The following is a 55,632-nucleotide window of genomic DNA, read 5'->3' as shown; positions in this document are numbered from 1 at the left end:
AAGTTCTGTACTATAAGCGTAAGACGCAACCCTATTCGACCAATAACAAACACATCGGAGAACAACAATGAGTGCCAAGGGGCAAATGCTGCAAGATCCGTTCCTGAACATCTTGCGCAAAGAGCACGTTCCGGTTTACATCTATCTCGTCAACGGCATCAAGCTGCAAGGGCAGATCGAATCGTTCGACCAGTACGTCGTGTTGCTTCGCAACAACGTGACCCAGATGGTCTACAAGCACGCGATTTCGACGGTCGTACCGTCGCGCCCGGTGTCGATCCCGCACGAAAATCCGCAGGCGGCCACCGCCTCCGCTGCTGGCGAAGCCTGATCGCCGTTCCTGCTGTTCCAACCCCGATGGGCGCAGTCCGTCGGGGTTTTCACTTGTTTGGGCCGGCGTTGCCGGCCATGAAAAAAGATAGGCATGTTTGAACGTCACAAGGGCGGCGATTCGGCCGTCTTGGTTTGCCTCGACTTCGGCGAGCCGGACTATCGCGATGGTGCCGACGAATTCGTCCAGCTGGTCGAAAGCGCAGGGGTGCAGCCGCTGGCAATGGTCGAGGGCAAGCGTGCCCGGCCGGACCCGGCTTACTTTGCCGGTAGCGGCAAGGCGCAGGAAATCGCCGAGACCGTTCGCGCGCTCGAGGCACCGATGGTGATCTTCAATCACCAGCTGTCGCCGGCGCAGGAGCGCAACCTCGAGCGCATCATGCAGTGCCGCGTGATCGACCGGACCACGCTGATCCTGGACATCTTTGCCCAGCGGGCCCGGACCGCCGAGGGCAAGCTGCAGGTCGAACTGGCACAGCTGGCGCATATCCAGACGCGACTGATTCGCGGCTGGACGCACCTGGAGCGGCAGAAGGGCGGCATCGGTCTGCGCGGACCCGGTGAAACGCAGCTGGAAACCGACCGCCGCCTGATCGGTATCCGCGTCAAGCGTCTGAAGGCGCAGTTGGCGACGGTGCAGAAGCAGCGGGCAACCCAGCGTCGCGCACGGACACGGCGCGGCGAGTTCACGGTTTCCATCGTCGGCTACACCAACGCCGGCAAGTCGACGCTGTTCAATGCGCTGACCAAGGCCAAGCTCTATGCCGCCGACCAGCTGTTTGCCACGCTGGATACCACCTCACGCAAGCTGTTCCTCGATACCGAGCACTCGGTTGTGCTGTCCGATACGGTCGGCTTCATCCGCAGCCTGCCGCATACGCTGGTCGCAGCGTTTCGGGCTACGCTGGAGGAAACCATCGAGGCTGACCTGCTCTTGCACGTGGTTGACATCAATCATCCGCTTCGCGATGCGCAGGTCGAGGCTGTTAATAGTGTTTTGCAGGAAATCGGTGCGGAACAGATTCCGCAACTGATGGTCTGGAATAAGATTGATCTGAAGGGCGGCGAGCCGGCCGTCCTGCTGGACGAGTATGGTAAAATTCGCGCCGTGCGCCTGAGTGCCATGAGTGGGAATGGTCTGGACCTGCTTCGTTCGGCTTTGGTCGATCTCATGAGCCAACCCACCAAGGATAACTAACGATAATGAGCCAAAACGACCCGCAATGGGGTGGTCGTCGCAAGGACGGCCCGCCGGACCTCGACGAAATGATCCGCAATCTGACTGGCAAGCTCGGTCGTCTTTTCGGCGGCGGCCAGGGGCCGCGCCCGCAACTGGGTGGCCGGGGCGGCATGACCGGGATCGGGGCGATCATCGCCGTGCTGCTGGTGCTGTGGGGCGCGTCGGGCTTCTACGTCGTCGACGAGCGCGAGGATGCGGTCATCATGCGCTTCGGCCGCTATGTCGCCACGGTCGAGAACTCGGGCCTGCACTGGCATCTGCCGTGGCCGGTCGAGAGCCGCGAAGTCGTCAATGTCACCGAAATCCGCAGCCTGGATGTCGGCGCGCGTGCCGAAGGCAAGTCGACTGCCGACGAGGCCGTGATGCTGACCGGCGACCAGAACATCATCGACGTGCAGCTGGAAATCCAATACACGCTCAAGTCGGCCAAGGACTTCGTGTTCAACAACCGTCGCAGCGACAAGGACGGCAAGGACCTCGTCAAGCAGGCCGCAGAAACGGCGATCCGTGAAGTGGTCGGCAAGAATAAGGTCGACTACGTCCTGAACGAGGGCCGCGGCAAGATCGGCGAGGACACCAAGGAGCTGATGCAGGAGCTGCTCGACCGCTACGCGACCGGCATTGCGATCGCTCGGGTCAACATCTCCGACGTCCAGCCGCCCGAGCAGGTGCAGGCGGCGTTCGCCGACGCGGTCAAGGCGCGTCAGGACAAGGCGCGGCTGATCAACGAGGGTACCGCCTACGCCAACGACGTGATTCCGAAGGCCAGCGGTATGGCATCGCGGCTGGTGCAGGAAGCCGAAGGTTACAAGCAGCAGGTCGTCGCACGTGCCGAAGGTGATGCCTCGCGCTTCGGCCAGGTTGCTGCCGAGTATGCGAAGGCGCCGCAGGTGACCCGCGACCGGATGTATCTGGACACGATGCAGCAGATGTATCAGAACACCACCAAGGTGCTCGTCGACCAGAAATCGGGCAGCAATCTGCTGTACCTGCCGCTCGACAAGCTGATGCAGATGTCGTCTTCCCCTGCCGCGCCGGTTGCAGCCGCATCCGGCGAGGCCGCCAAGCCGGCCGCCGAGGCCGCGCCGGCACCCGCGCCGCGTTCGACCGACCGCGGCGAACGTTACGGTCGATAAGGGGAGATGAACATGAACCGTATTTTGCCGACTCTGGCACTGATTCTCGTTGCGCTCTTCGTGCTGAGCACGACGTTCTTTACCGTCGACCAGCGGCAGTTTGCCGTGGTGTTCCAGTTCTCCGAGGCCAAGCGGGTCATCAGCGAGCCGGGCATCCATTTCAAGATTCCGCTGCTGCAGGATGTCCGCTACTTCGACAAGCGCATCCAGACGATCGACGAAAACCAGCCGGCGCGGGTGCAGACGATCGAAAAGATGAACGTCAAGGTCGACAGCTACATCAAGTGGCAGATCGTCGACGTCGAGCGCTACTACAAGGCGGTCGGTCTGGACGAACGCAAAGCCGTCGACCGGCTGCGCAACACCGTCAACAACATGCTGCGCGACGAGTTCGGCAAACGCACCGTGCAGGACGTAATCTCGGGCAAGCGCGAAGAGGTGATGGCCTATGTGCGCAAGGTTGCCAATGCCGATGCCGCACGGATCGGCGTCAAGGTGGTCGATGTCCGGGTCAAACGCGTCGAGCTCGAGGACAGCACGCTGGCGTCGGTGTACGAGCGGATGCAGTCCGAGCGCAAGGCCGTCGCCAACCAGCTGCGTGCCGAGGGCTCGGCCGATGCCGAAAAGATCAAGGCCGATGCCGACAAGCAGCGCGAGGTGATCATGGCCGACGCATACAACCAGGCCCAGCAGCTTAAGGGTCAGGGCGACGGCAAGGCGGCGGCGATCTATGGCGCCGCCTACGGCAAGAACCCCGAGTTCTACGCGTTCTACAAGAGCCTCGACGCGTACAAGCAGAGCTTCAGCAAGAAGAGCGACGTGCTGGTCGTCGATCCGAGTTCGGAGTTCTTCAAGTACATGAAGAACCCGCGGAGCGGCGGCAAGTGACAGAGACGCTGGCGCTGGCATTCGCCCTGGTGATGGTGATCGAGGGGCTGCTGCCGTTTGCAATGCCGGCGTTCTGGAAGCGCAATATGTTGCGGATCGCCGGTCAGCCCGACCGGCACATCCGCCTGTTCGGTCTGGTATCGTTGCTCGGTGGCTTGCTGCTCGCACTGGCTGCGCGCTGACCTGTTGATGAATTGAAATGGCGCCCGACCGGCTTTGCCGGCGGGCCTTTGGTTTGACTGGAATATGAGAAACTGGATTCTTCCGGAGTACATTTCCGACGTGCTGCCGCGCGAAGCGCGCCAGATTGAAACCATGCGTCGCGGCATGCTCGACCTGTTCGGTCGTTACGGCTACGAGCTGGTGATGCCGCCGCTGGTCGAGTATGTCGAATCGCTGTTCCTGCTCGACGATCCGGCGCTGAACCTCAAGACCTTCAAGCTCGTTGACGAGCTGACCGGCCGGCAAATGGGGCTGCGCGCCGACATCACGCCGCAGGTGGCGCGGATCGATGCGCACATCCTCGACCGCAAGGGCGTAACGCGGCTGTGCTACGCGGGCTCGGTCGTCAATACCCGTCCGGACGGCATCCAGTCGACGCGCGAGCCGCGGCAGATCGGCGCTGAAATCTACGGCAGTGCCGACGTCGCCGCCGACGTCGAGATCATCGAGCTGCTGTTTGCCTGTCTCGGGCTGGCCGGGCTCGACGATATCCGTCTCGACATCGGCCATATCGGACTGTTCCATGCGCTGGCCGACGCGGCGGCGCTGCGCGGCACGCTGCGGGACGAGGCGTTCAACGCCCTGCAACAGAAAGACGTGCCGACCCTGAAAGCGCTGACGGCCGGGTTGCCGGAGTCGCTGGCGCAGGGGATCTGCGCGCTGCCGTCGCTGTACGGTGGTGCCGAGACGCTGGCGCGCGCACGGGCGGCTTTGCCGCAGCTACCCGGCGTGATGGACGCGCTCGACGCGCTGCAAGCGCTGGCGACGGCGCTGGCGGCGCGGCAGATCGCTGTCCGTTTCGACCTGGCCGAAGTCAAAAGCAGCGACTACCACACCGGGCTGGTGTTTGCCGCGTATACGACCGGTTTTGCCAATGCGCTGGCGCGCGGCGGCCGCTATGACCGTGTCGGCGAAAAGTTTGGCCGGGCCCGTGCGGCGACCGGCTTCAGTCTCGACGTCCGCGCGCTGACGCGGCTGCCGTTCCCGGACGCCGCGCCCGGCATCCTTGCGCCCGCAGGCGACGATCCGCGGCTGATCGCTGCGATACGTGCATTGCGGGTTCAGGGGGAAACAGTGGTCGTCGACCTCGGTGTCGTGGCTGATGAAGTGCGCGTCGACCGGCAGCTGGTCGACGGCAAGGATGGCTGGCAGGTCGTCGCGCTCGACGACAAGGCATAAGATTTCCCTACCGGTCTGTGCGGCCGCCCGCTGCATGCACCGTTCGCAATTCCCTTTGATTTGATTGAGGTTTGGCATGAGCAGAAACGTTGTCGTGATCGGCACCCAATGGGGCGACGAGGGCAAGGGCAAGATCGTGGACTGGCTGACGGACCAGGCGCAGGGCGTGGTCCGTTTCCAGGGCGGTCACAACGCCGGTCACACGCTGGTGGTCGGTGGCAAGAAGACCGTATTGCGGCTGATTCCGTCGGGCATCCTGCACGCGGGCAAGGCCTGCTTCATCGGCAACGGTGTGGTGATCTCGCCGGAAGCGCTGCTGAAGGAAATCGACGAGCTCGAAGCCGCCGGTGTCGACGTGCTCAAGCGCCTGAAGATTTCCGAGGCCTGCCCGCTGATCCTGCCGTATCACATCGCGATCGACCAGGCGCGTGAAGCGGCCAAGGGCGACAAGAAGATCGGCACCACCGGCCGCGGCATCGGCCCGGCCTACGAGGACAAGATCGCGCGTCGCTCGATCCGGCTGCAGGACCTGTACTACCCGGAGCGTTTCGCCGCCAAGCTGCTTGAAAACCTCGACTGGTACAACTTTGCGCTCAAGCACTACTACAAGGCCGAGCCGCTCGACTTCCAGCGCGTGCATGACGAAACGCTGGCGTACGCCGAACGCATCAAGCCGATGATGGCCGACGTTTCGCGCGATCTGTACGAACTGAACAAGTCCGGCGCATCGCTGCTGTTCGAAGGCGCGCAGGGCACGCTGCTCGACATCGACCACGGTACCTATCCGTTCGTGACCTCGAGCAACTGCGTGGCGGGTGCGGCGGCACCGGGCGCCGGCGTGGCGCCGCAGATGCTGCAATACGTGCTCGGCATCGTGAAGGCCTACACCACCCGCGTCGGTTCGGGCCCGTTCCCGACCGAACTGTTCGACGATGTCGGTGCCGGCCTGGCCCAGCGCGGCAACGAGTTCGGTTCGGTGACCGGCCGTCCGCGTCGCTGCGGCTGGTTCGACGCGGCCGCACTGAAGCGCTCGATCCAGATCAACGGCGTGTCGGGCCTGTGCGTGACCAAGCTCGACGTGATGGACGGCATCGAGACGATCAACCTCTGTACCGGTTACAAGCTCGACGGCAAGCTCGTCGACATCCTGCCGATCGGCGCCGAGAACATCGCGCGTTGCGAGCCGATCTATGAAGCGATGCCGGGCTGGAGCGATTCGACCGTCGGCATCAAGCGCTACGAAGATCTGCCGGCGAATGCGCAGGCGTACCTGAAGCGCATCGAAGCGATCTGCGAAGCGCCGGTCGACATGATTTCGACCGGTCCGGACCGTGAAGAAACCATCGTGCTGCGCCATCCGTTCAACGGGTAAGCGCAATCGATGACAGAAGCCCCGCCAGCGTGCGGGGTTTTTTTTGCGGCTATGGCGGCGATAGCAACAATTGACTGTCTGTTGTTTTGATAATGGTTATCATTAATAAAAAGGAGCCCGCCATGGTCAAGACTGCCACCTTTGCCGCTACCCATTTCACCGTCGCGTTCGCGGTCGCCTATGCCCTGACCGGCAGTTTCGGCGTGGCCAGCCTGCTGGCGCTGGTCGAGCCGATGGTCAACACCGTGGCGTACCACTTCCACGAGAAGGTCTGGGAGCGCATTCGCGGCCGGCGCGACAGCGTTGGCGCCGACGCCGGTCACGCCGGATTGTGCGGTCACGGCCACTGAGGCCGTTTATCGGTCAGTCTGCAGCGGACGGTGTGTCCGCTTGCGCTGTGGGGAGGCTTGCATTCATAATGAGAATGCTTATCAATATTTGACATTGCCTCCATGTACGTTTGCGTCTGCAACAGCGTTACCGACAAAGACATCCACCGCGCCGTGATGCGGGGCGTGCGCACGTTCAAGGAACTCAAGCACGAAACCGAGGTGGCGACGTGCTGCGGCAAGTGTGCCGGTTGTGCCAAGCAGGTGCTGAAAGAGGCGATCCACCAGCATGCCCGCGACGAGCATGCGGTGCCGTCCTTCGGCGGGCTGGCTGCAGCCTGAGACGCAATGCACGAATGCAAACGGGGCGCCCATCGGCGCCCCGTTGTCGTTTCTTCCTGCCGGGCAGGATCAGCCGGCTTGCAGTTGCAGGTAGTTCGGCAGTCCGAGCGCGTCGATCAGGCCAAGCTGCTGTTCAAGCCAGTGCGCGTGATCCTGCTCGGTGTCGTCGAGCAGGGTGACCAGCATGCCGCGGGTGACGTAATCCTGCACCGATTCGCATAGCGCGATGACCTGTTTCAGCGCATTGGCAACCTCGATCTCGGTGACCAGATCGTTCTTCAGCATGGCCGGCACATCGGCGCCGATGCGCAGCGCAGTGCGTGCGGCGACGTTGGGCGTGCCGCCGAGGAAGAGGATGCGTGCGATCAGCTTGGTTGCGTGGCCGATTTCGTCGCCGCGCTCGTGGTCGATACGGGCGAACAGCTTGGTGTAGCCCCAGTTGTCGTACATCTGGCTGTGGACGAAGTACTGGTCGATCGAGGTGAGTTCGGCGGCGAGCAATTCGTTCAGTGCCGCGATGACCTTGGTATTGCCTTGCATGTCGGTTCTCCGTTCTTATTCGCCAACCTGCGATTGCAGGTAGTTCTGCAGTCCGAGCGAGGTGCGCAGCTCGGCCTGGGTTTCGAGCCAGTCGAGGTATTCCTCTTCGTCTTCGAGCAGGTTCTCGAGCAGATCGCGCGAAACGTAATCCTGCGCCTCCTCGCACAGCGCGACGGTTTCGCGCAGGGTCTTCAGGTGACCGCCGACGAGCTTGAGGTCGCAGTCGAGCATTTCCGGTACGGCTTCGCCGATCAGCAGCTTGCCCAGCTGCTGCAGGTTCGGCAGCCCTTCGAGAAACAGGATGCGCTCGATCAGCTTGTCGGCGCGTTTCATCGCGTCGATCGACTCGTGGTAGACCCGGTCGTTCAGCTGCTTGTAGCCCCAGTTCCGGTACATGCGCGCATGCAGGAAATACTGGTTGATCGCGACCAGCTCATTGCCGAGCACGCCGTTCAACGCTTTGATGACTTTCTTGTCGCCTTGCATCGTGATTCTCCATTTCTTATTGCTGGGTTTATTTTATCCGGATTTGATTCGATTCCTAATTATTTGTTTGCACGAATATCCGAATATATTGCGAATCATTACCGTTTGAATTGCGGATGGATAATTGTTCTCATTATTGCAATTGCCGGTGGCGCGTTGTCATGGCCGCAAGGTGGAGGGCCGGCGGAGCGGCGTGGTAGTCTGCCGGACGTCCAGATGATGAGAGTACCTGCCATGCCGATTCCGTCCGCCGACCAGCTCGCGCTGGCCCAGCAGCTTGCCGATGCCAGTGCCGAGGTGATCCGCGGCTACTACCGCCAGGACTTCGCCATCATCGACAAGGACGATGACAGCCCGGTGACGCAGGCCGACCGCGAGGCCGAAAAGGCGATGCGGGCGCTGATCGAAGCACGGCGGCCGCAGGACGGCATCATCGGCGAGGAGTTCGGCGAGCAGAATGCCGATGCCGACTGGGTGTGGGTGCTCGACCCGGTCGACGGTACCAAGTCGTTCACGGTCGGGCGGCCCTTGTTCGTGACGCTGATCGGGCTTATGTATCGCGGCGAGCCGGTGCTCGGTGTGATCAATCAGCCGGTTACCGGCGATCGCTGGATCGGTGGCGAGGGCGTGCCGACGACGCTGAATGGCGCGGCCGTGCGGAGCAGCGCCGTCGGCGAGCTGGCCGGCGCGATCATCGGCACCACCGGGCCGGAATATCTGCCAAGGGCGCGGCCGGTGTTCGAATCGCTGGCCCGCCGCAGCCGCTACCAGATCTACGGCGGCGACGGCTATCTGTACGCACAGCTCGCCAGCGGCTGGCTGCAGCTTGTCGTCGAGGAGGGGCTGAAGCTGCACGACTTCGCCGCGCTGGCGCCGGTGATCAACGCCGCCGGCGGCAGGATGACCGACTGGCAGGGGAAGGCACTGCACCGGCACAGCGAAGGCTGCGTGCTGGCTGCCGCCAATGCGACGCTGCACGCGGCCGTGCTCCCCGAGCTGGCGGCATTGACGGTATAATCGCCGCAAAATCACGATACCGCCGCACGGATTAGCCGACCATGTTCAAGAACACCCGATACGTTTCCGAATACACCCAGTTCATGCAGGGCTACCTGAAGGACCATCCGGATGTGGCCAAGGGCCAGGTCGACGGGCGTGCGCTGCTGTGGGACAAGGCACCGATCAATCTCGACGAGCGCGAACGCGCCGGCGAGTCGAACGTGCCGCAGAAGCCGTACCCCTACCTGACCGAATAAGCGTCGTCATACTCCAGAACAGGCCGGCATTCCGGCCTGTTTGCATTTGGGCAGTCCGGGCCGCCGGGTGCCGCATGTTAAGATCGCGGCCATTCCTCTCCATCATTCAGGAAGCCGTTCCATGCGTCTGGGTACCCCTTTATCCGCGTCGGCCACCAAGGTCATGCTGCTGGGCTGCGGCGAGCTCGGCAAGGAAGTGATCATCGCGTTGCAGCGCCTCGGCGTCGAAGTGATCGGCGTCGACCGCTATGCCGATGCGCCGGGCATGCAGGTCGCGCACCGCAGCCACGTGATCAACATGGCCGACGCCGCAGCGCTGCGGGCGCTGGTCGAAGCCGAGCGTCCGCAGCTGATCGTGCCCGAGATCGAGGCGATCGCGACCGACGAGCTGCTGCGGATCGAGGCCGACGGCCTGGCCGAGGTGATCCCGACCGCGCGCGCGACCAACCTGACGATGAACCGCGAGGGCATCCGCCGCCTCGCCGGCGAAACGCTAGCCCTGCCGACGTCGCCGTACCGCTTTGCGTCGAGCTTCGACGAAATGGCCGCTGCGGCTGCCGACATCGGCTATCCGTGCCTGGTGAAGCCGGTGATGTCGTCATCGGGCAAGGGGCAGTCGACGCTCACGGGGCCGGATGACCTGCGTGCGGCGTGGGACTATGCGGCCAGCGGTGGTCGCGTCGACGCCGGCAAGGTCATCGTCGAAGGCTTCATCGACTTCGACTACGAGATCACCTTGCTGACGGTGCGCGCGATCGGGGCCGGCGGCGAGGTCGAAACGCAGTTCTGCGCGCCGATCGGCCATGTGCAGGTCAAGGGCGACTACGTCGAGAGCTGGCAGCCGCAGCCGATGAGCCCGGTCGCGCTCGAACGCGCGCGAGAGATCGCCAGGGCAGTGACCGACAACCTCGGCGGTCGCGGCCTGTTCGGGGTCGAGCTGTTCGTCAAGGGCGACATGGTGTGGTTCTCCGAAGTCAGCCCGCGGCCGCACGACACCGGTCTGGTGACGCTGGCGAGCCAGCGCTTCTCCGAGTTCGAGCTGCATGCGCGGGCGATCCTGAAACTGCCGGTCGACGCCAGCCTGCGCGAGCCGGCGGCGAGCGCGGTGATCTACGGCGGCATGGACGAGGCCGGCATCGCTTTCGACGGCGTCGCCGATGCGCTGGCGGTGCCGGGCGCCGACCTGCGCCTGTTCGGCAAGCCCGAAGCGTTCGAGCGCCGCCGCATGGGTGTTGCCGTCGCGACGGCCGCGGACACCGATCTCGCACGCGAGCGCGCCAGACTGGCCGCATCCTGCGTCAAGCCGGTCAAGGTGCAGCGATGAGCGAAGTGCAGGAAATGACGCCATACCAGCTGCTCGGCGGCGACGTGGTATTGCGGCAACTGGTCGACCGCTTCTACGACATCATGGCGAGCGATCCGCGCACGGCGGGCATCCACGCGATGCACGCGCCGGATACCGCGCTGATCCGCGACAAGTTCTTCGACTTCCTCTCGGGCTGGCTTGGCGGTCCGCAGCGCTTTATCGAGAAATACGGTCATCCGCGCCTGCGCGGCCGGCACATGCCGTTTTCGATCGGCGAATCCGAACGCGACCAGTGGCTGCTGTGCATGTTCCAGGCGATGGAACAGACGCCGATGGATCCGGCCCTGCGCGAGCACCTCGAAGAAGCGTTCTACAAGACCGCCGACTTCATGCGCAACCAGGGCTGATCGGTCCGCGCCGGGAGAGCTGGATGCTGATTCTGCCCCTGCCGGCGCAACCCGACTGGCGGCGCCCGCCGTGGGTGACGCTCCTGCTGATCGTTGCCTGCTGCGTGATCTATTTCGGTTGCCAGTACCACGACGATGCCCGCCGTACGCGTGCGTTCGAGCACTACCACGCTGCCGGGGTCGCCGAGATCGAACTGCCGCGCTATCTCGCCGAACTCGAACGCCGTGGCGAGCAGGCGCTGCTGACCGAGCTGCGCGCCGACGGCGACGGTTTGTCACCGCGTACGCTGATGGCGCTGCAGGGCGATCCGGATTTCCTGCAGCGGCTGGGCACCGATCAGGTCATCGGCCCGGCGATGCCCGAATACGCCGCCTGGCGCGCCGGCCGCGCCGGGTTTGACCGGCTGTACCGGCAGGTGTTTACCGACCGCTTCGCGCTGCGACCGGCCGCCCCGACGCCGCTGGCCGCGCTGATGCACATGTTCATGCACGGCAGCGTCGACCATCTGCTCGGCAATATGGCGATCCTGTTCATCGTCGGCTACACGGTCGAGGTGGCGCTCGGCGGTGGCGTGTTCCTGCTGTTCTATCTGATCGCCGGTTTCGGTGCGGCCATCCCGGACCTGATCGGCGGTGCGCCGCGCTATTCGGTGTCGCTCGGCGCCTCGGGCGCCATTGCCGGCGTCATGGCGATGTTCGTCGTGCTCTATGGGCTGCGCAGGATCCGTTTCTTCTACTGGTTTGTCGTCTACTTCAACACGATGAAGGCGCCGGCGCTGATCGTGCTGCCGGTCTGGCTGCTGACCGAACTCTGGATGAAGCTCAGCGCCCCCGAGAGCCATGTCAACTACATGGCGCATTTTGCCGGGCTGCTCAGCGGCACGGCGCTGGCGGCGGTTTACCGTTTCCGGCGCAAGGGGCGTTCGGCGGCAAGGATCGAATCGGACGATGCCGCTGTGCGGAGCCTGGCGCAGCAGCGGCAGGCGGAGCGCTGGGCTGCCGATCTGCAATTCGACAAGGCGGCGACGGCGTATGCGAAGCTGGTACAGCAGCATCCCGCTAACGCGGAGTTTGTTGCAGCGTATTACCGCACGGCTAGGCTGCAGGCCGATCCGGCATTGCGGCGGCAGGCCGGGCTCACGGTGATCGGACTGGCACCGGCCGAGCCCGCACTGCGGCCGGCAGCGGCCGAGGCCTGGCAGGCCGCGCTGGCGCAGCGCTCGGCCCTGCCCAAACTCGCCGTATCACAATGGCTGCGGCTGGCCGCGGGCTGGCTCGACGACGGAGATGCCGACAGCGCCGGGCGGCTGTTGCAAATGCTGGTGCAGCGCGCGCCGGCGCAGCCTGCCTTGCCGGTACTGCTCTACCGCGCCGGCAAGCTGTTCAGGCGGAAAGGGGATGTGGCCCGTGCCGACGCCTGCTGGCAATTGCTGACGCAGCATTATCCCGAGAGCGACGAGGCCAGACTGCCGCGTTACTGAGCGGCAAGCCGGTCGAGCATCTGCAGCAGCTTCTCTGCTTCCGGGCGGGCCGGGTGGCGGGGAAAGCGTGCGATCAGCGCCAGCAGCAGCTTTCGGGCCTGCACATCGTCGCCACGGTGTTCGCAGAGGAGGCGCGCGCCAAGCAGCATCGCCGCCGCGATGGCGGCGTGGCCCGGAAAGCGCTTCTCGAATCCGCGCAGCAGGCTGAATGCCAGCGCGGGCTTGCCTTGCTCGTGCGCCAGCTGGGCCAGCCGCACGGCCAGCTCGCCGCTGGCCGGCTGGAAATCGGCCAGCCGGGGCCGGACCGATTCGATCACGGCGAGTCCCTGTCCCGGCTTGCCGGCCTGCTGCAGCGCGGCGAGGTAATGGCCGGCCGCGGCGCGCAGGGCGTCGTCGGGCGCGCCGGCGGCGAGCAGCAGCTTCAGGTAGCGTTCGTGCAGGCTCAGCTCGGCCGGATGCTCGCGCAAGGCGGTACGCAGCGTGGCCAGCGCGGCACCCGTCTCGTCGGCAAGCAGCAGCGCGGCGGCTTCGCCGACGGCGCGCTGTTGCGGCGTTTGCGGCGCCGGGGCGGCGGCATGGACGGCCAGGCCGATCGCGTCGTGATACTGGTACAGCACGTAACCCATCAGCCGGTACATCACCAGCGTGAAGTACATATGGATGAAACCCACGCAGCTCCAGCCCAGCAGCGGGCTGCCGATCCGGCCCGGCAGCGCGTATGTTGCCGCCGTGGCACCGATTCCCAGCAGGGCAAGGCAGGCCCACAGGCCGAGGTAGGGCAGGCCGATGTCGCGGATCAGCTCCCAGAGCCGTTCGGGCGAGACCGATTCGACCAGGCTGTCGCTGAGCGTGAGCTGCATGATGCTGGCCGGCCACGCCAGCAGCAGCACCAGCGACAGCAGCTCGCCGGCCAGCGGCCCGAGCGCCGTTCCGGCCAGCGCGACGATGGCGCCGGCCAGTACCAGCGCCACAAAATGCTTGTACGGCCGCCATCGGTGCGATTCGTCATGCTGGAACGCGAGCGGCGTTTCGCCATGATGGCCGATCGCGGTGCGCTCCAGCACCGAAAACGCAAAGCGCAGAAAGCAGACCGCCACGAGCAGCAGCCCGAGCAGGCCGGCCAGTCCGCCGCCGGTCAGCCACATCAGCGCGGCGAACACGGCAACGAAGCCCGCGAGCGGCAGCAGTGCTTCCGGCCGGAACGGATAGGCGAAAAACCGCGGGAAGCACTCCCAGTAGGGCGTGATCGCGGGCGGACGGCGTGAAGTCATCGGATGGGGCGGCTGGACGGACATGCCGACACTCTAGCCGAGCAAAAATGCCCGAGTCATCCCCGGGCCGGATGTGTCGCCGAAATGCCCCGGAGGCGCGGACGGTGTCTTGCCGCCATTCAGTCGGCGTGCCGGCAGTCCTTGCGGTAGCCGGGCAGCGCGCTGGCGGCAGGCAGGCACGCCAGCCGGCGGGCTTCGTCGAGCGCCGCCGGCAGTGTGCCGCGGTCAAGCGGTCGCCAGCCCATTTGCTCGCCGAAGTACCGTGCCCAGGCGAACTCGACGAAATAGGCGCGCCTGGCCTTGTCGTAGAAGCCGGCATCCTGCGCATAGCCGGCCAGGCTGCGATAGGGGTCGTCACCGAGCGCCGAAAGCGTTGCCGGCAGTTGCGCCGGCGTAATCGCCTTGCCGCGCGCGTCGTACAGCCAGGCCCAGTGGCGGGCGACCATCTGCGGCCAGAAATCGCCGTCGAGCTTGCCGATCAGCTTGACGCTGGTCTGGCTCTGGCCCGCTTTCAGCAGTGCGCTGGCGAGATGGTGCCGGTCGGTCAGGTAGAAGCCGCCGTCGGGGCCGAGCACGACCGGAATCTGCTTCTTGCGCGCGATCGCGTCGAGCCGTGCGGCCGGCTTGCCGGCGAGCCTCGCCGCTTCGTCGTCGACCTGGATCCGGCCGACATTGGGCTGGGTCGGGCGCAGCGCGGCGAGCGGCAACTGGCAGATGTCGTCGATCGGCGTTTGCACCGTGCACGGCGCCGCGTGGACGACCGGGCTCGCCAGCGCGGCCAGCAGTGCCAGCGGATTCAGCCCGATGCGCACTCAGGCTCCGTCGGCATAGCCGTTCTGCCGCCATGCCTCGAACACCGTGACCGCGACCGCGTTCGAGAGGTTGAGGCTGCGCTGGCCCGCGCGCATCGGCAGGCGGATGCGCCGGTCGGCGGCAAAGCGCGCCAGCACGTCGTCGGGCAGGCCGCGCGTTTCGGGGCCGAAGACGAAAACGTCGCCGGGCTCAAACGCGAGCGCATCGAAACGGCTGCTTCCCTTGGTCGTCATCGCAAAGAAGCGCCGGCCGGGCAGCGCCGCGGCCAGCGCATCCCAGTCGTCGTGGACACGCAGTTCGGCGTACTCGTGGTAGTCGAGTCCGGCGCGCTTGAGCTTGCTGTCGTCGAGCTCGAAGCCGAGCGGCCGGACGAGATGCAGCGTGCAGCCGGTATTGGCGGCGAGCCGGATCACATTGCCGGTGTTGGGGGGGATTTCCGGTTGAAACAGAACGATGTCGAACATGGTGAGCCGATGAATGGTGAGCGTGTTGTCGTGGTTTGTAAGTTTAATTGCCTATGCTGCATTGCACACCGCCGACGAGGGTGATCGGTATGATACTGATTCCAGAGGAAATTCTGCGCTCCGCCGCAAAGATGGCCATGCTCGACGGGCTGGCGCCGGCGCAGACGATGGCCGTGGTCTTCCGTGCGATCGATCACGAGTTCGCCGGTGCCGGCGGCCGGCGCTTCAACCCGGCGCGTACCGCCGGCATCGGTGCGGCGATCTACGCGGCGATGTTCGGCTACGCCTTCCGGTTTGTCGCCGATCCGGGCGAGCGCGGCGGACACCGCTGGGAAAACGAGATTCCGCAGCACGGCTACAGCCCGCCGTTCCAGTCGCTGTTCATCGAGGCGATGCTGCTGGTCGACACGCACCGGCGCCGCCGCCACGCCATGGCCGAGCCATTGTAACCGCGCTGACACGTCGTTTCGTTAGGCTGACGCATTGTCGATACGGTGGCGGCGGGTGAAGCTGCTAGAATCGGCAACAGCTTTTTGCCCCGGATCATCCATGAATACCGCTACATTGCTGATCAGCTGCCCGGACCGCAAGGGTCTGTCCGCCGCGATCGCCAACTTTCTGTATACCTACAACGCCAATATCGTCCACGTCGACCAGCACCAGGACAACTCGGAAAACCTGTTCCTGATGCGAGTCGAGTGGGATCTGACTGATTTCACCCTCGACATGGACGCGTTCACCCCGGCGTTCCAGCCGATCGCCGACCGCTTCCAGATGCAGTGGACCGTCGCACTGTCGGCCGAGCGGCCGAAGATGGCGATCTTCGTCTCCAAGTACGACCACTGCCTCGTCGACCTGCTGTATCGCCACAAGAGCGGCGAGCTGCACTGCGATATTCCGCTGATCATCTCGAACCACGACGATTGCCGCGCGCTGGCCGAGTTCTACGGCATCGCCTATCACGTGATTCCGGTCGGCAAGGACAACAAGGCGGGGGCCGAGGCCGAACAGAAGGCATTGCTCGAAGCGCACGGCATCGATCTGATCGTGCTGGCGCGCTACATGCAGGTGCTGTCGCACGACTTCACCGCCGCCTATCCGCAGCGCGTGATCAACATCCACCACAGCTTCCTGCCGGCATTCGACGGCGCCAAGCCTTACCACCGCGCATTTGCCCGCGGCGTGAAGCTGATCGGCGCGACCAGCCACTACGTGACCGAGGTGCTCGACGACGGCCCGATCATCGAGCAGGACGTGATCCGCATCTCGCACCGCGACGATGTCGAGGAGCTGATCCGCAAGGGCCGCGACCTCGAGAAGATGGTGCTGGCGCGCGCGGTCAAGTGGCACCTCGAGCACCGCGTGCTGGTGTATTCGAACAAGACCGTGATCTTCGCCTGATCCGCATGCGGCCGCCGGCGGAGCGCAATCGTTCGAAGGGCGGCCATACGGCATGAGTACCTTCCACTACCGCGCCGTCGGCGGCGACGGCCGCGAGGTCCGCGGCGCGATCGAGGCAGACAATGCGCGCCAGGCGCGACTGCAGTTGCGCGAACGGGGCTTGTGGGTCAGCGAACTGGCCAACGGCACGGCGAGGGCACGCCGCCAGCGCGGCCTCGGCACGGCACGGCTGGCCTTGCTGACACGGCAGCTGTCGACGCTGCTCGACGCCGGCCTGACGCTCGATGAGGCGCTGGTCGTGCTCGGCGAGCAGAGCGACGGCGAGCGCGAAAAGGCGCTGGTGCTGGCGCTGCGCAGCGAGATCCTCGCCGGCGTGTCGTTGTCACAGGCGCTGGCGAGCCATCCGGCGGCGTTTCCCGAGCTGTACCGGACCATCGTCGCCGCCGGCGAGGAGTCGGGCAAGGCTGCGGCGGTGATGCAGCGGCTGGCCGACTACCTCGAAAGCCGCGCCGCGCTGGCATCGAAAGTGATGCTGGCGTTCATTTATCCGATGGTGGTGATGGTCGTCTCGGTGCTGGTCATCATCGGCCTCCTGACCTGGGTCGTCCCGCAGATGGTGACGGTGTTCCAGAGCGCCAAGCAGACACTGCCTTTGCTGACCCGGGCGCTGCTGTGGACCAGTGCCGTGGTCCGTGACTGGGGGGCGGTGCTGTTGCTGCTGGCCTCGGTCGCCGGTTTTGCCGGATGGCGCGCGTTGAAGCGGCCGGCGGTTCGGCGCGCTTTCGATTTGTGGACGCTGAAGCTGCCGCTGTTCGGCCGCTTCGAGCGTGCCGGCAATACCGCCAGACTGGCGTCGACCTTGGCGATCCTCGTCGGCAGCGGTGTGCCGCTGTTGCGGGCGATGGGCGCGGCGGCCGGCGTGATCGGCAACCTGCCGCTGCGCGACGCGGTGCAGACCGCGGCGACACAGGTACGCGAAGGGATGTCGCTGTCGCGCGCGCTGGCGGAATCGAAACTGTTCCCGCCGGTGCTGATCCACCTGATCGGCAGCGGCGAGGCCACCGGCCGGCTCGAGCAGATGCTCGACAAGGCGGCGCAGCAGCAAAGCCAGGAACTCGAAAACCGGGTGGCCACGTTCACCAGCCTGCTCGGCCCGATCATGGTGCTGCTGATGGGCGGCGTGGTGCTGCTGATCGTGCTGGCGATCCTGCTGCCGGTGTTCGAAATGAACCAGCTGATCAAATAACTCAAACGTGGAGCAGAGATGATGCAAGCCCGAAGCGCGGTCCAGCGCGGTTTTACCCTGATCGAGATCCTTGTCGTGATCACCATTCTGGCGATTCTCGGCGCGCTGATCGTGCCCAAGATCATGGACCGGCCGAACGAGGCGCGCGTCGTTGCGGCCAAGCAGGACATCCGCAGCGTGGTGCAGGCGCTCAAGCTCTACAAGCTCGACAACGGCCGCTACCCGACCACCGAGCAGGGGCTGAAGGCGCTGACCGAGAAGCCGGGCCTGCCGCCGGTGCCGACGAACTGGAAGACCGGCGGTTATCTCGAGAAGCTGCCGAAAGACCCGTGGGACGGTGATTACCTCTATCTGAATCCGGGGCTCAAGGGCGAGATCGACGTGATGAGCTACGGTGCCGACGGCGCGCAGGGCGGCGAAGGCTACGACGCCGACATCGGCTCGTGGCAGCTCTAGATTCATAGCATGTTCCGCCGACGCGGCTTCACGCTGGTCGAAATCCTGGTCGCACTGGCCATCGTCGGCCTGATCCTCGGGCTGGCGGTGGTGCGGCTGAACGACTCGGACGCGACGACGCTGTCGCGCGAGGCCGAGCGGCTGGCGCTGCTGCTCGACGGCGCCCGCGACGCGGCGATCAACTCGGGCCGGGCGACGGCCTGGTCGAGCGACGGCCGCGGCTACCAGTTCTGGCTGCTCGACGACCAGAACGGCTGGCAGGCGATCGGCGCCGACGAAGTGCTGCGCGCGCGCGAGTGGCCCGAGGGCATCGCGCTGAGCGCGCTGACGGTCGACCTGCGCGAGCGGCCGATCGGCGAGCGCATCGTGTTCGAGCCGTCCGGCGTCAACGCGCCGTTCCGGGTCGAGCTGCGGCTCGGCGAGGTGCGCTGGCGGCTCGACGGCGACGCGATGGGACGGGTCGTGGCCCGCGCGGTGAGCGATGCGGCCTAGTCACGGTTTAACGCTGGTCGAGGTGCTGGTTGCGCTGGCGGTGCTGGCGATCGCGATGGCCGCGGCCTTGCGCGCGGTGTCGGCGAGTACCGATACCGCCGGCGAGCTGGCGACGCGCACGCTGGCGGGCTGGGTTGCGCAGAACCGGCTGGCGGAAATCACCGCGCGCGGCGAGTTTCCCGAGCCGGGCCGGCGCGAAGGCCGCGCCAGCATGGCCGGGCGCGAGTTCGTCTGGCAGGAGGACGACGGCGTGTCGCCGAACCGCAGCTTCCGCCGCGTCGAAATCAAGGTCTATGCGGAAGGCAAGCCGGACCACGCCGTCGCCACGCTGACCGGATACCTGGCCCATGTCCCGCGCTGACGGCTTTACGCTGCTCGAATTGCTGGTTGCGCTGGCGATCTTCAGCGTGATCGCGCTCGTGGCGTGGCGCGGGCTTGATTCGGTGGCGACGACCAAATTGCGCCTCGATGCCGAGGCGCAGTCGTGGCGCGAGCTGTCGCTGGTGTTCGACCGGATCGGCGACGACCTCGGCCAGTCGCTGCGGCGGTCGTGGCGTGATGGCGAAGGCCGCTTGCAGCCGGCCTTCGGCGGCCGTGATGCCGCGTCCGCGCCGGCGCTCGAATTCGTCCGCTTCGCCCGCGACCGCGATCCGCAACGCGTTGCCTACCGCCTTGACGGCAACACGCTGGCACTGCAACTGTGGGATGTGCTCGATGCGGCACCGGACGCCAAACCGGCGACGCTGCCGCTGCTGGACGATATCGGTACGTTCTCGGCCGCCTTTCTCGATGCCGGAGGCACTTGGCAGACGCACTGGCCGGCCGGTGCCAGTGCCGCCGCCGAGGCGCCGTTGCCGCGCGCGGTGAAGGTCACGCTGGCGCGCGTCGGCAGTGCGCCGATCGAGCGGGTGTTCGCGCTGCCATGAGCGCGTCGATGCGGCGACAGTCCGGCATCGCGCTGATCACCGCGGTGATCACCGCTGCGCTGGTTGCCGCGCTGGCGGCGTGGATCGCCTGGCGCCAGCAACTGTGGTTCTTCCAGCTCGAAAACCAGCTCGACCAGGGGCAGGCGAGGGCGATCGCCTATTCGGGGATGCAACTGGCGCGTTTCACCTTGCGCGACGATGCGCGCAACAACCAGCTCGACCATCTGCTCGAGCCGTGGAACATCCCGATCCCGGCGATTCCGGTCGAGCAGGGCAAGGTCGGCGGGCGCTTGCTCGAACAGCAGGGCCGGTTCAATCTCAACAACGTCGTCATCGACGGCCGGGCCAGCGATGCGGGCATCGCCAGCTGCCGGCGCCTGTTCGAGCTGCTCGGCATTCCGGCGCAGCGCGTCGACGCGCTCGTCGACTGGGTCGATGCCGATGGCGAAGCGCGTTCGGGCGGCGCCGAGGACGGCGATTACCTGCCGCGCGGTTACCGCACCGCCAACCAGCCGCTGAACGATCTGGCGTCGCTGTCGCGGATCAGCGGTTTCGACGCCGACACCATTGCCCGGCTGACGCCGTTCGTCACCGTCCTGCCGCAGCCGACACCGGTCAACGTCAATTTCGCGTCGCCCGAAGTCCTGGCCGCGATGATAGAGGGCATGACCCTGCAGGACGCGCAGGCCGTGGTGGCCCGACGCGCCGGCCGTTACTTCCAGAATGTGGCCGAGTTCACCGACGCGGTGCCCGAGCGCGTGCGCGGCCGGGTTCCCGGCGAGTCGCTGACGGTGCAGAGCCGCTATTTCGTCAACGAAATCGATGCCCGCTTCGGCCGCGTGACGGTGCGCTACGCCTCGCTGCTCGAGCGCAACGGTGACACATTGCCGCGAATCGTGTGGATGCGCCGGCGCTAGCCTTGATACATTTGGCATCCATCCGGCATCGAACCTTCGTCGTTTGCCGTGCTCTATGGTCGCAGTGCTCGCCCGTTCAACCCGCGCCGGAACACCGGCGTCACCAAGGATGATTCATGAACGTTTCCACCCTTGCCTTGCTCGCGCTCGGGCTGTGTTCGACCGCCGCCACGGCAGCCTCGTTCCGCTGCAACAACGACCTTGTCTATGTCGGCGATTCGCGCGCCACGGTGCTGCAAAAGTGCGGCGAGCCGATGGTCAAGGACTCGTTCTGCAAGGCGCCGCCGCAAACCGTGTCGACCGGCGGGCAGGGCACCGTGGTCAATGTCGTGCCGTGCGAGAACGTCGACGAATGGACCTACAACCCCGGCAGCGGCAAGTTCCTGACCACGCTGCGTTTCGAGCGCGGCACGCTCGCGGGCATCAGGGACGGCGATCGCGCCAAGTAGCCACGCCGTCCATGGCGGAGTGCGGCCGGACCGCTTCGGCGAAGCGGTCGCCCGAGCCGGTGGTCGCCGCCGCCGCCGGCACGCCGCGCACGGCCGGCCCTGGCGTCAACGGTCGGCGTTTCTCCCGCTCGCGGCCAGCGCGGTTTGCATTTCCCGCATCGACAGCATGCCGTCCTTGTTCGCATCCAGATGCTCGAAAATCCGCTCGGCCCTGGGGGTCATGAACTGGACGAAGCCGTCCTTGGTCACGTCGCCCGCCATCGGCGGCGGAACCGACGCGTCGCTGCCCTTGCCGGCCAGCCTTTCCCGCGCCGCCTCGCGTTCCAGCTCGGTCAGCACGCCGTCCCGGTTCTGATCGAGCCGATCGAACATCCGGTCGACGCGATTCATGGCGTTCTGCATGAACTGTGCATGCGACACGCCGCCCTGTGCGCCGGCTGTTGCCGATGCCATGCAGCCGAATGCAACGGCCAGGGAAACGATCTTCAGCGCCTGCATGATGCTCATCCTGTTGAATTAACGACTATTGCCGAATCATAGCGCCCGATCATCTGCAGAACTGAGACAGAACGCAAAGCCGGTCGACAAAATGCAACGGTCGGAAAGCAGGGGACAGGTCCGGTCAAAGGGCGCAATAAAACAGACAGACGAGGCAACGCTTGGGCGTTTTCACCCTCCAATCAGGCTGACGGTCGTCGTTCCTGGCGGTGCTGGGCACGCATGCGGTGACCGGGGCCCCGGGTCGAGGGGGAAGCCAACCAGTACCGGAGGGCTGTTCATGCAAGTGAGATCTGTGTACGTGTTCAGAGGCAGGACCGGTGAAGCATGCTTCACCCTGAGGGACAATCTGGGGGCGCGCGAAGAACTGGATGTGGTGCTCGAGACCCACAAGAAACTGAGGCCCGATGAACGGAGCCCCACTTACGGCGAGTATCCCGACGACCTGGCGCGGGACCTCGGCTTTGCCCGCCTGAGCTATTACCGCGTCGACCGGCCGAGTCCCGATCCGAAGATCATCCTCAACTGACTATCGCGGCCGCGCTATCCGGATGCGACTCGCGCTTGGTGCGCGGCGCCAGGCCTGCGGATGCGCCGAGTGGCGAGTCGGGCAAAAAAAAGCCCGGCATCGCCGGGCGAATGTACAGCACGAGAAGGGGGGGACTTTGTACAGGGCCGGGCGTGGATACGGCGGCCTTCACCCTGCCGCAGCGGTGGCCGGAACAACCTGGCAGAGCGCCGTTGCGACGAGTACCAGACTACGCAGCGGCGACGCGCCTTGAAATCGGAATGATCCGAAAAACCTGCTTGCCCGCCCCGAGCGGGCATTGTTTTGGCTTCGGTCGTTAGCCATCGGCACCGGTAAACCTATATAATGCCCGCCACCGCAACGGCAGCTCGTTCCGAACGAACCGCCGATGCCCCTGTAGTTAAATGGATATAACGGGCCCCTCCTAAGGGCCAGTTACAGGTTCGATTCCTGTCGGGGGTACCACCATGCCCGCAACCCGTCCCGGGGGCGGGTTTTTTTGCGCCTGCCGGCCGGGCGTGTTTTTTTGGCGTGCCTTGCGCTTGGCGTACACGCTGCTGGCAGGCTTGCTGGCATATAATCTTGGCCGAGACGGCGCCCTGGGCGGCGCCGCGAATAAGAAGACTCCGCAGACTCAGGCAAAGGAAGAAACATGCTACGCAGCACCAAGATCGTCGCCACGCTCGGCCCCGCCTCGAGCGATCAGAATACGCTGGACCGCCTGCTCGCCGCCGGCGTCAACATGGTCCGCCTGAATTTTTCCCATGGCAGTGCCCAGGACCATATCGATCGCGCCGCGATGGTACGCGCGTGTGCGGAGCGGGCGGGGCAGGCTCTGGCGATCATGGCCGACCTGCAAGGACCGAAGATCCGCGTCGGCAAGTTCGAGAAGAACAAGATCACGTTGAAGAAGGGTGACCGCTTCATCCTCGACGCCGCGTGCGAGCTCGGCAATCAGGAGCGCGTCGGCCTCGACTACAAGGAGCTGCCGAATGATGTCGAGCCCGGTGCGATCCTGCTGCTCGACGACGGCAAGGTGCAGCTCGAGGTGCTCGAAGTGCGCGGCCCCGAGGTGTATACGACGGTGCTGGTCGGCGGGCCGCTGTCGAACAACAAGGGCATCAACCGCAAGGGCGGCGGGCTGACCGCGCCGGCGCTGACCGCCAAGGATATGGAAGACATCAAGACCGCGGCCAAGCTCGGTGCCGATTTCGTCGCGGTGTCGTTCCCGAAATCGGGTGCCGACATGTATATGGCGCGCACGCTGTTGCGCGCAGCCGGCAGCAAGGCGCAGCTGATTGCCAAGATCGAGCGCACCGAGGCGATCGCCAACCTGGAAGAAATCGTCGAAGCGTCGGACGGCATCATGGTCGCGCGTGGCGATCTGGCGGTCGAGGTTGGCGATGCGGCGGTGCCGGCGCTGCAAAAGCGCATGATCAAGGTGGCAAGGCAGAAGAACAAGCTGTCGATCACCGCGACGCAGATGATGGAATCGATGATCAGCAGCCCGGTGCCGACGCGCGCCGAAGTCTCCGACGTTGCCAACGCGGTGCTCGACGGCACCGACGCGGTGATGCTGTCGGCGGAATCGGCGGCAGGCCAGTTTCCGGTCGAGACGGTCGAGTCGATGTCGCGCGTCTGCATTGAGGCCGAGAAGTCGGTCGGTCGCAAGATCAGCGACGACATCCTCGGCCCGGGCGAGTTTTCGCGCATCGACCAGAGCATTTCGATGGCGGCGCTGTTCGCGTCGGCGCACCTGCAGGTCAAGGCGATCGCCGCGCTGACGCAGTCGGGTTCGTCGGCGCTGTGGCTGTCGCGCTTCGTGTCGGGCATCCCGATCTATGCGCTGACGCCAGAAGTCGAGACCTACCGCCGGCTGGCGCTGTTCCGCGATGTGCTGCCGATGACGATTTCGCAGGAAAACACCGACCGCGACAGCCTGCTGATCCGCGCCGAAGTCGAGATGCTGCGCCAGGGCGTGGTGCAGCAGGGCGATCTGGTCGTGTTCACCTACGGCGAGGTGGTCGGCCAGGGCGGCGGGACCAACAGCATGAAGATCGTCAAGATCGGCGAACACCGCAACGGCTGATCCGGCACCGTTCCCCCCAAACCGCCACCATCGAGGTGGCGGTTTTTTTTGCGCCGCCGGCGGGAAAAAAAAGCCCGCGTGAACGCGGGCTGGAATCTCTCGTATTTAGGAACCTGAGTTCCTGAAACCATCATATGCGCTGTCAGCGGCCCGTACAGCGGAACGAGTTACGCTTGATGATGCGAAAATTTACATATCAACCATTCATTTTTCTTGTTATTGCTTTTTGCAACCAAATGACCGGCGGGCGCTTCACAGCTTGAACTTGCCGAACATCTGCCGCAGGAAGGTCGCCATCTCGTTGAGCTGATGCACCGTCGACGTGGCGCGCTGCATCGCAGCGTCCGACTTGTGCATCTGCGTGGTGATGTGCTCGGCGCTTTGCGCCATCGCCGTCGTCGCGTTCTGCTGCTCGCTGGTCGACAGCGCGATCTCGCCCATCCGTCGCATCACTTCGTCCATGTTCTCGCGGATATGGGCGATCTTCTCGGCGGCGGTGTTCGACAGCGACACGCCGCTCTGCACGGCGGCGTGCGTGCGCTCCATATTGCTGACCGCGGCAGCGGTCTCGGTACGCACGCCGTCGATCATGCCGGTGATTTGCAGCGTCGCCTGGCCGGTGCGCTCGGCGAGCTTGCGGACCTCGTCGGCGACCACGGCGAAGCCGCGGCCGGTTTCGCCGGCGCGGGCGGCTTCGATCGCTGCGTTCAGCGCCAGCAGATTGGTCTGGTCGGCGATGTCGCTGATCACGCGGATGATGCCGCTGATGTCCTGGGCGCGCTGGTTCAGCCCGTCGAGCAGGCCGGCAAGCTCGCTGACCGCTTCGGCCGACTTGCCGACCTCGTCGGCAACGGCCTTGACGGTTGCGGCCGATTCGCCCGAGAGCGCGCCGGTGGCGTTGACGAGGCTGTCGGCCTCGCGGGCGTTGTCGGCGATATGGCTGATGCTGACGGTGATTTCCTCGATCGTCGCCGCGTTCGACGCCGACAGGTCGGACAGCGCCTGCGAGTCGGTCGACAGCTGCTTGACCAACTGGTCGATGTCGGCCACGCCGCGCGTCAGCTGCTCGTTCTCGCGCTGCAGCTCGCCGAACATGCCGCGGAGCTGGTCGGTAAAGCGGTTGAAGGCTTGCGCGGTTTCGGCGATTTCGTCATTGCCGGCCACGTCGATCTTGCGGGTCAGGTCGCCGCCACCCTTGGCGATTTCGCTCATCGCGTCGCGAACGCGCACGAGGCCGGCGAGCATCCGCCGAACCAGCACGCCCGACAGCGGCACGATCACCGCGAGCATGACCGCGAGCGCGCCGACGCTCAGCCACAGCAAATGCCTGAGCGGCGCCAGCGCGACGGCCTTGTCGACGACGAGCACCAGCTCGAACTCGGTGCCGTCGATCGGCTGGATGTCGACGAACTTGGCCGCACCGTCGACGTCGACCTCGCTCAGCGCGCTGTTGCCGGCGATGGCGGCCATCTTCTCGGCGCTCATCTCGGGCGCGAAATCGCTGACCGGCTTGAGTACCTTGCCGCCATCGGCATGCGCGAGCACCTTGCCGTCCTTGCCGGCGAGGAAGGCGTAGCCGTTACCGGGCAGCTTGATGTTCAGCACGTCCTTGACCACGCCGTCGAGATAGATGTCGGCCGCGGCGACGCCCTTGAGGTTGCCGGCGGCATCCTTGACCGGTGCGGCGAAGGTCAGCACCAGTTGCTTGGTCGACGCGTCGACATACGGCGCGGTGACGATGGCCTTGCCGGCGCCGACGGCCTGCTTGTACCAAGGGCGCGAGGTCGGGTCGTAGTCCTTGGGCAGCGGGATCGGGTGGTCCTGCTGCATCTGCTTGTCGACGGTGCCGATATAGGTACTGTCGAACTTGGCGCTCTTGGCCGCCTGTACCAGCGGCGGCAGCAGCTCGGTGGCGCTGCCGAGCGCATGTGCGGTGCCGGCGACGATGTGCTGCTTGCCTTCGACCCAGTTGGTCAGCGCGACGTTGTAGCCGATGGCGGTACTGTTGATCTCGCTGGCCAGCGAATCGAGGATCTGCGCGCGCTGGCTGGTATACGCGGCGACCGACAGTGCAACGGTGATCAGCGCGGACAGCGCGGCGACGAAAACGACGAGTTTGGTGCGTAGTGATTGCATTGCATCTCCCGGGGCGAGTGGTCGAGTCCTGTATCAGACTTCGGTGTTATAGCTTTGAGGCGCGACCATATGTCATTCGGGTGATGACGCCAATAAGGTTGAACCGGCGATGCGGTGCGAAGCCGACGCGCGGTATGAAAGTGTCGGTTTGATGTCGCTCGCATTTGCTTTCAGGCGCGGTCCGTGCTTTGCCGTCGAAAAAAAGCCGGCCACACGGGCCGGCCTGTTGCGGGGCAGGGCGGTGTCAGAGTCGGATCACGCGCAGCACGCCGGGCACCTCGTTCAGCCGGGTGAAGATGCGCGGCAGGTCGTCGACACGCTGGATTTCGACGGTGAAGCGCATCCGCGCCAGCGTGTCGCGCGACAGCGTGTTGACCGCGGTGACGTTGATCTTCTCGCGCGACATCACGTCCGAGAGGTCGCGCAGCAGGCTGGTGCGGTCCTGCGCTTCGACGAGGATGTCGGTCGAGAACACGCCGCCGGCCTGCGTGATGCCCCAGTCGGCCTTGATCAGCCGCTCCGGCGCCTCGGTGGCCAGGCGCTTGAGCGTCGGGCAGTCGCTGCGGTGGATCGAGATGCCGCGCCCCTTGGTGACGAAACCGCAGACCGCATCGGGCGGCACCGGTTTGCAGCACCGGGCGAGCATCGTCATCAGCTTGTCGACGCCCTCGATCAGGATGCCCTCGCCGCGCTGGTCGGCGCGGGCGCGGCGGATCACGTCGTCGGGGTGGACCGGTTCTTCCGGCGTTTGCGGCTTTTCGTCGAAGGTCAGCGACTCGGCCAGCGCGCGCAGGGTCAGCTCGCCCTGACCGAGCGCGGCGAGCATTTCGTCGACGGTCTTGAAGCCGAGCCGGTGCGCGACGTCGTCCTGCCTGGCCTGGGTGCGGCCGACGCGCGCGGCCTCCTTGTCATAGAGCGTGCGGCCGGCCTCGATCGCGACGTCGAGGTTCTGCTGGCGGATCCAGTAGCGGATCTTCTGCGCCGCACGGTGGCTCTTCACATAGCCCTGATGCAGCCAGTCGAGGCTCGGACCGCCTTCCTTGGCAGACAGGATTTCGACGCGCTGGCCGTTCTTCAGCGACGTCGACAGCGGCACGATGGCGCCGTCGACCTTGGCGCCGCGGCAGCGGTGACCGAGGTCGGTGTGCAGGTGGTAGGCGAAGTCGACCGGCGTGCTGTCCTTGGGCAGGGCGATGACGCGGCCGGCCGGCGTCAGCACGTAGATCGTGTCGTCGAACAGTTCGGCCTTGAACGCGTCGGCCAGCTCGCCCTCGCCGACGACGTCGCTCTTCCAGTCGAGCAGCTGGCGCAGCCAGGCGATCTTCTCTTCGTACTTGCTGTCGCCCTTGCCGCCTTCCTTGTAGCGCCAGTGCGCGGCGACGCCGAATTCGGCGTGCTCGTGCATCTCGAAGGTGCGGATCTGCACCTCGAGCGCCTTGTCGTTGGGGCCGATCACCGCGGTGTGCAGGCTGCGGTAGAAATTGCCCTTCGGGTTGGCGATGTAGTCGTCGAATTCGCCCGGGATCGGCTGCCACAGGTTGTGGACGATGCCGAGCACCGTGTAGCAGTCCTTGACGTCGTCGACCAGTACGCGCACCGCGCGGATGTCGTACAGCTCGGAGAAGTCGAGCTTCTTCTTCTGCATCTTCTTGTAGATGCTGTAGATGTGCTTGGGCCGGCCCATCAGGCTGGCGTGCTCGACACCGGCGGCGGTGAGCTCGATGCGCAGCTTGCCGATCACGTCGTCGATGAACTGCTGCCGGTCGATCCGGCGCTCGTCGAGCAGCTTGGCGATCTTCTTGTAGACGTCCGGGTGCTGGTAGCGGAAGCCGAGGTCTTCGAGCTCCCACTTGATCTGCCAGACACCGAGCCGGTTGGCGAGCGGCGCGAAGAAGTCGAGCGTCTCGTCGGCGATGCGGCGGCGCACCTCGTCGCTCGCCTGGCCGAGCACGTGCATGGTCTGGGTGCGCCATGCCAGCTTGATCAGCACGACGCGCATGTCCTCGACCATCGCCAGCAGCATCTTGCGGATCGATTCGATCTGCGCCGCGGCCTCTTGCGGCTTGTGCACCGCCGAGACCGTGAGCTGGCGGATCTTGCGCACGCGGTTGACGCCGTCGACCAGCGTGGCGACGTCCTTGCCGAAGCGCTTTTCGATCTCGACCGCGGCATCCTTCAGATGGTCGGGCACGGCGAACAGCAGCGCGGCAATCACCGCGTCGGCGTCGAGCCGCAGGTCGGCGACGATGGCCGCGCTGGCCACCGAGTGCGGGAAGATCAGTTCGCCGATGTCCGGCAGCCGTTCGTCGCCGTAACACTCGGCCGCCCACGCCAGCGCCGCCTTCAGGCGGCTCATCGCCTCGGGCGGGTAGCGGTCGGACAGCTGCGCCAGCCAGCCTTGCGGGTTGGCGGCTTCAGCAATCGACTGGGCGAGTGGGCGGGTAACGGCGACCATGGCATCAATGGATTAGCGATAAGTCAGGAATTTTGCCCCATTCACCGGGTCAGTAGAAGGCGATATTTTGATGATTGCAATCATAAGCAGCCGTGGCCCCGTTTTTTACCTCTGCGCCGGTTGCCGGATAGCGCGCTGCAGCGGGCCGATCTTGCGAAAGGCGCCGGATGGCGGCAGCGGCGGTATACAGTTGCAGCAGTCCCTGCCGATTCATAAAACTCAGAACAAGGTTTTCATGCCCCGACGTTTCCTGCGGCGATTGCTGCCCGACCATGCCACGCTGAAGAAGAATGCGTTCCTGCGTCGCTACGCGCACTGGTTTTCCCATCCCAATCTATGGCATCTGAACCGGCACTCGGTCGCCGGCGGCGTTGCCGCGGGGATGATCGGCGGGATGATTCCGGGGCCGTTGCAGGTGATCACCGCCAGCCTGCTGGCACTGGGTTTTCGCGTCAATCTGCCGGTTGCCGTGTTCGCGACCTTCTACACCAATCCGCTGACGATCGGCCCGCTTTACTGGATTGCGGTCAAGCTCGGCGGTTTCATCACCGGGCTGGGCGGCGGGGAGCACGTACCGCCGATGCCGGGCTGGTCCGGGCTGACGATGCTCGATTGGGTCCAGGCCATGTGGCACTGGATGCTCTCGCTCGGCATGCCCCTGCTGATCGGCCTGCCGGTGCTGGCGGCACTGCTCGCCGTCGGCGGCTTCGTGGCCGTGCACGGCATCTGGCGGGTCTACATCTGGCTGGCGCTGCGCAAGCGGGCCAGTCGTCGTCGCTGGCGCTAGGCCGGGGAAGCGATTTGGCCACGCTTGCCGTGTGTTGAACCGGCCGGCCATGTGCCATGGCAGCGCCATATACTCCGAAATTCCGACGGCATGATGTGGCTGCAAGAAATGAACGACGTACGCATTCTGTTTTTCGAAGGTGCACCTGGCGCCGGCAAGTCCTGCCTGTCGCAGCATCTTGCCCGGCAGCTGGAGGCAAGCGGCCGATGCGTGTACTGGCTGGAAGAGCATGAGCTCAACGAGGCGGTGTTCGCCCCGTTTCATGCGCAGGTCGGGAGTGGCGAGGGTGCGGCGATCACCAGCCTGCTGGTGTGCTGGCAAAGCCTGCTGGCCCGGATCGACAGGTCGGCGGACATCCTCTGTCTTGATGGTGCCTTCTTTCATTCGACGATCAAGGTACTGCTCGCGCATGGCGTAAGCCGGCCCGGCATTGATGCGTACTTGAAGGCGCTGTATCCGCTTCTCGCCCGGTTTCGGCCCTGCCTGATCCATCTGGTGTGCGATGTGGCGCGGGTACTGCAGGAAACGATTGCGGAACGTGGCCACGCCTGGGCTGCGCTGGTTGCTGCCGATGTGGCCGACTACCCGGTGCAGCGTGCCGCGCAGCAGACCGGCGAGAGCGGGCTGATCGCGTTCTTTGTCGAAAGCCAGCTGCAGCTGGCGACGTTTGCGACCGCATACCCGTTTGCGCGGCTGCGCATCGATACCACCGCGCGGGACTGGGCCGGATACCAGGCGGCCTTGTGTACTGCTTTGGGGGTGCAGCCGGACGAGCCGGTGCGTTTCGAGGACTGTCTGGCGCAATACACCGGCATCTATCAGCCGCCGGACGGGTTTCCCGAAGCCTATCGCCAGCCGTTTCAAGTGGAGCTGGTCGGCGACGAATTGCGCCTGCATATGGGCTTCACGCGCAATTTCCGGCTGGAGCCGCTGGCCCGGAACCGCTTTGCCATCATCGGCCGGCCGCTGGAAATCGAGTTCGTCCGGGACGACGAGGGGCAGGTATGCAGCGCGATCTATCCCTTCGTGCCGGATCGGCGCTTTGTCTGCGAGCGGCTGGTGACCACCTGAGCCCAGTGGAGCAGTCGCTAGCTGAGCGGTCGGGCTAGTACGTCTGCGCCGCCGCCAGTTCGTCCTGCAGCCGGTGCAGCAGTTGCAGCCGGCTGTCCGGAATCGCCCCGTCCCTGACCGCGCCGAGGATGGCGCAACCCGGCTCGTGCCGGTGCCGGCAGTTGTGGAAGCGGCACTGGCCGAGCCGCTCGCGGAACTCGGGCATCAGTCGCGGCAGGTCGTCGGCGGTCACGTGGGCGAGGCCGAACGACTGCAGTCCCGGCGAGTCGATCAGGTCGGCGCCGGGCCCGAGGTGGTACAGCGTCGCGTTGGTCGTCGTGTGCTTGCCCGAGTCGAGCGCGACCGAGATGTCGTTGACCCGCGCGCGCGCCTCGGGAATCAGCGCATTGGTGATCGTCGACTTGCCCATCCCCGACTGGCCGACCAGCACCGACACATGGTCCGCGAGCCAGGGCTGCAGCGGCGCGATGTCCTCGGTCGCGGCAAGTTCAATGACGTCGTAGCCGAGATCGCGATAATAGGCGAGCCGCGCGCGCGCGGCGCCGGCCTCGGGCAGGTCGCACTTGTTCAGCAGGATCAGCGGCCGGATGCCGGCGTCCTCGGCGGCAATCAGGCAGCGGCCGATCAGTTCGTCGAAGAAGCTCGGCACCGGCGCGACGACGACGACGATCTGGGTGACGTTGGCGGCGATCAGTTTTTCGCGCCAGGCATCCGACCGGTACAACAGCGTGTCGCGCTTGAGCGCCTTTTCGATCACCGCCTGCTCGTCGCTGGAAACCTTGATCGTGACCCGGTCGCCGCAGGCATAGTCGGTTTTCTTGCCGCGCGCGCTGGCAATGCGGGTGCTGCCGTCGGGGAGTTCGACGATGTAGGATCTGCCGTGGCTGGCGATGATCTGTGCGGTATCGGTCATTCGGTATCGCTATCAGGGAAGAGGGCATCGACGCGTGCGGCGCAGATGAAATCGTTGCGGGTCAGCCCGCCGGCCGAGTGCGTGCTCCAGATCACCCGGCAGCGGTTGTAGTCGACTTCGAGGTCGGGATGGTGGTCCTGGCTGTGGGCGATCCAGGCGATCGCGTTCACCAGCGCCATGGTCTCGTGGAAGTTGCCGAAGCGGAAGGTCTTTTCCAGTTGCGGGCCGATCACCTGCCAGTCGTCGAGCTGCGCGGCGGCAAGCTTGACCGTGTCGTCGACCGGCATGGCGGGCGCATCGGGGATGCAGCGTTCGGTTGCGAGGCTCATGGCGTGCTCCTGGTTACGGACACCAATCTTCTTTGTAGCCGTCCGCGTCATCCGAGTCGCTTCAACGCAGCGATCCGCAGGCTGGCCGGCGGGTGGCTGTCGTAGAACAGGCTGTGCAGCGGGTCCGGTGTCAGCGTCGCCGCATTGTCGCGGTAGAGCTTGACCAGCGCGTGGATCAGGTCGCCGCTCGACGCCTGTTCGGCGGCGTAGGCATCGGCCTCGTACTCGTGCTTTCTGGACAGCATCGAGCCGATCGGCCCGAACAGGAAGGTGAACACCGGCAGCACTAGGAAGAACAGCACCAGCGCGGCGGCAGTCGTCGGCTCGTACACGCCGAGCCCTTCGTAAAACCACGGCTGCGTTTTCAGCTGCCCCAGCAACCAGAGCATGCCGAGCATCAATATGAAGGTCCACGCCAGCCGTTTGACGATGTGGCGGCGCTTGAAGTGGCCAAGCTCGTGCGCAAGCACGGCCTCGATCTCGTCGCCGCTGAGCTGCTTGAGCAAGGTGTCGAAGAAAACGATGCGTTTCTTGGCGCCAAGACCGGTGAAATAGGCGTTGCCGTGGCTCGAGCGCTTGCTGCCGTCCATCATGAAGATGCCGCCGGCGCGGAAACCGCAGCGGTTCAGCAAGGCTTCGATCCGCGCACGCAGGCCCTCGTCCGGCAGCGGCTCGAACTTGTTGAACAGCGGCGCGATCCAGGTCGGGAACACCCACATCAGCAGCAGCGAGAAGCCGACCCACGTCGCCCACACCCACAGCCACCACGCGTCGCCCATCGCATCCATCAGCCACAGCACGACTGCCACCAGCGGCAGGCCGATTGCCGCGGCGATCAGCGAGGTCTTGACGAGGTCGGCGGCGAAGGTCGCCGGCGTCGTCTGGTTGAAGCCGAACGCCGTCTCGATCCGGAACGTCGAGATCCACGAGAACGGCAGTGTCAGCAGCGTGTTGGCCAGTGCGAGCAGGGCGATCGTCGCCACGCCGGCGGGAATGCCGGGGCCGAACCAGTCGGTCGTCAGCGCCGAGAGCCAGCCGATGCCGCCACCGAGCGTGAATGCGACGAGCAGGATCGCATCCCAGATCGCCGTCAGCATGCCGAATCGCGTTTTCGCCACCGTATAGTCGGCGGCGCGCTGATGCGACAGCAGGCTGATCTCGCTGGCGAACTCGTTCGGCACCGCGCCCCGGTGACGGCGGACGTGGTTGATGTGGCGCTGCGCCAGCCACATTTGCAGCAGCACGCTGGCGGTCAGCGCAAAAACGAACAGGGTGGTGAACGCGTGCGCGGTCATCTGCTTACTCCATCGGGGATGAACGATTATCGCATACCCGCACCCGGCCGATGCAGCAAGCGCGGGCGCAGCGGTGTTGCAGGCACTGCAGCGCAGGCGTGTCATCAGTTGTGACTGTAACGCGACTTGCAGACAATGGCGCATTGCCACCGTCAGCCGTCTGCCTTCATGCGTATCCTGCTTGCCTCCTTGTCGTTGACGATGTGCGCGCCGCTGTCCGCCGGCCTGCTTGCTGCGGCGCTGCTGCCGCAGGCGCAGGCGAACGACCGCGAGTTGTCCCTCATCGGCGGCAATATCCAGCGGCGCGCCAACGGCGTGCTGGCGTTGATGGGCTATTCGGTCGTGCCGGACATCACGACGAGCTCGCTGTCGATCAGCAGTACAACGACCGGCGATACGGGGCTGATGATGTCCCAGCTCGGCGGCGGCGCCACCCTGAGCAAATCGGTGCCGGTCTACCTCGAAGGGGCGCTGTCATACAGTCGTTATGATCCGACCTTCCTGGCCTCCGACGGCAAGGTCGAGCGGGAGCTGCCGCTGCGCTGGAACAGCCTCGCCGTCAGCGGCGGCATCGGCTGGGATTTCCCGATTGCCGAAAACCTCGTGCTGCGGCCGATCTTCAACATCGCCATCGGCGAGGTCGCCAGCGACGTGACCGGCGCCAAGTGGTTCGTCGAATACAAGCTCGACCGCGACTTCAACTTCCTCGACAACGGCTCGCTCAGCGCCTACGGCCTCGGCGGCTCGATCATGCTCGACTACGAGGACATGAAGCCGGAGCGCGACATCGACGTCGAACTGCGCTACAGCAATATCCCGCTCAAGAGCTTCGGCGGCAGTGCCGATGCGGTGCAGGGACACGCCAGCGCCGAAAGCGTCAGCCTGTGGGCGCGCTATCGCGCACCGATCGACGACTGGACGCTGCTCGACCGCCCGTTCCGCTACGTGCTCGAGTTTGCCCAGACCCAGTTCATGGGCGATCTGCGCGGCGCGCTCGGCTTCAATTACCTGACCTCGCTCGGCCTCGGGGTCGAGCTCGACTCGAGCAAGTACGACATCATCGTCACGCGCACCCGGTTGGTGACGCGCTATGTGTTCGGCAACAACGTCTCCGGCGTGTCGGTCGGGCTGGCGGTCAGTTTCTAAAGGTATCTACTAAAGGTATCTAAGAGTAGATGCCCGGCCGTTACGCGATTGCGCCGTTGGCGCGCAGGGCTCACCCAATGCTGCCGCCCGCGACAATGCGGTTGCAAGGCGGAAAATCTGACGGATTTCATGCATTTGGCATGGGTTTGTCAGCTTTGCCGCTGGGCAGGGCGGGTTGATGCGAATGCGTCGGATTTTGGTCTGCTGAAATTTCGCTGTCCGATCAGGGGTTTATCGGTTGTGCTGCGAAATTGTTGCGGCGGGGTGTTGACGGAAGACGGGGAAGTGCTTAAAGTTGCGTTCTCTGCTGATGACGCAGCGAAAGAAACGAAGCGAAACCCGCCGAGTTTACCGAGCGAAGCGTCCTGAAGCAAGCGATCTTTAACAAATTACAGCCGATGAGTGTGAGTGCTTGATGAGTGCATCAAGTGCTTGCACTTAAATGATAGAAAGCAGTCTGGCCGCTTCGGTGGTCGGGCGAGTTTTTTTGAGTTAACGCAAGTGCGCAACTATTCAGTGATTAAACGAAAGAGTTTGATCCTGGCTCAGATTGAACGCTGGCGGCATGCTTTACACATGCAAGTCGAACGGGGTTGAGGAGCTTGCTCTTCAATCTAGTGGCGAACGGGTGAGTAATACATCGGAACGTGCCCAGTAATGGGGGATAACCTGCCGAAAGGCAAGCTAATACCGCATACGCCCTGAGGGGGAAAGTGGGGGATCGCAAGACCTCACGTTATTGGAGCGGCCGATGGCTGATTAGCTAGTTGGTGAGGTAAAGGCTCACCAAGGCGACGATCAGTAGCGGGTCTGAGAGGACGACCCGCCACACTGGGACTGAGACACGGCCCAGACTCCTACGGGAGGCAGCAGTGGGGAATCTTGGACAATGGGCGAAAGCCTGATCCAGCAATGCCGCGTGGGTGAAGAAGGCCTTCGGGTTGTAAAGCCCTTTTGTCAGGGAGGAAATTCTGGCCCCTAATACGGGTCGGGGATGACAGTACCTGAAGAATAAGGACCGGCTAACTACGTGCCAGCAGCCGCGGTAATACGTAGGGTCCAAGCGTTAATCGGAATTACTGGGCGTAAAGCGTCCGCAGGTGGCTTGTTAAGAGCGATGTGAAAGCCCCGGGCTCAACCTGGGAACTGCATTGCTGACTGGCTCGCTAGAGTACGGCAGAGGGGGGTGGAATTCCGCGTGTAGCAGTGAAATGCGTAGAGATGCGGAGGAACACCGATGGCGAAGGCAACCCCCTGGGCTGATACTGACACTCATGGACGAAAGCGTGGGGAGCAAACAGGATTAGATACCCTGGTAGTCCACGCCCTAAACGATGTCTACTAGTTGTTGGGCTTTTCGGAGCTTAGTAACGCAGCTAACGCGGGAAGTAGACCGCCTGGGGAGTACGGCCGCAAGGTTAAAACTCAAAGGAATTGACGGGGGCCCGCACAAGCGGTGGATGATGTGGATTAATTCGATGCAACGCGAAAAACCTTACCTGGTCTTGACATGTCTGGAATCCCGAAGAGATTTGGGAGTGCCGTAAGGAGCCAGAACACAGGTGCTGCATGGCTGTCGTCAGCTCGTGTCGTGAGATGTTGGGTTAAGTCCCGCAACGAGCGCAACCCTTGCCATTAGTTGCTACCATTCAGTTGAGCACTTTAATGGGACTGCCGGTGACAAACCGGAGGAAGGTGGGGATGACGTCAAGTCCTCATGGCCCTTATGACCAGGGCTTCACACGTCATACAATGGTTGGTCACAGAGGGTCGCGAAGCCGCGAGGTGGAGCCAATCCCATAAAACCAATCGTAGTCCGGATCGCAGTCTGCAACTCGACTGCGTGAAGTCGGAATCGCTAGTAATCGCGGATCAGCATGTCGCGGTGAATACGTTCCCGGGCCTTGTACACACCGCCCGTCACACCATGGGAGTGGGTTTTACCAGAAGTAGCTAGGCTAACCTTCGGGAGGCCGGTTACCACGGTAGGATTCATGACTGGGGTGAAGTCGTAACAAGGTAGCCGTAGGGGAACCTGCGGCTGGATCACCTCCTTTAAAGATAATGCCTCATTAAGCATTCACACTCATCGGCTGTAGGTTAGAGATACGGAGAACTGGGTCAGTAGCTCAGTCGGTTAGAGCACCGTCTTGATAAGGCGGGGGTCGCTGGTTCGATTCCAGCTTGACCCACCATTTGCTTTGCGGATGGACAAACAGTTTGATCCGATGGGGGCATAGCTCAGTTGGGAGAGCATCTGCTTTGCAAGCAGAGGGTCGTCGGTTCGATCCCGTCTGCCTCCACACCTTGCGGTGAGCCATCACCGTGTTGGTTTAGATCCGGAAGGACTCAGAATCAAGTGCATTCAATCGAGAGATTGCGTGGATTTCATTCTGACTGCTTCAGTTGGACGAGATTTATTCTCTGTATCGCTCTTTAACAAGATAGAAGAAGCAAGACTCAAATTTATTCAGTAATGAATGGGTTTGATTGCATCGAGTTTTGAATTCGAGAGAATTCGAAGTCGCAAACACAGCTTGTAGCCGCAAACCACGTGTTTGAGGTTATAGGATCAAGCGACTAAGTGCATCTGGTGGATGCCTTGGCGATCACAGGCGATGAAGGACGCGGCAGCCTGCGAAAAGCTGCGGGGAGCTGGCAAACAAGCTTTGATCCGCAGATATCCGAATGGGGAAACCCGGCCCTTTTGGGTCATCCATGACTGAATACATAGGTCATGTGAGGCGAACCCGGCGAACTGAAACATCTAAGTAGCCGGAGGAAAAGAAATCAACCGAGATTCCCAAAGTAGTGGCGAGCGAAATGGGAAGAGCCTGTACGTGATAGCGGTAGTCTTAGTAAAACGGCATGGAAAGGCCGGCGATAGTGGGTGATAGCCCCGTATACGAAAAGACCATCGTGGTACTAAGCGTACGACAAGTAAGGCGGGACACGAGAAATCCTGTCCGAAGATGGGGGGACCATCCTCCAAGGCTAAATACTCGTGATCGACCGATAGTGAACCAGTACCGTGAGGGAAAGGCGAAAAGAACCCCGGGAGGGGAGTGAAATAGAACCTGAAACCGGATGCATACAAACAGTGGGAGCCCCCTCGTGGGGTGACTGCGTACCTTTTGTATAATGGGTCAGCGACTTACGTTCAGTAGCGAGCTTAACCGAATAGGGGAGGCGTAGGGAAACCGAGTCCGAATAGGGCGATCAGTTGCTGGGCGTAGACCCGAAACCAGGTGATCTATCCATGGCCAGGATGAAGGTGCGGTAACACGCACTGGAGGTCCGAACCCACTAATGTTGCAAAATTAGGGGATGAGCTGTGGATAGGGGTGAAAGGCTAAACAAACCTGGAAATAGCTGGTTCTCCCCGAAAACTATTTAGGTAGTGCCTCAAGTATCACTAACGGGGGTAAAGCACTGTTATGGCTAGGGGGTCATCGCGACTTACCAAACCATGGCAAACTCTGAATACCGTTAAGTGCGAGCTTGGGAGACAGACATCGGGTGCTAACGTCCGGTGTCAAGAGGGAAACAACCCAGACCGCCGTCTAAGGTCCCAAATGATCAATTAAGTGGAAAACGAGGTGGGAAGGCATAGACAGCCAGGATGTTGGCTTAGAAGCAGCCATCATTTAAAGAAAGCGTAATAGCTCACTGGTCGAGTCGTCCTGCGCGGAAGATGTAACGGGGCTCAAATTGATAACCGAAGACGCGGATATGTACTCTGTACATATGGTAGGGGAGCGTTCCGTAAGCCTGTGAAGGTGACTTGTAAAGGTTGCTGGAGGTATCGGAAGTGCGAATGCTGACATGAGTAGCGTTAAAACGGGTGAAAAGCCCGTTCGCCGAAAGCCCAAGGTTTCCTACGCAACGTTAATCGGCGTAGGGTGAGTCGGCCCCTAAGGCGAGGCTGAAAAGCGTAGTCGATGGGAAACAGGTTAATATTCCTGTACCGATTCTGAGTGCGATGTGGGGACGGAGAAAGGTAGGTCAGCCATCTGTTGGAATAGGTGGTTTAAGCGTGTAGGTGGGGGATTTAGGCAAATCCGGATCCCTGTTAACACTGAGGCGTGACGACGAGGGCCCATTGGGCCTGAAGTGATTGATCCTATGCTTCCAGGAAAAGCCACTAAGCTTCAGCTCAGAATTGACCGTACCGCAAACCGACACTGGTGGGCAGGATGAGAATTCTAAGGCGCTTGAGAGAACTCAGGAGAAGGAACTCGGCAAATTGACACCGTAACTTCGGGAGAAGGTGTGCCTCTGTAGGGTGAAGCGACTTGCTCGTGGAGCTCGAAGAGGTTGCAGTGAAAAGGTGGCTGCGACTGTTTATCAAAAACACAGCACTCTGCTAACACGAAAGTGGACGTATAGGGTGTGACGCCTGCCCGGTGCCGGAAGGTTAATTGATGGGGTGCAAGCTCTTGATCGAAGCCCCGGTAAACGGCGGCCGTAACTATAACGGTCCTAAGGTAGCGAAATTCCTTGTCGGGTAAGTTCCGACCCGCACGAATGGCGTAACGATGGCCACACTGTCTCCTCCTGAGACTCAGCGAAGTTGAAGTGTTTGTGAAGATGCAATCTCCCCGCTGCTAGACGGAAAGACCCCGTGAACCTTTACTGTAGCTTTGCATTGGACTTTGAAGTGGTTTGTGTAGGATAGGTGGGAGGCTTTGAAGCAGAGACGCTAGTTTCTGTGGAGCCGTCCTTGAAATACCACCCTGACCCCTTTGAGGTTCTAACCTTGGTCCGTCATCCGGATCGGGGACCGTGCATGGTAGGCAGTTTGACTGGGGCGGTCTCCTCCCAAAGTGTAACGGAGGAGCTCGAAGGTTACCTAGGTACGGTCGGACATCGTACTGATAGTGTAATGGCACAAGGTAGCTTGACTGCGAGACTGACACGTCGAGCAGGTGCGAAAGCAGGACATAGTGATCCGGTGGTTCTGTATGGAAGGGCCATCGCTCAACGGATAAAAGGTACTCCGGGGATAACAGGCTGATTCCGCCCAAGAGTTCACATCGACGGCGGAGTTTGGCACCTCGATGTCGGCTCATCACATCCTGGGGCTGTAGCCGGTCCCAAGGGTATGGCTGTTCGCCATTTAAAGTGGTACGTGAGCTGGGTTCAAAACGTCGTGAGACAGTTTGGTCCCTATCTGCAGTGGGCGTTGGAAATTTGAGGGGGGCTGCTCCTAGTACGAGAGGACCGGAGTGGACGCATCTCTGGTGTACCGGTTATCACGCCAGTGGTATCGCCGGGTAGCTAAATGCGGAAGAGATAAGCGCTGAAAGCATCTAAGCGCGAAACTTGCCTCAAGATGAGATTTCCCTGGGAACTTGATTCCCCTGAAGGGTCGTGGAAGACCACCACGTTGATAGGTCGGGTGTGGAAGCGCAGTAATGCGTTAAGCTAACCGATACTAATTGCCCGTGCGGCTTGATCCTATAACCTGAACCGCGTGGTTCGGGTGTGTTGCGACAAGCTCGACACAATCAAACCGAGCCTTTGCTTCTTCTATCGAATTCAGAGATATGACTAGTAGTAAACAGTCGTAACTCAACCAGTTACGTCTGGCGACCATAGCGAGTTGGTCCCACGCCTTCCCATCCCGAACAGGACCGTGAAACGACTCAGCGCCGATGATAGTGCGGGTTCCCGTGTGAAAGTAGGTCATCGCCAGACTCCCCATAGAAAACCCCCCATCAGCAAAGCTGGTGGGGGGTTTTGCTTTAGGGGGCTGAAATGTAGTGGTCTACTAAACCCGGACACCCATTTAAGGCGAGAATGCTCGCCATGAAGAGGTGCCTGATGACCAAACAACGCCGTTCGTTTTCCCCCGACTTCAAGCGCAAGGCCGCGGCTCTGGTGCTCGACCAAGGGTACAGCCACGTCGAGGCCTGCCGCTCGGTCGGCGTCGCCGAATCGGTGCTGCGTCGCTGGGTTCAGCAGCTGCAACAGGAACGTCAGGGCATCACGCCTCAGAGCAAGGCCATGACGACGGAGCAGCAGCACATCCAGGCGCTGGAGGCACGTATCGATCGCCTTGAGCGCGAGAAGGCCATTTTAAAAAAGGCTACCGCGCTCTTGATGTCGGAAGGGATCGAACGTACGCGCTGATCGAGCAGATCGGCCGGGATGAACCGCTAGCCTTGCTCTGTACGCTGTTCGAGCTGCCGAGATCCTGCCTGTATGCTTATCGAGCACGCTGCCAACGCGTAGATACCGAACGCCACGCGCAACGTCGCCGGGTGCATGAACTGTTTGTCGAGAGCCGCAGTTCAGCGGGCAGCCGCAGCATCATGGGCATGCTGCGCGAGCAAGGCATGACGCTGGGACGGTTCAAGATCAGCCGCTTGATGGCGGAGCTGGGACTGATCTGCAAGCAACCGGGTGCGCATGCCTACAAGCGGGCCACGGTGGAGCGGATCGACATTCCGAACCGCCTGGACCGGCGTTTCGTGGTGGACGGGCCGAATCAGGTCTGGTGCGGCGATATTACTTATGTCTGGGTGCAAGGTGGCTGGCATTACCTAGCGGCGGTGCTGGACCTGTTTACGCGCCGTGTGGTCGGTTGGGCGTTCTCATCTCGGCCGGACGCAGAGTTGGTGGTGCAAGCGCTCGAGATGGCCTACGAACAACGTGGCCGGCCGCAAGGTCTGCTGTTTCACTCCGACCAGGGTGGCCAGTACGCCAGTCGCAAGTTCCGCCAGCGGCTGTGGCGCTACCGGATTGGGCAGAGCATGAGCCGACGCGGAAACTGTTGGGATAACGCGCCGATGGAGCGGCTGTTCCGCAGCTTGAAGACGGAGTGGGTGCCACATGTGGGTTACATGACGGCGCAGGAAGCGCGCCGGGACATCAGTCATTACCTGATGCATCGGTACAACTGGCTGCGGCCGCATCAGTTCAATGACGGACTGGCGCCGGCCGTGGCGGAAGAAAAGCTTAACGCAGTGTCCGGAATGAGTTGACCACTACAAAAACGGCAACACGGGCTCGTGTTACGGCGGAGCCGGTGACGTTGGGCGGTGAGGCTGGGTCTTGCCAGCTTCCCGGCGGTTCGAGGAGGGGCTCGAGGACGAGGGGCTTAGTGAAGCTCGATGTCGAAGTCGACCCTGGCCTGAGGCGCGAGCGGGGCGGCTTGCGTCTCGTGCTTGCTTGCTTCACGCTCCTGCACGCTCTGGCTGTTATTGACCATCCAGGACAGGTTGGTAGCTGAGTCGGCGTTGCGCAATGCTTCGTCAAGTTCGATCTTGCCGTTGCGGTACAGCGTGTACAGCGATTGCTCGAAGGTTTGCGAGCCTTCGGTGAGCGTCTGCTCCATCGCTGCCTTGATATCGGTGAGCTGGCCGTTGCGGATCAGCTCGGCGATGCGGTTGGTGTTGCGCATGACCTCGACTGCCGGCGTCAGCTGCCCCGCTGTGCTGCGCACCAGCCGTTGGGATACGACTGCAGTCAGCGCGGTCGAGAGGTCGTACAGCAGGGCTTCGCGTGCTTCCTGCGGGAAGAAGTTCACGATCCGCGAGAGCGAGTGGTAGCTGTTATTGGCGTGCAGCGTCGAGATGCACAGATGCCCGGCCTGGGCATACTGCAGCGCATAGTTCATGGTTTCGCGGTCGCGGATTTCGCCGATCATCAGCACATCGGGCGCTTCGCGCATGGCGTTCTTCAGGGCTTCGGCATAACTGTGTGTGTCGACGCCGATTTCGCGCTGATTGACGAGGCTCTTGCGGTGCGAGTACAGGTGCTCGATCGGTTCTTCGATCGTGAGGATGTGGCCGGGGTGGTGTTCGCTGCGATGCTCGAGCATTGCCGACACGGTTGATGACTTGCCCGAACCGGTGGCGCCGACGATGAGAATGATGCCGCGCTTTTCCATGATCAGCTCGCGCAGTACCGGCGGAACACCGAGCTCGTCGATGGTCTGCGCTTTGGGCCGAATGAAACGGGCAACCATGGCGGCTGCCCCGCGCGTGCGAAAGACGTTGATGCGGAAATTGCCCAGCTCGGGCAGCGTGAGCCGGAAATTGAGCTCCCAGTCCCGCTCGAAGCGTTCGATCTGCTCGGCACTCAATAGCTGGTAGATCAGCTGGCGCGTATGGTCCGCGCCCAGGACTTGGGCATTGGCCGGGTGGCACTGACCGTTGATCTTGATGACGATGGGCGAGTCTGCCGACAGAAACAGGTCGGAGGCTTGTCGTTCGGCCATCAGTTTGAAAAACGGCAACAAATTCATTCGGGCACCCGGCCGGCTGTTGGTTTATTGGGGTTTCAGCTCTCTCCGCAGGATTTTACCGACATTTGACTTCGGCAGTTGGTCTCGAAACTCAACTGCGCGCGGAACCTTGTAATTCGTGAGATTGGCGCGACAGTGGTTGATTACGTCCTGTTCGTTCAGGGCGGAATCCTTCTTGACCACGAAGACCTTGACCGCTTCACCGGACTTGTCGTCGGGGATGCCGATGCACGCGACCTCCAGTACGCCCGGGTGATCGGCGACGACGTCCTCGATTTCGTTCGGGTACACGTTGAAGCCCGAGACGAGGATCATGTCCTTCTTGCGGTCGACCAGCTTGAAGTAGCCGGTCGGAGACATCACCGCGACGTCGCCGGTTGCGAGGAAGCCGTCGTTGCCGAGGACCTTGGCGGTTTCCTCGGGCCGTTGCCAGTAACCGCGCATGACCTGGGGGCCCTTGATGAACAGTTCGCCGGCCTGGCCGGTGGCGAGCACATTGCCGTCGTCGTCGCGGATCTGCGCGTCGGTCGACGGCACCGGCAGGCCGATCATGCCGTTGTACTCCTTCAGCGTCATCGGGTTGATCATTGCCGCCGGCGAAGTCTCGGTCAGGCCGTAGGCCTCGACCAGCGGTACACCGGTGATCTTCTTCCACTTGTCCGCCACTGCATGCTGGACGGCCATGCCGCCGCCCAGCGCGAGCTTCCAGGTGCGGAAGTTGAGCTTGGGAAAATCGGGGTTGTTGGCGAGCGCGTTGAACAGCGTATTGACGCCGGTCATGCAGGTGACCGGATACTTGGCCAGCTCCTTGACGAAGCCCGGAATGTCACGCGGGTTGGTGATCAGCAGGTTGGTCGCGCCGACCTTGGTAAAGACCATGCAGTTCGCCGTCAGGCAGAAGATATGGTACAGCGGCAGCGCGGTGACGATCAGCTCCTTGCCTTCGTCGACGGTATCGCGGATCCAGGCGTGCGCCTGCTGCATGTTGGCGACGATGTTGCCATGTGTCAGCATCGCGCCCTTGGCAACGCCGGTGGTGCCGCCGGTGTATTGCAGGAAGGCCAGGTCGTCGTGACCGAGCGCGACCGGTTGCAGTCGTTGCGCGCTGCCGCGGCGAAGCGCGGCGTTGAAGCCGAGGTGGCCGGGCAGCGAATAACCAGGGACCATCTTCTTGACGTGCCGAACAACACTATTGACGAGCAGGCGCTTGGGGAAGCCGAGCAGATCGCCGACCTCGGTGACGATCACCTGCTTGACCGGCGTGTCGGCGATGATGGTTTCGAGGGTGTGGGCAAAATTGGCGAGAATGACAATGGCATCGGTGCCGGCGTCCTTGAGCTGGTGCTGAAGTTCGCGTGGTGTGTACAGCGGGTTGACGTTCACGACCGTCATGCCGGCCTTGAGAATGCCGAAAATCGCGATCGGATACTGCAGCAGGTTCGGCATCATCACCGCGACGCGGGCGCCGCGGGCCAGTCGCAAATCCTGTTGCAAAAATGCGGCAAAATCGTTCGAAAGCCGGTCAAGCTCGGCGTAGCTAATCGCTTTCCCCATATTGATGAACGCGTCGCGCTCGGGGTAGCGTGCGACGGTCTTGGCGATCACGTCCGGGATCGAGTCGAACTCTCGAGCGTCGATCTCGTGGGGGACATTAGCCGAGTAACTGGCAAACCAGGGCCGCTCCATATACCTCTCCTTGTGGTTCTGTGCACACTCTAGGGTTGTAAGCCTGCTTAGAACAAGCCGTATGTGAGCGTAGTTTCGCCAAGTAATTGTTTCTGTTAGAATGAGGGTTGTCCCCAAGATACGGGGATGGTGCTTGGGAATGGGCGCATTTTTGCAGCCCATTTTTTGTTTTTCAGCGAAGGAATCTATGGCAGCGAACGTGCAAAGCGTGCTGGATGCGACGCTACCGGGTCTGGGCTACGAGCTCGTCGACCTGGAGTTGGCGCACAACGGGCTGGTGCGGGTCTTTATCGACAAGCCGGGGGGCATCACGGTCGACGATTGCGTCACCGTCAGCAACCACCTGACCCGTCTCCTCATGGTCGAAGAAATCGCCTATGAACGGCTGGAGGTTTCGTCACCGGGGCTGGATAGGCCGCTGACCAAGCCCGAAGACTTCACACGCTTTGCCGGTGAAAAGGTGCGGCTCAAGCTGCGCCTTCCGCTGCCGGACAAACGCAAGAAACTGCTCGGCACGCTCATCGGCCTCGAGGACGGTGCAGTGGTGGTCGATGTCGATGGCGAGCGCCTGACGCTGCCAATGACGCAAATTGACAAAGTGCGGCTCGAGCCGCAGTTCTGATCTCAAGGTCTACAGGCGGGCTTCTTGCCGAAGGAATCGAAACGATGAGCCGAGAAATTCTGCTGCTGGTGGATGCACTGGCGCGCGAAAAAAATGTAGAAAAAGATGTCGTGTTTACCGCGCTGGAAATGGCGCTGGCATCGGCGACGAAGAAAACCTACGAGGACGAGGTCGATATCCGTGTCGACATCGATCGCGATACCGGTGACTACCGTTCGTTCCGCGTCTGGACCGTGGTCGAGGACAACGATCACGAAGAGCCGTCGTGCCAGATCGCCATCACCGATGCGCCCGAATACGATCCGGAGCTGCAACTGGGCGAAACCTGGGAAGTCGAACTCGAACCGATCGAATTCGGCCGCATCGGCGCACAGGCGGCCAAGCAGGTCATCCTGCAGAAGATCCGTGATGCCGAGCGCGAGCAGAACCTCAACGATTTCCTGGCCCGCCGCGAGCACATCGTCTCGGGCAGCATCAAGCGGCTCGAGCGCGGCAACGCGATTCTCGAGCTTGGCAAGCTCGAGGCGATCCTGCCGCGCGACCAGATGATCCCGAAGGAAAACCTCCGGGTCGGCGATCGCGTGCGCGCCTTCCTGTTGCGCGTCGACCGCCTCGGTCGCGGCCCGATGCTGGTGCTGAGCCGGACCGCGCCGGAATTCATGGCCAAGCTGTTCGAGATGGAAGTGCCGGAAGTCGAAAACGGCCTGATCGAACTCAAGGGCGTGGCGCGGGATCCGGGCATGCGTGCCAAGATCGCGGTCAAGTCGAACGACCCGCGCGTCGATCCGCAGGGGACGTGTATCGGCGTGCGTGGCACCCGCGTCAACGCGGTGACCAACGAGATCGCCGGTGAGCGCGTCGACATCATCCTGTGGTCGGACGACCCGGCGCAGTTCGTGATCGGTGCGCTGAGCCCGGCCGACGTCAATTCGATCGTCGTTGACGAAGACAATCATGCAATGGATGTCGTCGTCGACGAAGACAACCTCGCCATGGCCATCGGCCGTGGTGGCCAGAACGTCAAGCTCGCTTCCGAGCTGACGGGCTGGAAGATCAACATCATGACCGTGAATCAGGCCGAGGAAAAGAACGAGGTCGAGTTCACCAAGGTGCGCGAACTGTTCATGCAGGCGCTCGACATCGACGAAGACGTTGCCGATGCGCTGGTGCAGGAAGGGTTCAACACGCTGGAAGAAGTGGCTTATGTGCCGCTGAACGAAATGCTCGAAATCGAGGTGTTCGATGAGGACACCGTCAATGAGCTGCGCTCGCGTGCCCGCGACGCACTGCTCACTCAGGCCATTGCCCGCGAAGAAAAGCTCGAGCATCAGTCGGAAGACCTGAAAAACCTGGAAGGCATGACCGCTGAACTCGCTGCCGCGCTCGCCGAGAACGATATCCATACCCGCGACGACCTCGCGGAGCTGGCCGTCGACGAGCTCATGGAAATGACCGGCATCGGCGAGAACGAGGCCAAGCAGTTGATCATGAAAGCCCGCGAGCACTGGTTCGCATAAGGCGGGGAGAAATGCATGAGTGAATTGAAAGTCAGTGAGTTCGCGGCAGAATTGAGAATGCCGTCGCAAGAGTTGCTCGAGCAGCTCAGCGCGGCCGGTGTCAGCAAATCCGGCGAGTCCGACGCGGTGACCGCCGAGGACAAGGCGCGTCTTCTCGATCATCTGAAAAAGAAGCACGGTGGCGTCGACAAGCCCAAGATCGTCGTGACCCGCAAGCAAACGTCCGAGATCCGCAAAACCGATTCGACCGGCAAGGCCAAGACCATCCAGGTCGAGGTGCGCAAGAAGCGCGTGGTTGAAGCGCCGGTTGCGCCGGTTGTGGCGCCGCGTGTTGATGCGGTCGCCAATCCCGCTGCGCCTGTGATCGGTGATGCCGAGCGTGCGGCCCGCGAAGCCGAGGCACAGCGCCAGTCCGCGCTGCGTGAGCGCCAGGCGGCAGAGATGCGCGCCAAGCACGGAGGTGAAGCGCCGAAGGAAGAGGTGCGCGAAGCGCCGGCAGCAGAAGCGCCGGTGGCTGTTGCCGCCCCGGCGCCGGTCGTTGAAGTGGCGGCCGTCGCTGCGCCTGCACCCGCTGCACCCGCTCCGGTTGCCGCACCGGCTCCGGTTGCGCCTGCCGCACGCCCGGCCGCCGCGCCGGCGCCGGCCGCTGCTGCGCCGCGTGGCGATCGTCCGCGCGTCGGCATGCGCGTCGAGCTGCGCAAGCCCAAGGACACCCCGCTGCGCGCGCCGGAACCGGTCAAGCCGGAGCCGGCCAAGGTTGTGCCGGCCGTCGCCAAGCCCGCGTCGCCGGCCGCCAAGAAGGACGAGAAGCGCAAGTGGGACGACGGCAAGGCCAAGAAGGGGATCAAGACCCGTGGCGGCGACGCCGGTGGCGGCTGGAAGTCCGGCAAGAAGGGTGGCCGTCGCAACCAGCAGCAGGACAGCGACAACGCGCATGCCTTCCAGGCGCCGACCGAGCCGGTCGTGCACACCGTTGACGTTCCTGAAACCATCAGCGTCGCCGATCTGGCGCACAAGATGGCCGTCAAGGGGGTCGAGGTCGTCAAGGCGCTGATGAAGATGGGCATGATGGTGACCATCAACCAGGTGCTCGACCAGGAAACGGCGATGATCGTCGTCGAGGAAATGGGCCACATTCCGCGTGCGGCCAAGCTCGATGATCCGGATACCTATCTGGAAGAGTCCGACAAGAGCGAGCACGAGCAACTGCCGCGTGCGCCGGTCGTGACCGTCATGGGTCACGTCGACCACGGCAAGACGTCCTTGCTCGACTACATCCGTCGCGCCAAGGTGGCGGCTGGCGAAGCCGGCGGCATTACCCAGCACATCGGGGCGTACCACGTCGAAACCGGCAAGGGCATCGTTACCTTCCTCGATACCCCGGGTCACGAGGCGTTCACCGCCATGCGTGCCCGCGGTGCTTCGGCGACCGACATCGTCGTGCTGGTGGTGGCGGCGGATGACGGTGTGATGCCGCAAACGATCGAGGCGGTTCACCACGCCAAGGCGGCCGGCGTGCCGATCGTGGTTGCGGTCAACAAGATCGACAAGCAGGGTGCCAACCCGGAGCGTATCCGTCAGGAGCTGGTGGCGCAGGAAGTCGTGCCGGAAGACTGGGGTGGCGATACCCAGTTCGTCGAAGTGTCGGCCAAACAGGGCACGAACATCGACGCACTGCTCGACGCCATCCTGCTGCAGGCCGAAGTGCTGGAGCTGAAGGCACCGGTCGATGCGCCGGCAAAGGGCATCATCATCGAAGCGCGCCTCGACAAGGGGCGTGGTGCGGTGGCGTCGATGCTGGTCCAGTCCGGCACCCTGAAGAAGGGTGACGTTGTGCTGGCCGGTGGCGTCTATGGCCGCGTTCGCGCGATGCTGGACGAGACCGGCAAGCAGATCACCGAGGCGGGCCCGTCGATTCCGGTCGAGATTCTCGGCCTGTCCGAAGTGCCGGCGGCCGGTGAAGATGCGATGGTGCTCGCCGACGAGAAGAAGGCACGCGAAATCGCGCTGTTCCGTCAGGGCAAGTTCCGTGACGTCAAGTTTGCCCGTCAGCAGGCTTCGAAGCTCGAGAACATGTTCGCGCAGATGGCCGAAGGCGAAGTGCAGAACCTGCCGATCATCATCAAGACCGACGTGCAGGGTTCGGCCGAAGCGCTGGCCGGTTCGCTGCTGAAGCTGTCGACCGATGAAGTCCGCGTGCAGATCCTGCACTCGGGCGTTGGCGGCATCTCGGAATCGGACATCAACCTCGCGCTGGCTTCGAAGGCCGTGGTGGTGGGCTTCAACGTCCGTGCCGATGCGGCTGCCCGCAAGCTGGCCGAGTCGGAAGGCGTCGACCTGCGTTACTACAACATCATTTACGACGTGGTCGATGATGTGAAGGCAGCGCTGTCGGGCATGCTGGCACCGGAGAAGAAAGAGCAGATCATCGGTCTGGTCGAGATCCGTCAGGTGTTCGTCATCTCCAAGGTTGGCTCGATCGCCGGTTGCTACGTGCTCGACGGTATCGTCAAGCGTGGCGCGGGCGTCCGTCTGCTGCGCAACAACGTGGTCGTGCACCAGGGCGAACTCGATACCCTCAAGCGCTTCAAGGACGATGTCAAGGAAGTGCGCGCCGGTTACGAGTGCGGTCTGCAGCTCAAGAACTACAACGACATCCAGGAAGGCGATCAGCTCGAAATCTTCGAAATCATCGAGATTGCGCGCACGCTGTAATGTCGTGAGGTGCGAGGGAAGGGAAGATGCAGGTCGCTTCCCTTGCATCGGCAGGCGCGGGTTCATTCCTGCGCCTTTTGTCTTTTATGCGCCGTGCGGCCTTGGGCGGCACGGCATTGATGGCAGAAACAACCATGGCCAGAAATTTCACCCGCTCCGACCGGATCGCGCAGCAGTTGCAGCGTGACGTCGCCGAGCTGATCCGTGCCGAGCTCGACCATCCGAAGGCGTCGCTGATCACGATCACCGACGTCGAGGTCTCCCGCGACAACTCGCACGCCAAGATTTTCTACACCTTCCTCGGCACGTCCGAAGATGCACAAGCCATTGCCGCCAAGCTCGAGCAAGCCAAGGGTTTCCTGCGCAGCGAGCTGGCGCGCGGCTTCAAGTTGTTCAAGATGCCCGAGCTGCACTTTCATTACGATCATTCGATCGAGCGCGGCTTCAAGCTCGATACGCTGATTTCGCAGGCAGCCAGCCTGCCGAAGGCGCCGGACGACGAGGGCGAAGCCTGAGATGGCGAAGCGCAAGATCGACGGCGTGCTGCTGCTCGACAAACCGTTCGGGATCACCAGCAACGCAGCGCTGCTGAAGTGCCGCTGGTTGCTGTCGGCCGAGAAGGGCGGGCACACCGGCGTGCTCGATCCGTTCGCAACCGGGCTTTTGCCCTTGTGTTTCGGCGAAGCGACCAAATTCGCGCAGCGGATGCTCGATGCCGACAAGGGCTACCGGGCGACGATCCGGCTCGGCCAGGTGTCGACGACGCTCGACGGCGAAGGCGAGATCAGCGACAGCGGCGAGGCGCCGACCGATCCGGCGCTGATCGGGCGTGTGCTGGCGGCTTTCGTCGGCGAGATCGACCAGGTGCCGCCGATGCACTCGGCGCTCAAGCATCAGGGCAAGGCGCTGTACGAGTACGCGCGCCAGGGGGTCGAGATCGAGCGCCAGGCGCGCCGGATCACGATCTATTCGATCGACGTGGTGTCGTTTGCTGGTGCCGAGCTGGTCATCGACGTTTCGTGCTCGAAGGGAACATACATCCGCACGCTGGCCGACGACATCGGACGGATGCTGGGTTGCGGCGCCTACCTGACGGGCCTGCGCCGGACCAAAACCGCCGGGTTTTCGCTCGAACAGTCCGTGTCGCTCGATGTCTATATCGCGATGTCGCTCGACGAACGCGAGGCCTGTCTGCTGCCGGCCGATACGCTGGTGCAGGACATGCCGCTGCTGACGCTTGACGACGAGGAAGTCGCCCGCTGCCGCAACGGCATGAGCATCCAGCGCTCGTCGGGCTGGTCGGCCGAGGGGTTGTTCCGGCTTTACGCTGCGGCCGAAAGCGGCGATAATGCGCGATTCATCGGTTTGGGCGAAGTGGCATGCGATGGTGTGCTGCGGCCCAAACGTCTGCTGGCCACTGGCCAGTGAAAGGAGCGCGGCTGGGTGAAAACTCGGCCGGGCTTGTCGGGAGCGGGGCAGCTGCCCTGGCCCAATCACCACCTGGAGTACTGAAATGGCAGTTACCGTAGGCCAAAAGGCTGACATCGTTAAGCAATACCAACGCGCCGAAGGCGATACCGGTTCCCCGGAAGTGCAAGTCGCGCTGCTGACCGCACGCATCAACGACCTGACCCCGCACTTCAAAGAAAACAAGAAGGACCACCACTCGCGTCGCGGCCTGCTGAAGATGGTTTCGCGCCGTCGTCGCCTGCTGGACTACCTCAAGCGTACCAACGCCGACGGTTACCGCGAGCTGATCGCTCAACTGGGTCTGCGCAAGTAAGGCAGCCTCACTCAAAAGTCGCAGTCATCGCACTGCGACTTTTTTGTTTCTAGGATGTCGAAATGATCTTGTTCCGCCCAAAGACGGCTTCGGCGGCGGGGCAAGAGGTCGTGAAAGCCGGCCAACTGGAATGTGCCGAAGCCGGCGACAACCGCCGGGCTCTTGCCCTGGCGAGCGGCGTTGTCGCAGCGGGATGATTGCCCGTGCCGCAGGCAAACAACTGCAAGGAAAATCCGTGTTCAACAAAATTACCAAGTCGTTCCAGTACGGCAAGCATACCGTGACGCTGGAAACGGGCGAAGTCGCCCGTCAGGCCTCCGGCGCCGTCGTCGTGTCGATGGACGACACCGTCGTCCTCGTGACCGTGGTCGCCGCCAAGGGCGTGAAGCCTGGCCAGGATTTCTTCCCGCTCACGGTTGACTACCAGGAGCGGACCTACGCCGCCGGCAAGATTCCGGGTGGCTTCTTCAAGCGCGAAGGTCGTCCTTCCGAAAAGGAAATCCTCACCAGCCGCCTGATCGACCGTCCGATCCGCCCGCTGTTCCCGGAAGGCTTCTTCAACGAAATCCAGATCATCGCGACCGTGCTGTCGCTGGATCCGCAGATCGACTCGGACATTCCGGCGATGATCGGTGCGTCGGCCGCGCTGGCGATCTCCGGCCTGCCGTTCCAGGGCCCGATCGGCGCCGCGCGCGTCGGTTATGCCGATGGCCAGTACCTGCTCAACCCGAGCAAGGACGAGCTGAAGACCTCGCAGCTGGACCTCGTCGTTGCCGGTACCGAACAGGCCGTGCTGATGGTCGAATCCGAAGCCCGCGAGCTGTCGGAAGAAGTGATGCTCGGCGCCGTGGTCTTCGGTCACGACGAACTGCAGAAAGCGATCAGCGCAATCAACGCGCTGGCCGACGAAGTCAATCCGGAGCTGTTCGACTGGAACGAGCCGGTCAGGAACGAAGCGCTTGAAGCGCAGGTTGCCGAAATTGCCGGCGAAGACCTGAAGCTGGCGTTCCGCGTTGCACAAAAGCAGGCGCGCAGCTCCAAGATCGGCGAAGCGTGGGACAAGGTCAAGGCGGCCCTGATCACCGAGGCGACCGACACGCTGGTTGCCAACCAGATTCGCGGCATCTTCCACGACATGGAAGCCAAGATCGTCCGTAACCAGATTCTTGACGGTTACCCGCGGATCGACGGTCGCGACACCCGCACCGTGCGCCCGATTACCGTGCGCAACGGCGTGCTGCCGCGCACCCATGGCTCGTCGCTGTTCACCCGTGGCGAAACCCAGGGTCTGGTCGTCGCCACGCTGGGGACCAAGCTCGACGAGCAGAAGATTGACGCGCTGGCCGGCGAGTACACCGACCGCTTCATGCTGCACTACAACTTCCCGCCGTACTCGACCGGTGAGACCGGCCGTGTCGGTACGCCGAAGCGCCGCGAAATCGGCCATGGCCGTCTGGCCAAGCGCGCGCTGATCGCCGTGCTGCCGTCGCCGGAAGATTTTGCCTACACGATGCGTGTGGTGTCGGAAATCACCGAATCGAACGGTTCGAGCTCGATGGCATCGGTCTGCGGTGGCTGCCTGGCGCTGATGGATGCCGGCGTGCCGCTGAAGAGCCACGTTGCCGGTATCGCGATGGGTCTGATCAAGGAAGGCAACCGCTTTGCCGTCCTCTCCGACATCCTCGGCGACGAAGACCACCTTGGCGATATGGATTTCAAGGTTGCCGGTACCGAAAACGGCGTGACCGCGCTGCAGATGGATATCAAGATCAACGGCATCACCAAGGAAATCATGAAGGTGGCGCTGGATCAGGCCCAGGCTGGCCGTATCCACATCCTCGGCATCATGAAGGCAGAAGTGGCCGGCGCGAACACCGAGGTGTCGCAACACGCTCCGCGCCTCTACACCATGAAGATCAATCCGGAAAAAATCCGCGACGTGATCGGCAAGGGTGGTTCGGTGATCCGTGCGCTGACCGAGGAAACCGGTACGCAGATCGATATCGCCGAAGACGGCACGATCACGATCGCCTCGGTGTCGTCGGCCGGTGCCGATGAAGCCAAGCGCCGGATCGGCGAGATCACCGCCGAAGTCGAGATCGGCAAGATCTATGAAGGTCCGGTCGTGAAGATCCTCGACAACAACGTCGGTGCGATCGTCTCGATCATGCCGGGCCGCGACGGCCTGGTGCACATCAGCCAGATCGCCAACGAGCGCATCAAGAACGTGTCCGACTACCTCAAGGAAGGTCAGGTCGTTCGCGTGAAGGCGCTGGAGCAGGACGAGAAGGGTCGTGTTCGCCTGTCGATCAAGGCCGTGCTGAACGACGAAGCGGCTGTCGCTGCTCCGGCGGCTGCGCCGGTCGAAGGCGAGCAGTAAGCGCAAGGGAGCTGCGGCTCCCGCTGCGACGATGCAACAAGGGCGCCGATGGCGCCCTTGTTTTTTTGATGGTATTGCGAAAAACACAAAGGGCGCCATCGGCGCCCCTTGTCGGTCGGTCGCGAGCGCTTAGGCTGCGGCGCCACCGGCTGCAGCGGACTTCTTCGCTGCGGTCTTGACTGCATCGGCGGTCGCGGTGGTTGCGGCCTTGACCGATGCGTCGGCGAAGTCGGCGACCTGCTTGGCTGCCTTGGTCAGGCTGTCGACGGCAGCAGCGGTGGCCTGCACGGTCGACTTCACGGCGGCGACGGCGACGTCGGCGCCGGCCGGGGCCGACTTGACGAAGCGGTCAAGGCCCGAAACGACCTGCTTGTTGAAGGCGGTCGATTGTTCTTCGGCGATCTTGGTCAGTTCGGCCTGGGCTTGCGACGTGATTTCGTACACCTGGCGCGAATACTGGCCAAGGTGGTCAACGCCGGCTTCGAGCTGCTTCTGGCGCAGGGCGAGGGCTTCCTGTGCGTCCTTGACGGCGGCCAGCGACTTGACCTGCTTGGCGCCTTCCTCGAGGCCAGTCTTGGCGGTTTCAAGGTTCAGCTTGGACAGGCGCTCGGCCGAGTCCAGATAAATACGGGCAAAACGCAGTGCGGTTTCGACGTTTTCGGTGGCAAAATCGACGAACTGTTGTTGAGCTTGACTCATGGCGGCTTTTCCTCGAGATGGGTTGGCGTTTCGATGGCAGCGCTGTATTTGGGTATGATTTGTTGCTCTGCACAATCACGACCATTTTTGGATTGGTTACGGTATTTGTCAACCTGTTTTTTGTGCGCTGCAACATCTGCAGTTGCGAGGTGACGAGCGGTAGCGATCTACAATGCAGCCATCGAGCTGCAGACCAAAGGGAGCTGGCATGAGTGCCGAAGAAAAGCGCGTCATCAAGAAATACCCGAACCGTCGCCTGTATGACACGGCGACGAGCAGCTACATCACGCTGGCCGACGTCAAGCAACTGGTGCTCGACTGTATCGACATCCAGGTGGTCGACGCCAAGAGCGGCGAGGATATTACCCGCAGCGTGCTGCTGCAGATCATCATGGACGAGGAAGCGGGAGGCATGCCGCTGTTCAGCTATGACGTGCTGACGCAGATCATCCGCTTCTACGGCAATGCGATGCAGGGGCTGATGGGCAACTATCTCGAAAAGAACCTGCAACTGTTCGCCGAGATGCAGCATCGCCTGCAGGACCAGGCGTCGTCGGCGATGAGCGGCGACAACCCGATGCTTGGCAATGCCAATCTCTGGGGCGATTTCATGAAGTTCCAGGGGCCGGCGCTGCAAAGCATGATGGGCAATTACCTGGAGAGCAGCACCAATCTGTTCGTCGACATGCAGCAGCAGTTGCAGGATCGGGCCAAGAACCTGTTCACCGGTTTCGGCATGCCCGGTTATGGCAAGACCGAGGCGGAGCCCGACGAGCCCCAGCCTTCGGCGCCGCCGCAGGCCGAGCCGGCGAAGACGACGACGCGAAAACGCACTACCAAGAGCTAAGCGCTTGAATTAAAATCGCATGTTGTCCCTGCGGGCATGCCAGAACGGCATGCCCGCATCGTTTTGTACCGGCGCGGCGGAGCACGCGCGGTGAAGTGTGCGCCCGAGAGCGCCGGAGAATTGCATGTCCGCACCAAGAGTTGGGTTCGTTTCGCTGGGCTGTCCGAAGGCTTTGACGGACTCCGAGCAGATCATCACGCAGCTGCGTGCCGAGGGCTACGATATTTCGCCGTCGTATGACGATGCCGATCTGGTTGTCGTCAATACCTGTGGCTTCATTGATTCCGCCGTGCAGGAGTCGCTCGATGCGATCGGCGAGGCGCTGGCCGAGAACGGCAAGGTGATCGTCACCGGCTGTCTGGGCAGCAAGGAAGACGGCAACCTGATCCGCGAGACGCACCCGAAGGTGCTGGCGGTGACCGGCGCGCATGCACGCGACGAGGTGATGAACCACGTCCACCAGCACCTGCCCAAGCCGCACGACCCGTTCATGGATCTGGTGCCGCCGGCGGGGGTCAAGCTCACGCCGAAGCACTACGCCTACCTGAAGATTTCCGAAGGTTGCAACCACCGCTGCACCTTCTGCATCATTCCGAGCATGCGCGGCGACCTCGTGAGCCGGCCGATCCACGACGTGCTGAAGGAGGCCGAGAATCTGGCCAAGTCGGGCGTCAAGGAGCTGTTGATCATCTCGCAGGACACCAGCGCCTACGGTGTCGACGTCAAGTACAAGACCGGTTTCCACAACGGCCGGCCGGTGCGGACGCGGATGACCGAGCTGTGCGAGGAACTCGGCAAGCTCGGCATCTGGGCGCGACTGCATTACGTCTACCCGTATCCGCACGTCGACGAGGTCATTCCGCTGATGGCCGAGGGCAAGATCGTGCCTTACCTCGATATCCCGTTCCAGCACGCCAGCCAGCGCGTGCTCA

At 63.1% G+C, this 55,632-nt stretch carries 52 protein-coding genes, 3 tRNA genes and 3 rRNA genes (1 of these 58 cut by a window edge); 44 read left to right on the top strand and 14 right to left on the bottom strand.

All coding sequences use genetic code 11. The features are described 5' to 3' along the window. The first annotated feature begins 67 nt into the window (after positions 1-67). The 9 genes from hfq to BJP62_RS03310 all read left to right on the top strand — a co-directional run bounded on the left by hfq (position 68) and on the right by BJP62_RS03310 (position 7,038). Positions 68-331, top strand: a complete 264-nt coding sequence (gene hfq / locus BJP62_RS03350) for an RNA chaperone Hfq (RefSeq protein ID WP_070526508.1) — start codon at positions 68-70, stop codon at positions 329-331. Positions 332-424: 93 nt separating this feature from the next. After that, positions 425-1,528, top strand: coding sequence for a ribosome rescue GTPase HflX (gene hflX / locus BJP62_RS03345; protein WP_070526506.1), 1,104 nt, complete (start codon positions 425-427; stop codon positions 1,526-1,528). Between the two features lie 5 nt (positions 1,529-1,533). After that, positions 1,534-2,706, top strand: coding sequence for an FtsH protease activity modulator HflK (hflK, locus tag BJP62_RS03340; RefSeq protein ID WP_070526503.1), 1,173 nt, complete (start codon positions 1,534-1,536; stop codon positions 2,704-2,706). Positions 2,707-2,718: 12 nt separating this feature from the next. Further along, complete coding sequence (gene hflC / locus BJP62_RS03335) at positions 2,719-3,594, top strand: protease modulator HflC (RefSeq protein WP_070532233.1); 876 nt, start codon at positions 2,719-2,721, stop codon at positions 3,592-3,594. Continuing rightward, entirely contained in the window at positions 3,591-3,776 is a 186-nt protein-coding gene (locus tag BJP62_RS03330; protein WP_070526501.1) for a DUF2065 domain-containing protein, read from the top strand. The genes hflC and BJP62_RS03330 overlap by 4 nt, the downstream gene beginning before the upstream one ends. 64 nt (positions 3,777-3,840) lie before the next feature. Beyond that, a complete protein-coding gene (locus BJP62_RS03325) occupies positions 3,841-4,995 on the top strand; it encodes an ATP phosphoribosyltransferase regulatory subunit (RefSeq protein WP_070526498.1) in 1,155 nt (384 codons plus the stop codon). Positions 4,996-5,071: 76 nt separating this feature from the next. Beyond that, positions 5,072-6,367, top strand: coding sequence for an adenylosuccinate synthase (locus BJP62_RS03320; RefSeq protein ID WP_070526494.1), 1,296 nt, complete (start codon positions 5,072-5,074; stop codon positions 6,365-6,367). 122 nt (positions 6,368-6,489) lie between these two features. Then, a complete protein-coding gene (locus BJP62_RS03315) occupies positions 6,490-6,717 on the top strand; it encodes a DUF2061 domain-containing protein (protein WP_070526492.1) in 228 nt (75 codons plus the stop codon). 102 nt (positions 6,718-6,819) lie between these two features. Beyond that, positions 6,820-7,038 (top strand): bacterioferritin-associated ferredoxin, encoded by a 219-nt coding sequence (locus BJP62_RS03310; protein ID WP_070526489.1) that lies wholly within the window; start codon positions 6,820-6,822, stop codon positions 7,036-7,038. 69 nt (positions 7,039-7,107) lie between these two features. Here BJP62_RS03310 and bfr (BJP62_RS03305) read toward each other — a convergent pair whose 3' ends face one another. Together bfr (BJP62_RS03305) and bfr (BJP62_RS03300) are read right to left on the bottom strand one after the other, a co-directional pair. After that, positions 7,108-7,578, bottom strand: a complete 471-nt coding sequence (bfr, locus tag BJP62_RS03305; RefSeq protein ID WP_070526486.1) for a bacterioferritin — start codon at positions 7,576-7,578, stop codon at positions 7,108-7,110. Between the two features lie 15 nt (positions 7,579-7,593). Beyond that, a complete protein-coding gene (gene bfr / locus BJP62_RS03300; protein WP_070526484.1) occupies positions 7,594-8,064 on the bottom strand; it encodes a bacterioferritin in 471 nt (156 codons plus the stop codon). 234 nt (positions 8,065-8,298) lie between these two features. Here bfr (BJP62_RS03300) and BJP62_RS03295 point away from each other — a divergent pair, with 234 nt between their 5' ends. From BJP62_RS03295 to BJP62_RS03275, 5 genes are all read left to right on the top strand, one after another. Beyond that, positions 8,299-9,081: an inositol monophosphatase family protein gene (locus BJP62_RS03295; protein WP_070526481.1), complete on the top strand. Its 783-nt coding sequence runs from the start codon at positions 8,299-8,301 to the stop codon at positions 9,079-9,081. A gap of 41 nt (positions 9,082-9,122) precedes the next feature. Further along, positions 9,123-9,320 (top strand): DUF3460 family protein, encoded by a 198-nt coding sequence (locus BJP62_RS03290; RefSeq protein WP_070526478.1) that lies wholly within the window; start codon positions 9,123-9,125, stop codon positions 9,318-9,320. 121 nt (positions 9,321-9,441) lie between these two features. Next, positions 9,442-10,644: a formate-dependent phosphoribosylglycinamide formyltransferase gene (gene purT, locus BJP62_RS03285; protein ID WP_070526475.1), complete on the top strand. Its 1,203-nt coding sequence runs from the start codon at positions 9,442-9,444 to the stop codon at positions 10,642-10,644. Beyond that, the gene (locus tag BJP62_RS03280) at positions 10,641-11,033 is read left to right on the top strand and encodes a group II truncated hemoglobin (RefSeq protein WP_205700954.1); all 393 of its coding nucleotides are present in this window, start codon (positions 10,641-10,643) and stop codon (positions 11,031-11,033) included. The genes purT and BJP62_RS03280 overlap by 4 nt, the downstream gene beginning before the upstream one ends. Before the next feature lie 23 nt (positions 11,034-11,056). Further along, positions 11,057-12,514: a rhomboid family intramembrane serine protease gene (locus BJP62_RS03275; protein WP_070526472.1), complete on the top strand. Its 1,458-nt coding sequence runs from the start codon at positions 11,057-11,059 to the stop codon at positions 12,512-12,514. Here the strand turns inward: BJP62_RS03275 and BJP62_RS03270 are convergent. From BJP62_RS03270 to trmL, 3 genes are all read right to left on the bottom strand, one after another. After that, on the bottom strand, positions 12,508-13,785 hold the full coding sequence (locus BJP62_RS03270; protein ID WP_145927084.1) for a hypothetical protein: 1,278 nt from the start codon (positions 13,783-13,785) through the stop codon (positions 12,508-12,510). The two genes, BJP62_RS03275 and BJP62_RS03270, sit on opposite strands and share 7 nt — an antisense overlap. A 119-nt stretch (positions 13,786-13,904) precedes the next feature. Continuing rightward, the gene (locus BJP62_RS03265) at positions 13,905-14,597 is read right to left on the bottom strand and encodes a ParB-like protein (RefSeq protein ID WP_205700953.1); all 693 of its coding nucleotides are present in this window, start codon (positions 14,595-14,597) and stop codon (positions 13,905-13,907) included. Next, the gene (gene trmL, locus BJP62_RS03260) at positions 14,598-15,062 is read right to left on the bottom strand and encodes a tRNA (uridine(34)/cytosine(34)/5-carboxymethylaminomethyluridine(34)-2'-O)-methyltransferase TrmL (protein ID WP_070526467.1); all 465 of its coding nucleotides are present in this window, start codon (positions 15,060-15,062) and stop codon (positions 14,598-14,600) included. An 89-nt stretch (positions 15,063-15,151) separates the two neighbouring features. On the opposite strand from trmL, the gene BJP62_RS03255 reads away from it, so the two are divergent. The 9 genes from BJP62_RS03255 (at position 15,152) to BJP62_RS03215 (ending at position 20,949) form a co-directional block, all read left to right on the top strand. Beyond that, positions 15,152-15,511, top strand: a complete 360-nt coding sequence (locus BJP62_RS03255) for a hypothetical protein (protein ID WP_145927083.1) — start codon at positions 15,152-15,154, stop codon at positions 15,509-15,511. Between the two features lie 100 nt (positions 15,512-15,611). Next, a complete protein-coding gene (purU, locus tag BJP62_RS03250) occupies positions 15,612-16,463 on the top strand; it encodes a formyltetrahydrofolate deformylase (RefSeq protein ID WP_070526462.1) in 852 nt (283 codons plus the stop codon). Between the two features lie 52 nt (positions 16,464-16,515). After that, a complete protein-coding gene (gene gspF / locus BJP62_RS03245; protein WP_070526459.1) occupies positions 16,516-17,709 on the top strand; it encodes a type II secretion system inner membrane protein GspF in 1,194 nt (397 codons plus the stop codon). An 18-nt stretch (positions 17,710-17,727) separates the two neighbouring features. Then, positions 17,728-18,165, top strand: coding sequence for a type II secretion system major pseudopilin GspG (gene gspG, locus BJP62_RS03240; RefSeq protein ID WP_070526456.1), 438 nt, complete (start codon positions 17,728-17,730; stop codon positions 18,163-18,165). A 9-nt stretch (positions 18,166-18,174) separates the two neighbouring features. Then, positions 18,175-18,657, top strand: coding sequence for a GspH/FimT family pseudopilin (locus BJP62_RS03235; protein ID WP_070526454.1), 483 nt, complete (start codon positions 18,175-18,177; stop codon positions 18,655-18,657). After that, on the top strand, positions 18,647-19,018 hold the full coding sequence (gene gspI / locus BJP62_RS03230; RefSeq protein WP_070526451.1) for a type II secretion system minor pseudopilin GspI: 372 nt from the start codon (positions 18,647-18,649) through the stop codon (positions 19,016-19,018). Before BJP62_RS03235 ends, gspI begins: the two co-directional genes overlap by 11 nt. Continuing rightward, positions 19,005-19,583, top strand: coding sequence for a type II secretion system minor pseudopilin GspJ (gene gspJ / locus BJP62_RS03225; protein WP_070526448.1), 579 nt, complete (start codon positions 19,005-19,007; stop codon positions 19,581-19,583). Before gspI ends, gspJ begins: the two co-directional genes overlap by 14 nt. An 8-nt stretch (positions 19,584-19,591) precedes the next feature. Beyond that, on the top strand, positions 19,592-20,500 hold the full coding sequence (gene gspK, locus BJP62_RS03220) for a type II secretion system minor pseudopilin GspK (protein ID WP_070526446.1): 909 nt from the start codon (positions 19,592-19,594) through the stop codon (positions 20,498-20,500). A 116-nt stretch (positions 20,501-20,616) separates the two neighbouring features. Further along, positions 20,617-20,949: a DUF2845 domain-containing protein gene (locus BJP62_RS03215; RefSeq protein ID WP_070526443.1), complete on the top strand. Its 333-nt coding sequence runs from the start codon at positions 20,617-20,619 to the stop codon at positions 20,947-20,949. Positions 20,950-21,054: 105 nt separating this feature from the next. Here the strand turns inward: BJP62_RS03215 and BJP62_RS03210 are convergent, their stop codons facing one another. Next, entirely contained in the window at positions 21,055-21,456 is a 402-nt protein-coding gene (locus BJP62_RS03210) for an EF-hand domain-containing protein (RefSeq protein WP_145927082.1), read from the bottom strand. A gap of 271 nt (positions 21,457-21,727) precedes the next feature. On the opposite strand from BJP62_RS03210, the gene BJP62_RS03205 reads away from it, so the two are divergent. The 3 genes from BJP62_RS03205 to pyk all read left to right on the top strand — a co-directional run bounded on the left by BJP62_RS03205 (position 21,728) and on the right by pyk (position 24,065). Further along, the gene (locus BJP62_RS03205; RefSeq protein WP_070526438.1) at positions 21,728-21,976 is read left to right on the top strand and encodes a hypothetical protein; all 249 of its coding nucleotides are present in this window, start codon (positions 21,728-21,730) and stop codon (positions 21,974-21,976) included. A gap of 390 nt (positions 21,977-22,366) precedes the next feature. Then, positions 22,367-22,441 (top strand) — tRNA-Arg (locus BJP62_RS03200). Positions 22,442-22,628: 187 nt separating this feature from the next. Beyond that, on the top strand, positions 22,629-24,065 hold the full coding sequence (pyk, locus tag BJP62_RS03195) for a pyruvate kinase (RefSeq protein WP_070526435.1): 1,437 nt from the start codon (positions 22,629-22,631) through the stop codon (positions 24,063-24,065). A 252-nt stretch (positions 24,066-24,317) separates the two neighbouring features. Here pyk and BJP62_RS03190 read toward each other — a convergent pair whose 3' ends face one another. Both BJP62_RS03190 and BJP62_RS03185 read right to left on the bottom strand, forming a co-directional pair. Continuing rightward, a complete protein-coding gene (locus BJP62_RS03190; protein ID WP_070526432.1) occupies positions 24,318-26,201 on the bottom strand; it encodes a methyl-accepting chemotaxis protein in 1,884 nt (627 codons plus the stop codon). A gap of 244 nt (positions 26,202-26,445) precedes the next feature. Continuing rightward, positions 26,446-28,656: a bifunctional (p)ppGpp synthetase/guanosine-3',5'-bis(diphosphate) 3'-pyrophosphohydrolase gene (locus BJP62_RS03185; protein ID WP_070526430.1), complete on the bottom strand. Its 2,211-nt coding sequence runs from the start codon at positions 28,654-28,656 to the stop codon at positions 26,446-26,448. A 235-nt stretch (positions 28,657-28,891) separates the two neighbouring features. On the opposite strand from BJP62_RS03185, the gene BJP62_RS03180 reads away from it, so the two are divergent. Both BJP62_RS03180 and BJP62_RS03175 read left to right on the top strand, forming a co-directional pair. Then, positions 28,892-29,443 carry a DUF2062 domain-containing protein gene (locus tag BJP62_RS03180; RefSeq protein WP_070526427.1) on the top strand — a complete coding sequence of 184 codons (552 nt, stop codon included), beginning with the start codon at positions 28,892-28,894 and terminating at the stop codon, positions 29,441-29,443. 90 nt (positions 29,444-29,533) lie between these two features. After that, a complete protein-coding gene (locus BJP62_RS03175; protein WP_070526424.1) occupies positions 29,534-30,514 on the top strand; it encodes a hypothetical protein in 981 nt (326 codons plus the stop codon). A gap of 34 nt (positions 30,515-30,548) precedes the next feature. Here BJP62_RS03175 and rsgA read toward each other — a convergent pair whose 3' ends face one another. From rsgA to BJP62_RS03160, 3 genes are read right to left on the bottom strand one after another with little or no spacing between them, the layout of a single operon-like run. Next, a complete protein-coding gene (gene rsgA / locus BJP62_RS03170; protein WP_070526422.1) occupies positions 30,549-31,427 on the bottom strand; it encodes a ribosome small subunit-dependent GTPase A in 879 nt (292 codons plus the stop codon). Beyond that, the gene (locus BJP62_RS03165) at positions 31,424-31,756 is read right to left on the bottom strand and encodes a 4a-hydroxytetrahydrobiopterin dehydratase (protein ID WP_070526419.1); all 333 of its coding nucleotides are present in this window, start codon (positions 31,754-31,756) and stop codon (positions 31,424-31,426) included. The genes rsgA and BJP62_RS03165 overlap by 4 nt, the downstream gene beginning before the upstream one ends. Positions 31,757-31,803: 47 nt before the next feature. Further along, complete coding sequence (locus BJP62_RS03160; RefSeq protein WP_070526416.1) at positions 31,804-33,051, bottom strand: M48 family metallopeptidase; 1,248 nt, start codon at positions 33,049-33,051, stop codon at positions 31,804-31,806. A 168-nt stretch (positions 33,052-33,219) separates the two neighbouring features. On the opposite strand from BJP62_RS03160, the gene BJP62_RS03155 reads away from it, so the two are divergent. The 7 genes from BJP62_RS03155 (at position 33,220) to BJP62_RS17820 (ending at position 41,186) form a co-directional block, all read left to right on the top strand. Then, complete coding sequence (locus BJP62_RS03155; protein WP_070526413.1) at positions 33,220-34,197, top strand: hypothetical protein; 978 nt, start codon at positions 33,220-33,222, stop codon at positions 34,195-34,197. Between the two features lie 522 nt (positions 34,198-34,719). Beyond that, positions 34,720-36,254: ribosomal RNA gene (locus tag BJP62_RS03150) — 16S ribosomal RNA — on the top strand. A 61-nt stretch (positions 36,255-36,315) separates the two neighbouring features. Then, positions 36,316-36,392: transfer RNA gene (locus BJP62_RS03145), tRNA-Ile, on the top strand. 35 nt (positions 36,393-36,427) lie between these two features. Continuing rightward, positions 36,428-36,500 (top strand) — tRNA-Ala (locus BJP62_RS03140). Between the two features lie 267 nt (positions 36,501-36,767). Beyond that, positions 36,768-39,659: ribosomal RNA gene (locus BJP62_RS03135) — 23S ribosomal RNA — on the top strand. A 125-nt stretch (positions 39,660-39,784) separates the two neighbouring features. After that, positions 39,785-39,897 (top strand): 5S ribosomal RNA (gene rrf / locus BJP62_RS03130). Together the 16S, 23S and 5S rRNA genes with 2 tRNA genes alongside form the textbook arrangement of a ribosomal RNA operon. A 126-nt stretch (positions 39,898-40,023) precedes the next feature. Continuing rightward, a protein-coding gene (locus tag BJP62_RS17820) for an IS3 family transposase (RefSeq protein WP_145927081.1) occupies positions 40,024-41,186 on the top strand; the annotation gives its coding sequence in 2 pieces (ribosomal slippage) (positions 40,024-40,279 and positions 40,279-41,186; 1,164 coding nt in all). A gap of 116 nt (positions 41,187-41,302) precedes the next feature. On the opposite strand, the gene BJP62_RS03115 is transcribed toward BJP62_RS17820, so the two are convergent. Together BJP62_RS03115 and BJP62_RS03110 are read right to left on the bottom strand one after the other, a co-directional pair. Beyond that, positions 41,303-42,424, bottom strand: coding sequence for a PilT/PilU family type 4a pilus ATPase (locus BJP62_RS03115; protein ID WP_236943650.1), 1,122 nt, complete (start codon positions 42,422-42,424; stop codon positions 41,303-41,305). Positions 42,425-42,475: 51 nt separating this feature from the next. Continuing rightward, positions 42,476-44,137, bottom strand: a complete 1,662-nt coding sequence (locus BJP62_RS03110; protein ID WP_070526406.1) for an AMP-binding protein — start codon at positions 44,135-44,137, stop codon at positions 42,476-42,478. A gap of 187 nt (positions 44,138-44,324) precedes the next feature. On the opposite strand from BJP62_RS03110, the gene rimP reads away from it, so the two are divergent. The 7 genes from rimP to pnp all read left to right on the top strand — a co-directional run bounded on the left by rimP (position 44,325) and on the right by pnp (position 53,154). Next, positions 44,325-44,759 (top strand): ribosome maturation factor RimP, encoded by a 435-nt coding sequence (gene rimP, locus BJP62_RS03105; RefSeq protein ID WP_070526403.1) that lies wholly within the window; start codon positions 44,325-44,327, stop codon positions 44,757-44,759. A 44-nt stretch (positions 44,760-44,803) separates the two neighbouring features. Then, complete coding sequence (gene nusA / locus BJP62_RS03100) at positions 44,804-46,276, top strand: transcription termination factor NusA (RefSeq protein ID WP_070526400.1); 1,473 nt, start codon at positions 44,804-44,806, stop codon at positions 46,274-46,276. Positions 46,277-46,291: 15 nt separating this feature from the next. Continuing rightward, the gene (gene infB / locus BJP62_RS03095; protein WP_070526397.1) at positions 46,292-48,991 is read left to right on the top strand and encodes a translation initiation factor IF-2; all 2,700 of its coding nucleotides are present in this window, start codon (positions 46,292-46,294) and stop codon (positions 48,989-48,991) included. A 134-nt stretch (positions 48,992-49,125) separates the two neighbouring features. After that, positions 49,126-49,506, top strand: a complete 381-nt coding sequence (gene rbfA / locus BJP62_RS03090) for a 30S ribosome-binding factor RbfA (RefSeq protein ID WP_070526395.1) — start codon at positions 49,126-49,128, stop codon at positions 49,504-49,506. Position 49,507: 1 nt separating this feature from the next. Further along, positions 49,508-50,419: a tRNA pseudouridine(55) synthase TruB gene (gene truB / locus BJP62_RS03085; protein WP_070526392.1), complete on the top strand. Its 912-nt coding sequence runs from the start codon at positions 49,508-49,510 to the stop codon at positions 50,417-50,419. A gap of 85 nt (positions 50,420-50,504) precedes the next feature. Then, positions 50,505-50,774 carry a 30S ribosomal protein S15 gene (gene rpsO, locus BJP62_RS03080; RefSeq protein ID WP_070526389.1) on the top strand — a complete coding sequence of 90 codons (270 nt, stop codon included), beginning with the start codon at positions 50,505-50,507 and terminating at the stop codon, positions 50,772-50,774. Positions 50,775-51,009: 235 nt separating this feature from the next. Further along, positions 51,010-53,154, top strand: a complete 2,145-nt coding sequence (gene pnp / locus BJP62_RS03075; RefSeq protein ID WP_070526388.1) for a polyribonucleotide nucleotidyltransferase — start codon at positions 51,010-51,012, stop codon at positions 53,152-53,154. Positions 53,155-53,283: 129 nt separating this feature from the next. On the opposite strand, the gene BJP62_RS03070 is transcribed toward pnp, so the two are convergent. Beyond that, positions 53,284-53,853 carry a phasin family protein gene (locus BJP62_RS03070; RefSeq protein ID WP_070526385.1) on the bottom strand — a complete coding sequence of 190 codons (570 nt, stop codon included), beginning with the start codon at positions 53,851-53,853 and terminating at the stop codon, positions 53,284-53,286. Between the two features lie 208 nt (positions 53,854-54,061). Here BJP62_RS03070 and phaR point away from each other — a divergent pair, with 208 nt between their 5' ends. Beyond that, positions 54,062-54,700, top strand: a complete 639-nt coding sequence (phaR, locus tag BJP62_RS03065; RefSeq protein WP_070526382.1) for a polyhydroxyalkanoate synthesis repressor PhaR — start codon at positions 54,062-54,064, stop codon at positions 54,698-54,700. Positions 54,701-54,824: 124 nt separating this feature from the next. Further along, positions 54,825-55,632: the 5' portion of a 30S ribosomal protein S12 methylthiotransferase RimO gene (gene rimO, locus BJP62_RS03060; RefSeq protein ID WP_070526380.1), read on the top strand. 515 nt of this gene lie beyond the right edge of the window; 808 of the gene's 1,323 nt are visible here — the first part of the coding sequence; it begins with the start codon at positions 54,825-54,827; its stop codon lies off the right edge, out of view.

The organism is Jeongeupia sp. USM3 (assembly GCF_001808185.1).
In the GTDB taxonomy this organism is placed as follows: domain Bacteria; phylum Pseudomonadota; class Gammaproteobacteria; order Burkholderiales; family Chitinibacteraceae; genus Jeongeupia.
The sequence above is the reverse complement of the archived record's forward strand: the minus strand, read 5'-3'. Positions and strand labels throughout refer to the sequence as shown.

What these genes read in the sequence shown, in the direction of transcription:
- hfq (WP_070526508.1), top strand. Translation starts at nt 68, where the DNA reads ATGAGTGCCAAGGGGCAAATGCTGCAAGATCCGTTCCTGAACATCTTG.
- hflX (WP_070526506.1), top strand. Translation starts at nt 425, where the DNA reads ATGTTTGAACGTCACAAGGGCGGCGATTCGGCCGTCTTGGTTTGCCTC.
- hflK (WP_070526503.1), top strand. Translation starts at nt 1,534, where the DNA reads ATGAGCCAAAACGACCCGCAATGGGGTGGTCGTCGCAAGGACGGCCCG.
- hflC (WP_070532233.1), top strand. Translation starts at nt 2,719, where the DNA reads ATGAACCGTATTTTGCCGACTCTGGCACTGATTCTCGTTGCGCTCTTC.
- BJP62_RS03325 (WP_070526498.1), top strand. Translation starts at nt 3,841, where the DNA reads ATGAGAAACTGGATTCTTCCGGAGTACATTTCCGACGTGCTGCCGCGC.
- BJP62_RS03320 (WP_070526494.1), top strand. Translation starts at nt 5,072, where the DNA reads ATGAGCAGAAACGTTGTCGTGATCGGCACCCAATGGGGCGACGAGGGC.
- BJP62_RS03315 (WP_070526492.1), top strand. Translation starts at nt 6,490, where the DNA reads ATGGTCAAGACTGCCACCTTTGCCGCTACCCATTTCACCGTCGCGTTC.
- BJP62_RS03310 (WP_070526489.1), top strand. Translation starts at nt 6,820, where the DNA reads ATGTACGTTTGCGTCTGCAACAGCGTTACCGACAAAGACATCCACCGC.
- bfr (WP_070526486.1), bottom strand. Translation starts at nt 7,578, where the DNA reads ATGCAAGGCAATACCAAGGTCATCGCGGCACTGAACGAATTGCTCGCC.
- bfr (WP_070526484.1), bottom strand. Translation starts at nt 8,064, where the DNA reads ATGCAAGGCGACAAGAAAGTCATCAAAGCGTTGAACGGCGTGCTCGGC.
- BJP62_RS03295 (WP_070526481.1), top strand. Translation starts at nt 8,299, where the DNA reads ATGCCGATTCCGTCCGCCGACCAGCTCGCGCTGGCCCAGCAGCTTGCC.
- BJP62_RS03290 (WP_070526478.1), top strand. Translation starts at nt 9,123, where the DNA reads ATGTTCAAGAACACCCGATACGTTTCCGAATACACCCAGTTCATGCAG.
- purT (WP_070526475.1), top strand. Translation starts at nt 9,442, where the DNA reads ATGCGTCTGGGTACCCCTTTATCCGCGTCGGCCACCAAGGTCATGCTG.
- BJP62_RS03280 (WP_205700954.1), top strand. Translation starts at nt 10,641, where the DNA reads ATGAGCGAAGTGCAGGAAATGACGCCATACCAGCTGCTCGGCGGCGAC.
- BJP62_RS03275 (WP_070526472.1), top strand. Translation starts at nt 11,057, where the DNA reads ATGCTGATTCTGCCCCTGCCGGCGCAACCCGACTGGCGGCGCCCGCCG.
- BJP62_RS03270 (WP_145927084.1), bottom strand. Translation starts at nt 13,785, where the DNA reads ATGACTTCACGCCGTCCGCCCGCGATCACGCCCTACTGGGAGTGCTTC.
- trmL (WP_070526467.1), bottom strand. Translation starts at nt 15,062, where the DNA reads ATGTTCGACATCGTTCTGTTTCAACCGGAAATCCCCCCCAACACCGGC.
- BJP62_RS03255 (WP_145927083.1), top strand. Translation starts at nt 15,152, where the DNA reads ATGATACTGATTCCAGAGGAAATTCTGCGCTCCGCCGCAAAGATGGCC.
- purU (WP_070526462.1), top strand. Translation starts at nt 15,612, where the DNA reads ATGAATACCGCTACATTGCTGATCAGCTGCCCGGACCGCAAGGGTCTG.
- gspF (WP_070526459.1), top strand. Translation starts at nt 16,516, where the DNA reads ATGAGTACCTTCCACTACCGCGCCGTCGGCGGCGACGGCCGCGAGGTC.
- gspG (WP_070526456.1), top strand. Translation starts at nt 17,728, where the DNA reads ATGATGCAAGCCCGAAGCGCGGTCCAGCGCGGTTTTACCCTGATCGAG.
- BJP62_RS03235 (WP_070526454.1), top strand. Translation starts at nt 18,175, where the DNA reads ATGTTCCGCCGACGCGGCTTCACGCTGGTCGAAATCCTGGTCGCACTG.
- gspI (WP_070526451.1), top strand. Translation starts at nt 18,647, where the DNA reads ATGCGGCCTAGTCACGGTTTAACGCTGGTCGAGGTGCTGGTTGCGCTG.
- gspJ (WP_070526448.1), top strand. Translation starts at nt 19,005, where the DNA reads ATGTCCCGCGCTGACGGCTTTACGCTGCTCGAATTGCTGGTTGCGCTG.
- gspK (WP_070526446.1), top strand. Translation starts at nt 19,592, where the DNA reads ATGCGGCGACAGTCCGGCATCGCGCTGATCACCGCGGTGATCACCGCT.
- BJP62_RS03215 (WP_070526443.1), top strand. Translation starts at nt 20,617, where the DNA reads ATGAACGTTTCCACCCTTGCCTTGCTCGCGCTCGGGCTGTGTTCGACC.
- BJP62_RS03210 (WP_145927082.1), bottom strand. Translation starts at nt 21,456, where the DNA reads ATGAGCATCATGCAGGCGCTGAAGATCGTTTCCCTGGCCGTTGCATTC.
- BJP62_RS03205 (WP_070526438.1), top strand. Translation starts at nt 21,728, where the DNA reads ATGCAAGTGAGATCTGTGTACGTGTTCAGAGGCAGGACCGGTGAAGCA.
- pyk (WP_070526435.1), top strand. Translation starts at nt 22,629, where the DNA reads ATGCTACGCAGCACCAAGATCGTCGCCACGCTCGGCCCCGCCTCGAGC.
- BJP62_RS03190 (WP_070526432.1), bottom strand. Translation starts at nt 26,201, where the DNA reads ATGCAATCACTACGCACCAAACTCGTCGTTTTCGTCGCCGCGCTGTCC.
- BJP62_RS03185 (WP_070526430.1), bottom strand. Translation starts at nt 28,656, where the DNA reads ATGGTCGCCGTTACCCGCCCACTCGCCCAGTCGATTGCTGAAGCCGCC.
- BJP62_RS03180 (WP_070526427.1), top strand. Translation starts at nt 28,892, where the DNA reads ATGCCCCGACGTTTCCTGCGGCGATTGCTGCCCGACCATGCCACGCTG.
- BJP62_RS03175 (WP_070526424.1), top strand. Translation starts at nt 29,534, where the DNA reads ATGATGTGGCTGCAAGAAATGAACGACGTACGCATTCTGTTTTTCGAA.
- rsgA (WP_070526422.1), bottom strand. Translation starts at nt 31,427, where the DNA reads ATGACCGATACCGCACAGATCATCGCCAGCCACGGCAGATCCTACATC.
- BJP62_RS03165 (WP_070526419.1), bottom strand. Translation starts at nt 31,756, where the DNA reads ATGAGCCTCGCAACCGAACGCTGCATCCCCGATGCGCCCGCCATGCCG.
- BJP62_RS03160 (WP_070526416.1), bottom strand. Translation starts at nt 33,051, where the DNA reads ATGACCGCGCACGCGTTCACCACCCTGTTCGTTTTTGCGCTGACCGCC.
- BJP62_RS03155 (WP_070526413.1), top strand. Translation starts at nt 33,220, where the DNA reads ATGCGTATCCTGCTTGCCTCCTTGTCGTTGACGATGTGCGCGCCGCTG.
- BJP62_RS03115 (WP_236943650.1), bottom strand. Translation starts at nt 42,424, where the DNA reads ATGGCCGAACGACAAGCCTCCGACCTGTTTCTGTCGGCAGACTCGCCC.
- BJP62_RS03110 (WP_070526406.1), bottom strand. Translation starts at nt 44,137, where the DNA reads ATGGAGCGGCCCTGGTTTGCCAGTTACTCGGCTAATGTCCCCCACGAG.
- rimP (WP_070526403.1), top strand. Translation starts at nt 44,325, where the DNA reads ATGGCAGCGAACGTGCAAAGCGTGCTGGATGCGACGCTACCGGGTCTG.
- nusA (WP_070526400.1), top strand. Translation starts at nt 44,804, where the DNA reads ATGAGCCGAGAAATTCTGCTGCTGGTGGATGCACTGGCGCGCGAAAAA.
- infB (WP_070526397.1), top strand. Translation starts at nt 46,292, where the DNA reads ATGAGTGAATTGAAAGTCAGTGAGTTCGCGGCAGAATTGAGAATGCCG.
- rbfA (WP_070526395.1), top strand. Translation starts at nt 49,126, where the DNA reads ATGGCCAGAAATTTCACCCGCTCCGACCGGATCGCGCAGCAGTTGCAG.
- truB (WP_070526392.1), top strand. Translation starts at nt 49,508, where the DNA reads ATGGCGAAGCGCAAGATCGACGGCGTGCTGCTGCTCGACAAACCGTTC.
- rpsO (WP_070526389.1), top strand. Translation starts at nt 50,505, where the DNA reads ATGGCAGTTACCGTAGGCCAAAAGGCTGACATCGTTAAGCAATACCAA.
- BJP62_RS03070 (WP_070526385.1), bottom strand. Translation starts at nt 53,853, where the DNA reads ATGAGTCAAGCTCAACAACAGTTCGTCGATTTTGCCACCGAAAACGTC.
- phaR (WP_070526382.1), top strand. Translation starts at nt 54,062, where the DNA reads ATGAGTGCCGAAGAAAAGCGCGTCATCAAGAAATACCCGAACCGTCGC.